General features: G+C 68.7%; 46 protein-coding genes, 1 other RNA gene and 1 CRISPR repeat array (2 of these 48 cut by a window edge). Of the genes, 25 read left to right on the top strand and 22 right to left on the bottom strand.

Features of this window, described 5'->3' with window-relative positions; translation table 11 throughout:
* The 5 genes in view from trmB to KNN16_RS08520 are tightly spaced (at most 44 nt apart) and all read left to right on the top strand, a layout consistent with a single transcriptional unit that may run on beyond the window.
* Nucleotides 1-394: the final stretch of a tRNA (guanosine(46)-N7)-methyltransferase TrmB gene (trmB, locus tag KNN16_RS08540; protein ID WP_303896383.1), read on the top strand. It extends 650 nt beyond the left edge of the window; only the last 394 of its 1044 coding nucleotides appear in the window; the start codon falls outside the window, past its left edge; its stop codon occupies nt 392-394.
* A gap of 44 nt (nt 395-438) precedes the next feature.
* The gene (gene xseB, locus KNN16_RS08535; RefSeq protein ID WP_299287709.1) at nt 439-675 is read left to right on the top strand and encodes an exodeoxyribonuclease VII small subunit; all 237 of its coding nucleotides are present in this window, start codon (nt 439-441) and stop codon (nt 673-675) included.
* Nucleotides 676-678: 3 nt separating this feature from the next.
* Nucleotides 679-1131, top strand: a complete 453-nt coding sequence (locus KNN16_RS08530; protein WP_273087790.1) for a divergent PAP2 family protein — start codon at nt 679-681, stop codon at nt 1129-1131.
* A 10-nt stretch (nt 1132-1141) separates the two neighbouring features.
* Nucleotides 1142-1690 carry a cob(I)yrinic acid a,c-diamide adenosyltransferase gene (locus KNN16_RS08525; RefSeq protein ID WP_303896381.1) on the top strand — a complete coding sequence of 183 codons (549 nt, stop codon included), beginning with the start codon at nt 1142-1144 and terminating at the stop codon, nt 1688-1690.
* Nucleotides 1678-2322, top strand: coding sequence for a nitroreductase family protein (locus KNN16_RS08520; RefSeq protein WP_303896380.1), 645 nt, complete (start codon nt 1678-1680; stop codon nt 2320-2322). Before KNN16_RS08525 ends, KNN16_RS08520 begins: the two co-directional genes overlap by 13 nt.
* A 239-nt stretch (nt 2323-2561) precedes the next feature.
* On the opposite strand, the gene KNN16_RS08515 is transcribed toward KNN16_RS08520, so the two are convergent.
* The 11 genes from KNN16_RS08515 to minC all read right to left on the bottom strand — a co-directional run bounded on the left by KNN16_RS08515 (nt 2562) and on the right by minC (nt 15118).
* The gene (locus tag KNN16_RS08515; protein WP_299287698.1) at nt 2562-4199 is read right to left on the bottom strand and encodes a long-chain fatty acid--CoA ligase; all 1638 of its coding nucleotides are present in this window, start codon (nt 4197-4199) and stop codon (nt 2562-2564) included.
* Between the two features lie 125 nt (nt 4200-4324).
* The gene (gene gap, locus KNN16_RS08510) at nt 4325-5350 is read right to left on the bottom strand and encodes a type I glyceraldehyde-3-phosphate dehydrogenase (RefSeq protein ID WP_299287695.1); all 1026 of its coding nucleotides are present in this window, start codon (nt 5348-5350) and stop codon (nt 4325-4327) included.
* 349 nt (nt 5351-5699) lie between these two features.
* An RNA gene (rnpB, locus tag KNN16_RS08505) (RNase P RNA component class A) lies at nt 5700-6104 on the bottom strand.
* 42 nt (nt 6105-6146) lie between these two features.
* Entirely contained in the window at nt 6147-8804 is a 2658-nt protein-coding gene (locus KNN16_RS08500; protein ID WP_303896378.1) for a UPF0182 family protein, read from the bottom strand.
* An 882-nt stretch (nt 8805-9686) separates the two neighbouring features.
* Entirely contained in the window at nt 9687-11156 is a 1470-nt protein-coding gene (gene gatB, locus KNN16_RS08495) for an Asp-tRNA(Asn)/Glu-tRNA(Gln) amidotransferase subunit GatB (protein WP_303896377.1), read from the bottom strand.
* The gene (locus tag KNN16_RS08490; RefSeq protein WP_303896376.1) at nt 11138-11584 is read right to left on the bottom strand and encodes a nucleotidyltransferase domain-containing protein; all 447 of its coding nucleotides are present in this window, start codon (nt 11582-11584) and stop codon (nt 11138-11140) included. The genes gatB and KNN16_RS08490 overlap by 19 nt, the downstream gene beginning before the upstream one ends.
* On the bottom strand, nt 11541-11930 hold the full coding sequence (locus tag KNN16_RS08485; RefSeq protein WP_303896375.1) for a HEPN domain-containing protein: 390 nt from the start codon (nt 11928-11930) through the stop codon (nt 11541-11543). The genes KNN16_RS08490 and KNN16_RS08485 overlap by 44 nt, the downstream gene beginning before the upstream one ends.
* Nucleotides 11931-12194: 264 nt before the next feature.
* On the bottom strand, nt 12195-13313 hold the full coding sequence (locus KNN16_RS08480; protein WP_299288938.1) for an FtsW/RodA/SpoVE family cell cycle protein: 1119 nt from the start codon (nt 13311-13313) through the stop codon (nt 12195-12197).
* Nucleotides 13310-13567 carry a cell division topological specificity factor MinE gene (gene minE / locus KNN16_RS08475; RefSeq protein WP_299288934.1) on the bottom strand — a complete coding sequence of 86 codons (258 nt, stop codon included), beginning with the start codon at nt 13565-13567 and terminating at the stop codon, nt 13310-13312. The genes KNN16_RS08480 and minE overlap by 4 nt, the downstream gene beginning before the upstream one ends.
* Nucleotides 13564-14370: a septum site-determining protein MinD gene (gene minD, locus KNN16_RS08470; protein WP_299288931.1), complete on the bottom strand. Its 807-nt coding sequence runs from the start codon at nt 14368-14370 to the stop codon at nt 13564-13566. Before minD ends, minE begins: the two co-directional genes overlap by 4 nt.
* Before the next feature lie 49 nt (nt 14371-14419).
* On the bottom strand, nt 14420-15118 hold the full coding sequence (gene minC, locus KNN16_RS08465; RefSeq protein WP_303896370.1) for a septum site-determining protein MinC: 699 nt from the start codon (nt 15116-15118) through the stop codon (nt 14420-14422).
* A gap of 743 nt (nt 15119-15861) precedes the next feature.
* On the opposite strand from minC, the gene ssnA reads away from it, so the two are divergent.
* The 5 genes from ssnA (at nt 15862) to KNN16_RS08440 (ending at nt 20755) form a co-directional block, all read left to right on the top strand.
* Complete coding sequence (ssnA, locus tag KNN16_RS08460; RefSeq protein ID WP_303896369.1) at nt 15862-17241, top strand: putative aminohydrolase SsnA; 1380 nt, start codon at nt 15862-15864, stop codon at nt 17239-17241.
* An 86-nt stretch (nt 17242-17327) separates the two neighbouring features.
* Nucleotides 17328-18242: a homoserine kinase gene (gene thrB / locus KNN16_RS08455; protein WP_303896368.1), complete on the top strand. Its 915-nt coding sequence runs from the start codon at nt 17328-17330 to the stop codon at nt 18240-18242.
* A 35-nt stretch (nt 18243-18277) separates the two neighbouring features.
* Nucleotides 18278-18817 (top strand): hypothetical protein, encoded by a 540-nt coding sequence (locus tag KNN16_RS08450; protein WP_303896367.1) that lies wholly within the window; start codon nt 18278-18280, stop codon nt 18815-18817.
* Between the two features lie 488 nt (nt 18818-19305).
* Nucleotides 19306-19851 (top strand): metal-dependent hydrolase, encoded by a 546-nt coding sequence (locus tag KNN16_RS08445; protein ID WP_303896366.1) that lies wholly within the window; start codon nt 19306-19308, stop codon nt 19849-19851.
* A 19-nt stretch (nt 19852-19870) separates the two neighbouring features.
* Nucleotides 19871-20755 (top strand): class I SAM-dependent methyltransferase, encoded by an 885-nt coding sequence (locus KNN16_RS08440; protein ID WP_303896364.1) that lies wholly within the window; start codon nt 19871-19873, stop codon nt 20753-20755.
* A gap of 2 nt (nt 20756-20757) precedes the next feature.
* Here KNN16_RS08440 and KNN16_RS08435 read toward each other — a convergent pair whose 3' ends face one another.
* From KNN16_RS08435 to dnaA, 6 genes are all read right to left on the bottom strand, one after another.
* Nucleotides 20758-22968: a ComEC/Rec2 family competence protein gene (locus tag KNN16_RS08435; protein WP_303896363.1), complete on the bottom strand. Its 2211-nt coding sequence runs from the start codon at nt 22966-22968 to the stop codon at nt 20758-20760.
* Nucleotides 22969-23169: 201 nt separating this feature from the next.
* Nucleotides 23170-24531, bottom strand: coding sequence for a hypothetical protein (locus KNN16_RS08430; RefSeq protein WP_303896362.1), 1362 nt, complete (start codon nt 24529-24531; stop codon nt 23170-23172).
* Between the two features lie 23 nt (nt 24532-24554).
* Nucleotides 24555-25904 (bottom strand): hypothetical protein, encoded by a 1350-nt coding sequence (locus tag KNN16_RS08425; protein ID WP_303896360.1) that lies wholly within the window; start codon nt 25902-25904, stop codon nt 24555-24557.
* A gap of 3 nt (nt 25905-25907) precedes the next feature.
* Entirely contained in the window at nt 25908-26930 is a 1023-nt protein-coding gene (locus KNN16_RS08420; protein WP_303896359.1) for a hypothetical protein, read from the bottom strand.
* A 21-nt stretch (nt 26931-26951) separates the two neighbouring features.
* Nucleotides 26952-27254: a WXG100 family type VII secretion target gene (locus KNN16_RS08415; protein WP_303896357.1), complete on the bottom strand. Its 303-nt coding sequence runs from the start codon at nt 27252-27254 to the stop codon at nt 26952-26954.
* 773 nt (nt 27255-28027) lie between these two features.
* On the bottom strand, nt 28028-29368 hold the full coding sequence (gene dnaA, locus KNN16_RS08410; RefSeq protein WP_299286603.1) for a chromosomal replication initiator protein DnaA: 1341 nt from the start codon (nt 29366-29368) through the stop codon (nt 28028-28030).
* 686 nt (nt 29369-30054) lie between these two features.
* Here dnaA and rfbB point away from each other — a divergent pair.
* Nucleotides 30055-31095, top strand: a complete 1041-nt coding sequence (gene rfbB, locus KNN16_RS08405) for a dTDP-glucose 4,6-dehydratase (RefSeq protein ID WP_299286606.1) — start codon at nt 30055-30057, stop codon at nt 31093-31095.
* Between the two features lie 364 nt (nt 31096-31459).
* A CRISPR array of direct repeats spans nt 31460-32826; the repeat unit is 30 nt; unit sequence GGACGAGACCCGTTTTCAGGGGATTGCGAC.
* Nucleotides 32827-33079: 253 nt separating this feature from the next.
* Here the strand turns inward: rfbB and KNN16_RS08400 are convergent.
* Genes KNN16_RS08400 through KNN16_RS08390 form a run of 3 tightly spaced genes read right to left on the bottom strand, consistent with a single transcriptional unit; the run spans nt 33080 to nt 38006 of the window.
* On the bottom strand, nt 33080-35119 hold the full coding sequence (locus KNN16_RS08400; RefSeq protein WP_303896352.1) for a helicase-related protein: 2040 nt from the start codon (nt 35117-35119) through the stop codon (nt 33080-33082).
* 43 nt (nt 35120-35162) lie between these two features.
* Complete coding sequence (locus KNN16_RS08395) at nt 35163-36539, bottom strand: dipeptidase (protein WP_303896350.1); 1377 nt, start codon at nt 36537-36539, stop codon at nt 35163-35165.
* Between the two features lie 24 nt (nt 36540-36563).
* On the bottom strand, nt 36564-38006 hold the full coding sequence (locus KNN16_RS08390; protein ID WP_303896348.1) for an FAD-dependent thymidylate synthase: 1443 nt from the start codon (nt 38004-38006) through the stop codon (nt 36564-36566).
* A gap of 1125 nt (nt 38007-39131) precedes the next feature.
* Between KNN16_RS08390 and tnpA the strand changes: the two genes are divergently transcribed.
* From tnpA to KNN16_RS08360, 6 genes are all read left to right on the top strand, one after another.
* The gene (gene tnpA / locus KNN16_RS08385) at nt 39132-39566 is read left to right on the top strand and encodes an IS200/IS605 family transposase (RefSeq protein ID WP_303896346.1); all 435 of its coding nucleotides are present in this window, start codon (nt 39132-39134) and stop codon (nt 39564-39566) included.
* A 779-nt stretch (nt 39567-40345) separates the two neighbouring features.
* Nucleotides 40346-41662 carry a pyrimidine-nucleoside phosphorylase gene (locus tag KNN16_RS08380; RefSeq protein WP_303896344.1) on the top strand — a complete coding sequence of 439 codons (1317 nt, stop codon included), beginning with the start codon at nt 40346-40348 and terminating at the stop codon, nt 41660-41662.
* A 48-nt stretch (nt 41663-41710) separates the two neighbouring features.
* The gene (locus KNN16_RS08375; protein WP_303896342.1) at nt 41711-42088 is read left to right on the top strand and encodes a hypothetical protein; all 378 of its coding nucleotides are present in this window, start codon (nt 41711-41713) and stop codon (nt 42086-42088) included.
* A gap of 301 nt (nt 42089-42389) precedes the next feature.
* A complete protein-coding gene (gene selA, locus KNN16_RS08370) occupies nt 42390-43778 on the top strand; it encodes an L-seryl-tRNA(Sec) selenium transferase (RefSeq protein ID WP_303896340.1) in 1389 nt (462 codons plus the stop codon).
* A 109-nt stretch (nt 43779-43887) separates the two neighbouring features.
* Nucleotides 43888-44631 carry a 16S rRNA (guanine(527)-N(7))-methyltransferase RsmG gene (rsmG, locus tag KNN16_RS08365; RefSeq protein WP_299288064.1) on the top strand — a complete coding sequence of 248 codons (744 nt, stop codon included), beginning with the start codon at nt 43888-43890 and terminating at the stop codon, nt 44629-44631.
* A 26-nt stretch (nt 44632-44657) separates the two neighbouring features.
* Complete coding sequence (locus tag KNN16_RS08360; protein WP_299288067.1) at nt 44658-45494, top strand: ABC transporter permease; 837 nt, start codon at nt 44658-44660, stop codon at nt 45492-45494.
* A 133-nt stretch (nt 45495-45627) separates the two neighbouring features.
* On the opposite strand, the gene polA is transcribed toward KNN16_RS08360, so the two are convergent.
* Nucleotides 45628-48456: a DNA polymerase I gene (polA, locus tag KNN16_RS08355; RefSeq protein WP_303896334.1), complete on the bottom strand. Its 2829-nt coding sequence runs from the start codon at nt 48454-48456 to the stop codon at nt 45628-45630.
* 1528 nt (nt 48457-49984) lie between these two features.
* Between polA and KNN16_RS08350 the strand changes: the two genes are divergently transcribed.
* The 8 genes from KNN16_RS08350 (at nt 49985) to recO (ending at nt 56910) form a co-directional block, all read left to right on the top strand.
* Nucleotides 49985-51082 (top strand): Xaa-Pro peptidase family protein, encoded by a 1098-nt coding sequence (locus tag KNN16_RS08350; protein ID WP_303896332.1) that lies wholly within the window; start codon nt 49985-49987, stop codon nt 51080-51082.
* A 30-nt stretch (nt 51083-51112) separates the two neighbouring features.
* Entirely contained in the window at nt 51113-52153 is a 1041-nt protein-coding gene (locus tag KNN16_RS08345; RefSeq protein WP_299288840.1) for a hypothetical protein, read from the top strand.
* 97 nt (nt 52154-52250) lie between these two features.
* Nucleotides 52251-52466 (top strand): hypothetical protein, encoded by a 216-nt coding sequence (locus tag KNN16_RS08340; RefSeq protein WP_088570570.1) that lies wholly within the window; start codon nt 52251-52253, stop codon nt 52464-52466.
* Between the two features lie 79 nt (nt 52467-52545).
* Complete coding sequence (locus KNN16_RS08335; protein ID WP_299288843.1) at nt 52546-53535, top strand: D-glycerate dehydrogenase; 990 nt, start codon at nt 52546-52548, stop codon at nt 53533-53535.
* 370 nt (nt 53536-53905) lie between these two features.
* The gene (locus KNN16_RS08330; RefSeq protein WP_088570637.1) at nt 53906-54484 is read left to right on the top strand and encodes an HDIG domain-containing metalloprotein; all 579 of its coding nucleotides are present in this window, start codon (nt 53906-53908) and stop codon (nt 54482-54484) included.
* Complete coding sequence (locus tag KNN16_RS08325; RefSeq protein ID WP_303896328.1) at nt 54481-55629, top strand: LysM peptidoglycan-binding domain-containing protein; 1149 nt, start codon at nt 54481-54483, stop codon at nt 55627-55629. The genes KNN16_RS08330 and KNN16_RS08325 overlap by 4 nt, the downstream gene beginning before the upstream one ends.
* A 43-nt stretch (nt 55630-55672) precedes the next feature.
* Nucleotides 55673-56113 (top strand): cold shock domain-containing protein, encoded by a 441-nt coding sequence (locus tag KNN16_RS08320; RefSeq protein WP_159461571.1) that lies wholly within the window; start codon nt 55673-55675, stop codon nt 56111-56113.
* Nucleotides 56110-56910 (top strand): DNA repair protein RecO, encoded by an 801-nt coding sequence (gene recO, locus KNN16_RS08315; RefSeq protein WP_273109598.1) that lies wholly within the window; start codon nt 56110-56112, stop codon nt 56908-56910. Before KNN16_RS08320 ends, recO begins: the two co-directional genes overlap by 4 nt.
* On the opposite strand, the gene KNN16_RS08310 is transcribed toward recO, so the two are convergent.
* Nucleotides 56905-57113: the 3' portion of a hypothetical protein gene (locus KNN16_RS08310; protein WP_303896322.1), read on the bottom strand. 202 nt of this gene lie beyond the right edge of the window; only the last 209 of its 411 coding nucleotides appear in the window; its start codon lies beyond the right edge, outside the window; the stop codon is at nt 56905-56907. The two genes, recO and KNN16_RS08310, sit on opposite strands and share 6 nt — an antisense overlap.

Below are 57113 nucleotides of genomic sequence, written 5' to 3'. Positions count from 1 at the left end.
CGGGCCGGTCCCGGCGCCGGCGCTGCCGCGGATCATGCAAGGGGAGGCGTCCATGCCCCATCGGATCTGGGAGGGGGATCCGGATCTCTCTCAGGTGGCGGCGCAGCTGCGGGGACGCCTGTGGCAGGACGGGGAGACCATCTGGCGGGTGAAGGGCCTGTATCGGGCCCTGGAAGGGGAGGGGTTGCTGATCGAGCTGCTGATGGCCGAGGGCGCCTGGGTGGAGACGGTGGCCCTGCTCTTCCGCCCGCACGGGTCAGGGCTCTGGATCCTGAAGCCGGCGGAGATCGGAGGGCTCCGGCCCACCCTGGCCCTTAAGATGGGCGTCCAGCGCATCGCTCAGGCCATTGAGGAGGCAACCCCCGGGCTGCGCGTGGTCTCCTCCACGATCTGAAGGGCCCGACGGTGGGCTTTTGCAACCCGGACGCGGAGGGGCGGATGGACAAACCGGTTCACGAGATGACCTTTGAGGAGGCGCTGGCGGAGCTGGAGCGGATCGTGCGGGCTCTGGAAGGGGGCGGCCTCCCCCTGGAGGAGGCCCTGGCCCTCTACGAGCGGGGACAGGCCTTGGCGGAGCGCTGTCAGCGGCTGCTGCAGGAGGCCCAGCTCCGCGTCCGGATCCTGGAGCGGGACGAATCCGGGGCGCTCCGCCTCTCGCCCTTCGAAGAAGGGTGACGGATGGAGCCGGCGGATCTCTTCCGGAACCCGATCCTGATCCCGGCCTTCCTGGCCTGGACGGCCGCCCAGCTCTCCAAGGTCCCGGTGGAGTGGGCGCGGCGGCGACGGCTGGACCTGAGGCTGTGGTTCAGCGCCGGCGGGATGCCCAGCTCCCACGCCGCCCTGGTCTCGGCCATGGCGACCGCCGTGGGGCTGCGGGAGGGTTTCACCTCCACCGCTTTCGCCATCAGCCTGATCGTCGCCCTCATCGTGATGTATGACGCCGCGGGGGTCCGCCGCGCAGCCAGCATCCAGGCGCGCCTCCTCAATCAGATCCTGGACGAGGTGTTCGCGGGCCGTCCCCTGAGCGAGCAGCGCGTGAAGGAGCTCATCGGCCACACCCCGATGGAGGTGGTGGTGGGGGCGCTGCTGGGGATCGCCATCGCGTGGATCTGGTGGCAGCTCGCGCCCTGAGGGGAGAGGGATGAAGATCTACACCCGCACCGGCGACGACGGCACCACCCAGCTGATGGGCCCGACCCGGGTCCCCAAGGATCACCCCCGGGTGGCGGCCTACGGGGCGGTGGACGAACTGAACGCCTGGCTGGGTTACCTGCACGCCATGGGGCTCCCCCCTCCATGGGCGGAGCGGCTGCAGGAGATCCAGCGGGACCTCTTCGTCATCGGCAGTTACCTGGCCCTGGATCCCACCGTGGCGGATCGGGCGGCCGCCCTGCCTCCCCCGCCGGAGGAGCGGATCCCCCAGATGGAAGGGTGGATCGACGAGTGCGAGGCGGTGGTCGGGCCGACCCGCGTCTTCATCCTGCCGGGTGGGCATCCCTTGAGCGCCGCGCTGCACATCGCCCGCACCGTCTGCCGGCGGGCGGAGCGGGCCGTGGTGGCCCTCCATCGGGGGGAACCGGTTCCCTCCTGGATCCTGGCCTACCTCAATCGTCTCTCCGACCTGCTGTTCATGCTGGCCCGCTGGGCCAACGCGGCGCATGGGGTGGAGGATATCCCATGGAGGCCATGACGGCGGCGCTGCCCGACCCCGCCCGAGCCCTGCTGGAGCAGATCCGCTCCCGGCGCTCTGTCCGCCGTTACCGGCCGGATCCCATCCCCCGGGAGTGGGTGGAGGCCCTGCTGGAGGCCGCCCGCTGGGCCCCCTCGGCCCACAACCGGCAGCCCTGGCGCTTCGCGGTGGTGGAGGACCCCCGGGTCAAGGCCCGCCTGGCGGAGGCGATGGGGGAGCGGCTGGCGGAGGACCTGCGGCGCGATGGCGTCCCGGCGGAGCGGGTCGCCGAGGAGGTCGCCCGCTCGGTGGCGCGGATCACCGCTGCCCCTCTGGCCCTCGTGGTCTGCCTCTCGATGGCGGAGATGGACCGCTACCCCGATGCGCGGCGCCAGGCCGCGGAGCGGACGATGGCCGTCCAGAGCGTGGCCATGGCCGGGCAGAACCTCCTGCTGATGGCCCACGCCATGGGTCTGGGGGCCTGCTGGATCTGCGCCCCGCTGTTCTGCCCGGAGACGGTGCGCGAGACGCTGGGGTTGCCCGCAGACTGGGAGCCCCAGGGGATGATCCTGGTGGGGTTCCCGGCAGGGCCGCCCCGGGCGAAGGACCGCCGCCCCCTCGAAGCCTTCGTCCGCTGGATCCGCGCCGGATGAGGAGCCGTCCACGAGGGGGAGCGCGAATCCACGAAGGGAAAGGGGCGTAAAGGCTCGAGGGGCCCGATGCGTGCGTTCGGGCTCGGACTCCTCGATGGCCCCGGCGTCCGAAGCGGGAGGGGGCCGGGCGGCAAGCGCCGCGAGGCCGTCCCCGAATGCAGGCTCGGATTTCGGGGTGGCCCTTCAGAAGCCTGAGGGTGGGGACCGCCCTCGGCGGTCCCCACCCGGAAGAGGAGCGATCAGGCGGGGGTTTCAGGAAGACGGTAGTCTTTGAACTGCTCCCGCAGCACCTTCTTGTCGAACTTCCCCACGCTGGTCTTGGGGATCGCCTCCACGAACACGATGTCATCGGGGAGCCACCACTTGGCGAAGCGCGGCCGCAGGAACTCCAGCAGCTCTTCCTTGGTGAGGTCCTCCTTGAACTCGGGGCGAGGGACCACCACGGCCAGCGGGCGCTCCTGCCACTTGGGGTGCGGCACGGCGATGACCGCCGCCTCCAGGACCTTGGGGTGGGCCATCAGGGCGTTCTCCAGGTCCACCGAGGAGATCCACTCCCCGCCGCTCTTGATCAGGTCCTTGGTCCGGTCCACGATCTGGATGTAGCCCTCCGGGTCGATGGTCACCACGTCCCCGGTGCGGAACCACCCGTCCTGGAAGGCCTCGGCGGTGCGGGGGTCGTTGTAGTAAGCGCGGATCACCCAGGGGCCGCGGACCTGGAGCTCGCCCATGGTCTTGCCATCCCACGGCACCTCCCGCCCCTGCTCATCCACCGCCCGGATCTCCACGCCCACGACGGGCATCCCCTGCTTGGCGCGGACGGCGAAGCGCTCCTCGTCAGGCCAGCTTTCCATATAGCTTTTGAGGTTGGCCACGGTGCCCAGCGGGGTCATCTCCGTCATGCCCCAGGCGTGGGCGATACGGATGCCGAAGCGCTTCTCGAAGGCCTCGATCAGAGCCCGCGGCATGGCCGATCCGCCCACGGGCATCACCCGGAGGCTGGAGAGGTCGTAGCGCTCCCGCTCCAGCAGGGCGTAGAGGCCGATCCAGATGGTGGGCACGCCGGCGGTCACCGTCACCCGCTCGTTCTGGATCAGCTCCGCGATGTCCCGGGGCTGCAGATGGGGCCCGGGGAAGACCAGCTTGGCGCCGACCATCACCCCGGCGAAGGGCATCCCCCAGGCGTTGGCGTGGAACATGGGGACCACCGGCATCAGCACGTCCCGTTCGCAGATCCCGAAGGTGTCGGCCAGGCAGAGGGCCATCGAGTGCAGGAAGATGGCCCGGTGGCTGTAGACCACACCCTTGGGGTTCCCCGTCGTCCCCGAGGTGTAGCACATGCCGGCGGCGGCGTTCTCGTCCAGGCGCGGCCAGGGATAGGGGGCCTCCGGGGATTCGGCGAGCAGCGCCTCGTAGTCGAGGGCCGGGGAGAGGGAGGTCTGGACCGGGCCGGTGTCGCTCATGATCACGAAGGCCTTCACCGTGGGGATCTGATCCCGGATGCGCTCCAGGAGGGGGACCAGGGAGGCGTCGACGAAGATGACGCGATCCTCGGCGTGGTTGATGATGTAGATCAGCTGATCGGGGGCCAGGCGGATGTTCAGGGTGTGCAGGACGGCGCCCATACAGGGGGCGGCGAAGTAGATCTCCAGGTGGCGGTAGGTGTTCCAGGCGAAGGTGGCCACCCGATCGCCCCGCCCGATCCCCAGCCGGGTCAGGGCGTGGGCCAGGCGGTGAACCCGTCGATGGAAGTCGGCGTAGGTGTAGCGGTGCATGCCAGCGGCGGTGCGGGTGGCGATCTCCTTGCGGGGGAAGAGACGGGCGGCGCGGTCCAGGAAATGATGCAGGGTGAGCGGCCAGTCCATCATCAGGCCTTCCATGGCACCCTCCTTTCCGGATAGGGGAATCGAAGAACAGGGGAATCACCCCACGCGGATTAATTCTAACACGGGGGGTGGAGGCGGGGGAAGGGGGGATGGGAGCGCCCCATCCCCCCGGTCAGCGGTCAGGACAGGGAGGCCGCCATCTTCGCGGCCAGGTCCGCCACCCGCACCGAGTAGCCCCACTCGTTGTCATACCAGGCCACTACCTTCACGAAGTTCCCGTCGATCACCATGGTGGACAGCCCGTCCACGATGGCCGAGTGGGGATCGCCCTTGAAATCGATGGAGACCAGGGGCTCCTCGGTGTAATCCAGGATCCCGCGGAGCGCGCCCTCGGCGGCCGCGCGGAAGGCGGCGTTGACCTCCTCCCTGGTCACCGGTCGGGCCAGCTCGGCGGTGAGGTCGATGACGGAGACGGTGGAGGTGGGGACACGCAGGGCGTAGCCGTCGAGCTTGCCCTTGAGCTCGGGGATCACCAGGCCGATGGCCCGGGCCGCGCCGGTGGTGGTGGGGATGATGTTGAGGGCCGCCGCCCGCGCCCGCCGCAGGTCCTTGTGGGGCAGATCCAGGATGCGCTGATCGTTGGTGTAAGCGTGGACGGTGACCATCAGCCCGCGCTTCACGCCGAAGGCATCGTGGAGGACCTTCACCACGGGGGCCAGGCAGTTGGTGGTGCAGGAAGCGTTGGAGACGATATGGTGCTGGGCCGGATCATAGCGGTGGTCGTTCACCCCCAGCACCACCGTGAGATCCACGCTGTCCGAAGGGGAGGCAGGGGCGGTGATGATCACCTTCTGGGCGCCGCCGACGGTGCGGTGCACGGCGGCCTTGCGGCCATCGGTGAAGAGGCCGGTGGACTCGATGACGATCTGCACGCCCAGGTCCTTCCAGGGGAGGTTGGCTGGATCCTTCTCCGCGAAGACCCGGATCTCGTCCTCGCCCACGATGAGATAGGAGTCCCGAGCGGCCACCGGCTCCGGGTAGCGTCCGTAGTTGGAGTCGTATTTCAGCAGATGCGCCAGGGTGGGGGCGTCGGTGATATCATTGACCGCCACCACCTCCAGCTGGCCGCGGTATTTCTCGCGGATGGCCCGGAAGACCTGGCGCCCGATTCGACCGAACCCGTTAATGCCCACTTTGACCGCCATCGGACTTCCCTCCTCAGCGATTTGGGGATCGCGCTTTTCTGAAAGTATACCCCGGTTTCAGGGAATGGGCGGGAGAGCGCTTCCAGGAACGCCCCTCGCTGATCCGAACCCGATTCAGATCTCTCAAAAGTCTTATAACCCCTCTTCCGGATTCCGGACAGTGATATTTTTCACAAGTTAACGGGGTGGATGGACAGGGGGAGGGGTCTCCGGGAGCCTGAGTGGGGGGCTGTTCTCCATGGAGGAGGGCCATGAGGGCCGCGCCGGGTTTTGCCCGCGGATCGACTGGGATTCGGGGGGCGATCCCCGCGGCCGTTTACAAGCCTCCTCTGCAGAAACGCGCGAGGGCCGCGCCAGAGGGCCTGTAAGCCGGGTTCTGTCCCCCGTGGGGAGCCACGGGGTGGCGGTCATCTCTCTGGGACGGCGGTTACCCGCCGCCTCAAGCGGCCTACCCGCGGGCATTGGGCGCGGGGCAGCCCCGGCGCCCCGAAGGGCGCCGCGCCCGCTGCTTGGCCTTGCTCCGGGTGGGGGTTGCCATGCGCCGGAGCGTTGCCGCCCGGCCGGTGGGCTCTTACCCCACCTTTTCACCCTTGCCTCCATGACCCCGGGAGTTCCCGGGCGGATCGGCGGTCTGTTTTCTGTGGCCCTGTCCACGGGTCGCCCCGTCCGGGTGTTACCCGGCACCCTGCCCCGCTGGAGCCCGGACTTTCCTCAGGCCGGGAAATCCCCGGCCCGCGACCGCCCGGCCTTCTGACGCGGCCCACATTTATTTTAACGCGGAACGATGGCTCTCAGGTTATGGCCCGCCCGCGGCCTGCCGCAGGGCTTCCAGGACGCGGCCCAGGGCTTCGATCTCCGCGCCGTAAGCCGCCCAGTCCCCCCGGCGGATGGCTTCCTGGGCCCGCTGATAGTGCGCGTAGGCCTCCCGGATCAGGGCGGCCACATCCCCGCCCGGAGGGGCCGAAGGGCCTGAGGGCCCCGAGACCTCCGCTCCGCCGATGGCCTGAGCCAGCGCCTGCTCCAGGGTGGGGGCCATCGCCACCCGCTGCTCGGTCGCCACGATCACCTGCTTCAGCTCCGGGATCTGCCCCTGCTCGGCCAGGAGATACAGCGGCTCCACATACAGGAACGCCTCCCCGATGGGGATCACCAGGAGGTTCCCCCGGATGACCTGGCTGCCCCGCTGGCTCCACAGGGTCAGCTGCGCCGAGATCGTGGGTTCCTGATCGATCCGCGCCTCGATCTGCTGCGGGCCGAAGATCAGCCGCTCCTTGGTCAGCCGATACAGGATCACCTCCCCATACCGCCCGGGGTCCGAGCGGGCCGCCATCCAGGCGATCATGTTCTGCCGCCCGGAGGGCGTGAAGGGAAGGATCAGGACGAACTCCACCGGTCCCTCTGGATCCACCCGGGTGAGCACGTAGTAGGGCTCCATGGGCTGGGGCTCGGAGCCGAAGATCTCCGTCGGGACCGCCCACACGTCCTCCTTGTTGTAAAAGGTGCGGGGATCCTGCACGTGATACGTCCGGAGGATGTCCGCCTGGATCCGGAAGAGGCCCTCCGGGTAGCGCAGATGGGCCTTGAGGCCCTCCGGCATCTCCGAGAAATCCCGCCAGAGGGCGGGGAAGATCCGCCGCCAGGCCCGGATCAGGGGCTCATCCTCCACCACGTAGAAGGTCACCGTCCCGTCGTAGGCGTCGATCACCGCCTTCACGCTGTTCCGGATGTAGTTGAGGTCCCCGTGCGGCTGGCTATACGGGTAACGATCCGTCCACGTATACGCGTCCGCCACCCAGACGATCCGACCGTCCAGGATCACCGCGTAGGGGTCCGGATCGAAGCGCAGGAAGGGAGCCAGGGTGCGGAGCCGGGTGCGGATGTCCCGCCAGAACAGGATGCGGCTCTCGGCGGTGAGGGCGCCGCTCAGGATCAGATTGGGGTCCCCGAAGTAGAGGGCGAAGAGGGCCCGCCGCGCCAGCCCGCCCAGGCGGATGCCGGTGCGGCCCTGATACGTCGTGGTGACGTTCTCCTCCCCGCGGGGATAGTCGAACTCCGGCACGGCGGTGTTCACCAGGGCGAAGTCCACCGTCCGCTCTCCGAAGTAAATCTGCGGGCGGGTCAGGGGGATGGCGCCCACCGGCGGGATGTCCTTCAGCAGGAACACCGGGAGGCCTTCCGGAGTGAAAGCCCGCACCGGCACGACCACCACGCCGTAGCCGTGGGTGAACACCAGGTGCCGGTTGACCCAGGTGCGGGCCTGAGGCGGAAGGGCGTCCAGGTCCAGCTCCCGCACGCTCAGCATGACCTGGCGATACGCGCCATCGATGCGATAGCGATCGACATCCACGTCGACGAACACGTAGTAGGGGCGGATGCTTTGCAGCTGCTGCAGGGTCTGCAGCAACGGCCGGTAATCCCACAGGCGGATCCCCTCCAGGATTTCGGCGTGGGCCCGGATCTCCTCCGGGGTAGGGGCCTCGCGCGGGGAGAAGATCTGCTCGTTGAAGTCCTCCAGTCCATAGGCGCGCCGGGTGAAGGCGATGCTGTGGGCGATGTAAGGGCTCTCCCGGGCCAGCTCGTTGGGGCGCACCACCAGGGTTTGGATCAGGCCCGGGTAGACCTCCAGCCCGAGGAAGGCCAGGGCGAGCCACACCCCGAACCCCAGGGCCAGAAGGGCCGGCCGGCGCAGCCGCAGGTTGAGCAGCATCCCGGCCGCGAGGAGAACCATCAGGCCGCTCAGGAGGTTCAGGACGGGCAGGCGGGCGTGGACCTCCGCGTAGCCCGCCCCGAAGGCCACCGGCCGCTCTGCGTAAAGCAGCCGGTAGGCGTCGAAGCGATACCCCACCGCCATCAACAGGAAGAAAAGGGCGGCGAGGATGGAGAGATGGGCCCATCGCCACCGCCGCGGGACCGGGAGGACCAGCGGGAAGAGGGCGGCGAGAGGGACCAGGCCCCACTGGGCGGTCTCCTGCAGGGATACCCAGAGGGGCCACCGGAACACATACCAGCCGACATCGAGGCCGAAGAGGGGATCGCGGACGCCGAAGGGCTCCGCGTTCAGGGCCAGCAGGACCCTCTCCCACTCCCCCTGGAGGGCGAGGCCGAAGAGGAAGCCGACGGCGGCGGCCAGCCCCAGCCAGAGCCGAGGGGAGCGGCCCGCCGCGCGGGCCGCAAGGAAGGCGTTCAGCCCCAGGAAGAGGAGGGCGGCGCCCCATCCGATCCCGAAAAGAGCCGCCCGGGCCTGCCACTGCGTCCACAGGATCGACTCGTAGCCCAGGTCCCGGAACCACTCCCACGTCACCCACAGGCTCAAAAGGCGGCCGGGGATGAACAGCAGGAGAACCCCCAGCCCGAAGAGCCCCAGTCCCCACCGAAGCCACCGCTCATAGGGGAGCCGCGCCCAGTCGATCTCCAGCTGTCTCCCTTCGAAACGACCCCCTCGCCGCCAGGCCATCCCAACCTCCCGGGCAGGATGTGGAGCGTCCTCCGGATCCGAACGGCGATCGCGCGTCTCTATTGTAGGGGATGCGGTGGGGCTCGGACATCCGCAGGCAAGCGTGCGAGTCGGAGGCGCCGGCCCGGGATGCCAGGTTGTTTCTCGATGTGTTCTTCACCGAAGGATCGATGGATGTGCCGGAGCGGCTTCCGCCGCGACCCTTCGCGTCATCGAGAACCAGGGGCTCGGGGTTGCCGGAGCAGCCTTCGCTGTGACCCTTTGCCTCATCGAAGACGGGTGTTCGGGGCGAAAGCCCCTCCTGCAAAAATGATTTTCCCGTAGGAGCGGCTTCAGCCGCGACCTTCGCGTCATCGAAAATCCAGGGGTTCGAAGTTATCAGAGCCGCTTCAGCTGTGACCCTTGCGTCGTCAAAGACAGAAAGTTCGGGGCTAAAGCCCCTCCTACAGAAACCGTCTTTTTGTAGGAGCGGCTTCAGCCGCGACCTTTGCGTCGTCGAAAACCAGAGGTTGGGAGTTGCCGGAGCGGCTTCCGTCGCAACCCTGCGTCATCGAAGACGAGAGGTTCGGGGCTAAAGCCCCTCCTACAAAAACCATCTTTTTGTAGGAGCGGCTTTCGCCGCGACCTTCGCATCATCGAGAACCAGGGGCTCGGGATCGACGAAGCAGTCTTTACCGCGACCCCTACGTCATCGAAGACAGAAAGTTCGGGGCTAAAGCCCCTCCTACAGAAACGGATTTTTCGTAGGAGCAGCTTTCGCCGCGACCTTCGCGTCATCGAGAGCCAGGGGCTCGGGGTTGCCGGAGCAGCCTTCGCCCCGGCCCTTTGCGTGATCGAGAGCAGGGCTCCGGGCGGAATCCCCCTCCTGCCGGAGGATGGACGCTAAGAAGGTCCTGCGGACCGGCGCGCCTCCAGGGCTTCGCGGACCAGCTCGTTGACCCGCTGGGGGTCGGCCTGGCCGCGGGTGGCGCGCATCACCTGGCCGACGAACCACTTCAGCACGCCCTCCTTGCCCCGCAGGTAGCTCTCCACCTCCCGCGGGTTCTCCTCAATGACCCGGAGGACGATCGCCCGCAGGGCTTCCACATCCCGGATTTGGGTGAGCCCCCTGGCTTCCACGATCCGACGAGGGGCCTCGCCGGTCTCAAAGGCCTCCCGAAGGACCATCTTCCCCGTGTTCAGGTTGATCTCCCCCCGCTGGACCATGCGGATCAGGTCCACCAGGGCGGTGGGAGGGACGCGCACGTCCCCGATCTCCACGCCCGCCTCGTTCATCAGGCGGAAGAGCTCGCCGGTGATCCAGGTCGCCAGGGTCCGGGGCTCGAGGGGAGGATCTCCCTGGCGGGCATGGCGCACAGCCTCCTCAAAGTAATCCGCCACGGCGTGATCCTCGGTGAGCAGGTCGGCCTCGTAGCGGGTGAGTCCGTATTCCCGTTCGAAGCGTTCCCGGCGTGCCCGGGGCAGCTCCGGGAGCATGGAGCGGATCCGCTCCACCCACTCCCGGGAGATCGCCAGCGGGGGGATGTCCGGCTCGGGGAAGTAGCGGTAATCGTGGGCGTGCTCCTTGCCGCGCTGGGGGACGGTGACCCCGCGGGCCTCGTCCCAGCCCATGGTCTCCTGCTCCACCTGCCCGCCGGCGCGCACGATCTCGATCTGACGCCGGATCTCGTATTCCACCGCCCGCACCAGGGCCCGGAAGCTGTTCAGGTTCTTGATCTCGGTCCGCGTCCCCAGCCGCGTCTCCCCTTTCGGGCGCACCGAGACGTTGGCCTCGAAGCGGATGACGCCCTTCTCCATGTCCCCCGAGTTCACCCGGAGGTAGCGGAGCAGCGTGCGCAGGGCGATGGCGAAGGCCTTGACCTCCTCCACCGAGTGCATATCGGGCTCGGTGACGATCTCCATCAGGGGGACGCCGGCGCGGTTGAAGTCCACCAGGGTGGCGCCGCCTACGTGAAGGAGCTTCCCGGTGTCCTCCTCGATGTGAACCCGACGGATGCGCACCCGCTTCGTCCCCTCCGGCGTGTCGATCTCCAGATAGCCGTTCAGACAGAGGGGGTAATCATACATGGAGCGCTGATACTCGGAGGGGAGGTCCGGGTAGAAATAGTTCTTCCGGTAGAACAGGCTGTATTCGGCGATCTCGCAGTTCAGGGCCAGGCCGGTGAGGATGGTCCACTCGATGGCCCGCTGGTTGGGGACGGGGAGCGTCCCGGGCATCCCGGCGCAGACCGGGCAGACGTAGCGGTTCGGCTCCGCCGTGGTGCTGTCCACCACCGGGCACGCGCAGAACATCTTGGAGCGGGTCTGCAGCTCCGCGTGGATCTCCAGGCCGATCACCGGCTCGAACTCCACCGGTCACCTCCTGATGCTTGAGGATCCGAACCCAGCGTCTCCGGCGAGGATCCTTCCGGGGTGGCTTTCTCCCGTTCCCACACCCACCGGACTTCCTCCCGGAGGATGCGGCCGAAGCGGCTGTCTGGATCGATGCGCTCCCATTCCTCCCGGGTGTAGACCAGGACGTCGGCGGGCACGGGCAGCTCCTCGATGGGCCACCGGGCAGCCCGGGAGATGAATGGCTGGTCGGAGCGCGTCACGACGATCACGATGTCCAGATCGCTGCCCACCCCCCAGTCGCCCCGGGCGTAGGAGCCGAAGTAGCCCACCCGGAGGACCTCGGGATTGGCGGCGGCGATCCGACGGCTCCAGTCTCGCACCGCCGCCTCCACCTCCCGGGCGTCAGGCCAGGTGCGCACGGACGAACTCAAGGATTTCACGGGCATAGCGGATGGCCTCCTCGCTCTGAAGGGGCCCGTAATGTTCAAAGGGCGCGCCCTCCGGATGGCTGTTCGGATAGCGGGGAGGGATGTAATAGCCGTCCAGCACGCGCGCCCTTTCGATCAAAAGGGGCGGGACCTGAAGGGAGGAGGGGAGCTCACGGAGCAGTCGGGCGATGACATGTCCCCAGGCCTCCTGTCCGAAGTAGAGATGAAGGGCCTTCACCGCTTTCTCCGCCGCCTGATGGGCCGCGAAGCACGCCCACTCGTGACGGCCCGCCCGCATCGAATCCTCCGCCTGCTCCAGGTCCCGCTCCGCCTGTCGGAACCAGTCCATATGCCGGGCAGGCATGCTCCCTCCCCAAACCGGGGGTCGATGATTTCCGCCTCTTAATTTAACTCAAATCGCGGGATGGGGCCGGGAAGGCCCGGATCGCCTTCCGGAGGTTCGTTTTTTCCGTCGGCGCTCGGCCCGTGCGGGGAAAGCATCCTGGGAGGGCGAGGATGAGCCTCAGCGGGCGCTTGGCGGGATGTTCCCTGCGCGGATCGCCCGATCCACGGTTTTCTTTAACATTTTAGCACGCCGGAGAGAGGGCGACCTCTTTCCGGGAGGGATTCACCCGCGTATCGAGAAGGCCATCCGGTGGATCCGCACGCTCTGGACGAGGCCGATCCCGAGGCACAGGGAGAGAAGGGCGCTCCCGCCGTAGCTCAGGAAGGGGAGGGGGAGGCCGGCCACCGGCGTCAGCCCCACGTTCATCCCGATGTTGGCCAGGGCCTGGAAGGCGATCCAGGTCCCCACCCCGACGGCGATCAGCCGACCGTAGGTGTCCTCGGCCGTCCAGGCGATCTGAAGGATGCGTCCGAGGACCCACAGGTAAAGGGCGATGACCCCCAGGGCCCCCACCAGGCCGAACTCACCCGCCAGGACGGCGAAGAGGAAGTCCGTGTGGCGGACCCGCAGGAAGCCCCAGACGTTCTGGGGGCTCTGCCCCCAGCCGGTCCCCCACAGCCCCCCGCTGCCGATGGTGATCAGGGCCTGGGTGAGGTTGTAGGCGGTGTTCGGATCCGGCTGCAGGCCCAGGAAGTGCAGCAGGCGCCCGCGCATGTAAGGCAGCATCATCGTCCACGCCCCAAGGGCCAGGGGGAGGCTCAGGAGGCCCACGGCCAGGAGATGCCGGGGGCGGATCCCCCACACGAACAGCATGGCCAGCCCGATGACGACGAGCACCACCGCCGTGCTCAGATTGGGCTGGAGGAAGATCAACGCCGCCGGCAGCAGGAGATAGCCGAAGGCCAGCAGCACCGTTCGAAAGGAGTCCAGCTGTTCCTCACGGTCCGCCAGGAAGCGGCCCAGGCTGAGGATCAGGAGGAGCTTGGCCAGCTCCGCCGGCTGGATGTTCACCGAGGCCACCTCCAGCCAGCGGCGGACCGGCGCGATCTGGCTGCGGCCGGCGATCAGGGCGAGCAGCAGCAGGCCGACGAGGAGCAGATAGAGCCCCTGGTGGAAGGTTCCCCAAATCCGGTAGTTCACCGAGGATGTGGCGAGGATGAGGACGATCCCGATCAGGGCGAAGGTCACCTGCCGCCGGGGGGCGTCCGCGAGATCCGGGGAGCGCAGCACGGCGCTGGCGATGGTCGGGATGCTGATGGCCATCAGGGCCATCACCCCCAGGAGCAGCCCGACGTCGAAGCGGCGCCATTCCCCCAGACGTTCCTGCAGCCACCCGATCATGATCGGCTCTGCCGGTTCCCCAGCGGGATGTCCGCCACCAGGCGGCACTCCCGGGCGTCCTGGGTCACGGTCACCCGCACCTCTTCAGCGACGATGGGCACGTGGCGGGAGAGGACGGCGATGATCTCGTCCTTGATGACCTCCAGCAACCCCGGGGAGAGGTCGCTGCGGTCGTGAACCAGGATCACCTGCAGGCGCTGCTTGGCGGTCTCCCGGGGCGAGGGCTGCCCTCGCAGTCGATCCAGCCAGCTCATCGGCCACCTCCGCTGCGCACCAGCCGGCGCAACCAGCTCAGAACCCCATGCCCATCCTCAGAGGGGAAGAGAGGAACGTTCTCCCCCATCAGGCGCCGGGCGATGGCCCGGAAGGCCTGGCCCGCCGGCGACCGCTCCTCCAGCACCACAGGGGTCCCCCGGTTGGTGGCGACGACGACCTGTTCGTCCTCCGGGATCACCCCCAGCAGCTCGATGGCCAGGATCTCCAGCACGTCCGAGGTGTCCAGCATGTCGCCCCGGCGGACCATGTCCGGCTTCAGGCGGTTGACGATGAGCTTGGGGGTCGGCTTGCCCATGGCCTCCACCAGCCCGATCACGCGGTCCGCATCCCGCACCGCGGCCACCTCCGGGTTGGTGACCAGGAGGATGAGATCGGCGGGGGCCAGGGCGGTGCGGAAGCCCTCCTCGATGCCGGCGGCGGAATCGATGAGGATGTAATCGAAGTCGGGCCGCAGCTCCTCGCAGATGCGGACCATGTCCTCCGGCCTGACGGCCGATTTGTCCCGGCTCTGAGCGGCGGGCATCAGGTAGAGGTCGGGGACCCGCTTGTCGCGGATGAGGGCCTGACGGGTGCGGCAGCGGCCTTCCACCACGTGGACGATGTCGTAGACGATGCGGTTCTCCAGCCCCAGGACCACATCCAGGTTTCTCAAGCCGATGTCCGCGTCGATGCACACCACCTTCTTGCCGGCCAGGGCCAGGGCCATCCCCACGTTCGCCGTCACCGTCGTCTTGCCCACCCCGCCCTTGCCAGAGGTGACCGTGATCACCTGCGCGCTCATGGCGAACCTCCCGTTTCACCCATGCGGAGGGAGAGGGAACTCCTCCGGTTTACAGAAAGCGCCCGAACCATCGTTCCATCCACGATAAGGGACGCCATGGCTCCACCACAATCCGGCCCTCCTGAACCACCGCTTGCTCGGGGATGGGCCGTCGGGGCTCCTCCGGCGAGCGGGCGATGTAACGCCCGATGCGCAGCTGGACCGGGCGGAGCTCCAGGGCGTAGACCGCCGCCTCATCGTTCCCCTCACAGCCGGCGTGGGCCGTTCCCAGCAAGCGTCCCCAGATCACGATGTCGCCGGTGGCGGCGACCTCCGCCCCCGGATTCACATCCCCGATCACGCAGAGATGCCCTTCCACCTGCAGATAGTGGCCCGCCCGCAGGGTCCGGCGGACCACCCACGCCGGCTCCAGGGGGAGCTCCCGGGTTTCAGGGGCGCGCTCCGGGGCCGGGGGGCTCTGGAGGGGCAGCCCCAGCCGTCGCACCAGGGCCTGCGTGACTGGATGCTCCGTCCATATGCCGGTCAGGGTGAGGCCGAAGCGGTTCAGCAAGGCCAGGGCGGCCAGCAGGTCCGCTTCCTCCAGGATCCGATCCCCTAAGGCGAGGACCGCCCGGCCGCCGACGAAGAAGCTGGGGTTGGCCGACAGCCGGGCCTCCAGCGCCCGCAGGGCCTCGGGCCATGGCTCCGGCCCGAAGGAAAACCACAACGCATCCCCCACGCCTTTAATCGCCACCGGCTCTCTGGCCATCCCGTCCGTCCTCGCGTTCAGGTCAATGCCCCGGGATCGGTTTTGTTGTAGTGTAAACTTGTGGAAAAAGCAACTTTGGCGCAATGCCTTGTGGGGTTGGGAATGCAGGAACCGCCTCCGCCGCGGGCGGTTTGGGCAAGAGGACGGGCCGTCCGCGAAGGGGGACATGCATACACGAATCGATGGGCGGAGACCGCCAGGGCCGCATTCGTTGGCCGGCTTCCCCTTCCGGAGGAGCGGCTTTCGCCGCGACCCTTGCGTCATCGAAGACGGGGGTTCTGGGTTGTAAAGGCGGCTTTCGCCGCAACCCTTGCGTCATCGAAGGCAGAGGTTCGGGGCTAAAGCCCCTCCTACAAAAAGAACGATGTCGTTTTGGTAGGAGCGGCTTTCGCCGCGACCCTTGCGTCATCGAGGACGGGGGTTCTGGGTTGTAAGGGTGACTTTCGCCGCAACCCTTGCCTCATCGAAGGCGGAGGTTCGGGGCTAAAGCCCCCTCCTACAAAAAGAACGATGTCGTTTTGGTAGGAGCGGCTTTAGCCGCGACCCTTTGCCTCATCGAAAATCCGGCGGTTCGGAGTTGTCAGAGCGGCTTCCGGCGCGACTTCCTTCGCTCCGAAGGCGGCATTCGTGGATGACTCTCCTCTTGCAGGAGCGGCTTTCGCTGCGATCTCTGCGGCATCGAAAACAGGGGTTCAGGGCGAAAGCCCTTCCCCAGGGAGGATTCCACTCCACAGGAGGCTGGGATGGCGTGGCTGATTGCGCATGGCATCGTGTGCACGATGGAGGATCCGCCCCGGGTGATCGAGGACGGAGCGGTGGCGGTGGAGGGGGATCGGATCGCGATGGTAGGGCCCACGGCGGAGGTGCGGGCGCGCTACCCCGAGGCGGAGGTCCTGAACGCGAGGGGACAGCTGGTCCTCCCGGGCAGCATCTGCGCCCACACGCATTTTTACGGGGCCTTCGCCCGGGGCATGCCCCTGCACGACGAGCCCCCGGGGAACTTCCCTCACATCCTGCGTCGCCTGTGGTGGCGGCTGGACCGCGCCCTGGATGAGAAGGCGGTGCGCCTCTCGGCCCTGGTCTGCCTGATCGACGCCATCCGCCACGGCACGACCACCCTGATCGATCATCACGCCAGCCCCTCGTGCATCGATGGCTCGCTGGACATCCTTGCGGAGGCTGTGGCGGAAGCCGGCCTGCGGGCCTGCCTGTGCTATGAGGTCACCGATCGCAACGGCCCGGAAGGGGCGCGGGCCGGGATCCGGGAGAACGCGCGGTTCATCCGCCAGGTCCAGAGATGGCGGGCGACGGGGGATCCCCGGGGAGACTTGCTGGCGGCCTCCTTCGGGCTCCACGCCTCCTTCACTGTGGGCCCGGAGACCATGGCGCAGGCCGTGGCCGAGGCCCAGGCCCTGGGGGTCGGCTTCCACATCCACGTGGCGGAGGACGCGGCCGACGAGGGCCACAGCCTGACGATCTATGGGGTCCGCACGGTGGAGCGGCTGGCGCGGGAGGGGGTGCTGGGCCCCCAAACCCTGTGCGCGCACTGCGTGCACGTCGACACAAGGGAGATCGACCTTCTGGCCCGCACCCGGAGCAAGGTGAGCCATCAGCCCCGTTCGAACATGAACAACGCCGTCGGAGTGGCGCCGGTGGGCGCGATGCGGGCCGCCGGGGTGACGGTCGGGCTGGGCAACGACGGGTTCTCCAACAACATGTTCGCGGAGATGAAGACCGCCTACCTGGTGCACAAGGTTCACGCCCGGGACCCGCGGGCGATGGGAGCGGAGGAGGTGCTGGCCATGGCCTATCGGGAGAACGCTCGCATCGCCGCTCTCTTCTGGCCGCATCCTTTGGGGGTCATCGCCCCCGGCGCCTATGCGGACCTCATCCTCCTGGATTACCGGCCTTACACGCCGCTGACGGCGGAGAACCTCCCCTGGCATCTGATCTTCGGGATCGACGGCTCCCATGTCACCACGACGATCTGCGGAGGGCGGGTCCTGATGAAGGATCGGCAGCTGCTCACCCTCGACGAGGAGCGGATCGCCGCCGAGGCCCGGGCGCATGCGCCCATCGTTTGGGAACGCTTCCGCGCCATCGCGGAGGCCGAGCGGGGCTGATGAAAAGAAGATCCGCCGGCTGGCATGCGGCCGGACCTTCGGATATCCTACGGGAACCGTTCGAGCTCTCCGCCATGGGAGGTGGCATGCGGATCCGGGTGCGGGTGCCCGCGACGATCGCCAACCTGGGCCCGGGGTTCGACGCGATGGGGCTGGCCGTCCGCCTGTATAACGAGATCGAGGCGGAGCCGGCCCCGGCGCTGGAGGTCGTCCTGGAAGGGGAAGGGGCCGACGTCCTCCCACGGGATGCGACGAACCGGGTGGTGCGCAGCGCGGCGGCGCTGTTCGAGCAAGCGGGGATGAGGTTGCCCCCTATGCGGCTGCGCTGTCGCAACCGGATCCCCCTGATGTCCGGGCTGGGCTCCAGCGCGGCCGCCGTGGTGGGCGGGCTGGCTCTGGCCGCGGCCTGGCTGGGTCGGAGGGGACCGTGGGAGGAGCTGCTGGAGCCGGCCACGGCCCTGGAGGGCCATCCGGACAACGTGGCGCCGGCCCTGCTCGGAGGCCTGACGCTGGTGACCCGGGATGAGGAAGGCCTGATCGCGGCCCGGGTGTCGATCCCCCCGATGCGGGTGGCCCTGGCCCTCCCGGCTGTCCAGGTCTCCACCGAGATGGCCCGCCGCCTGCTCCCCGCTCAGTTTCCCCTGTCGGATGTGGTGGCGCAGATCGGGCATGTGGCCCTGCTGGTGCATGCATTCCGGGAGGGGGACTGGAGGTTGCTGGGGCGGGCGATGCGGGATCGGGTGCACGAACCCTATCGGGCGCGTCTGATCCCCGGCTACGCGCAGGCGGTTCAGGCGGCGCGGGCGGCCGGGGCTGCGGCGGTGTGCATCAGCGGATCCGGCCCGGCGCTGGCGGCCTTCGCCCCCGAGGGCCATGAGGCCATCGCGGCCGCCATGGCCGCCGCCTTCGAGGAGGCGGGCTTCCCGGCCCGCACCTGGGTGGTCGACGTGGAGCCCCAGGGGGTGCAGGTGGAGGTGGAGCCGGATCCGAACTCCCGGTGATCGCCGGCATGGGATCCCTTTTTCAGGAGACGTCTATGGAGTTCCTGCGACGGATGTGGCGGGCCTTCCAGACCATCGCGATCCTTTTCTCGTTTACCGTCAACCTGATCCTGGTGATCGCCCTGGGGCTGCTTTACATGCAGCTGGCCTCCCTGAAATCCGCCGTCAACGGGACGGTCGCCCGCCTGGAGGCCATCGTCCAGGATCTGGGGGATACGCGGATCTCCACCACCATCCCGATCCGCCAGTCGGTCCCGGTGGCCTTTGAGCTCCCGGTGCAGCAGGACACGGTGGTGGTGACCCTGGCGCCCGTGCCGATCACCACGGCGGCGACGTTCCAGTTGCCGGGGGGCGGGGGCACGATCAACGGGACGGTGTTCATCCATCTGCCCCCGGGGACCCGCCTTCCGGTCCGGTTGAACATGACCGTCCCGGTCCGCACCCAGATCCCGGTGAACTTCGATCAGCCGGTGGATATCGCGCTGGGGGCCTCGGGGCTGGACCCGGTGGTGGGGAAGCTGCTGTTGCTGCTCAAGGATCTCAAGGCGCTGCTGGATCTGATCCCGGGGCCGTGAGGAGCGGAGCGCCTTCGGCCAGCGGTTGGCCTGCGCCGATTGGGAGAGGTCCTTCTCAACGGGCCGAAGGAAGCCGATCTACGTTCAGATTCCCGCGCTTAGGAAGGTCTTCACGGCTGCGGGAGGGCCTCGGATCCGACCTTCCGTCGCGGCGAAAGCCGCTCCTGCGAAGAAGGGAGCCGTCCACGAATCCGATCCGCGGATACACGAATGCCGCTTTCGGAGCGGGGAAGGTCGCGGCGGAAGCCGTTTTTACCAAAGCATTGGTTTTTGTAGGAGGGGCTTTAGCCCCGAACTTTCTGCCCTCGACGACGCAAGGGTCGCAGCGGAAGCGGTTCTGACAACTTCGAACCGTTGGGTTCTCGATGATGCAAGGTCGCGGCTGAAGCCGCTCCTACAAAATCGCTTTAGCCCCGAACACTCGTCTTCGAGGGCGTGAGGGTTGCGGCGGAGGTCGCTCCGATCACGATGGGGAGATCAACGACCAGATGCGGTTGCGCACGCATATCGTCGTGGGGACTGTCTGGGGCTTTTGGGTGGGTGGGCCGCTGGGGGGTGCCCTGGGCGCCTTTGCCGGCGCCGTCCCGGATGTGGATCTCGATGTCGGCTCGGTGGGGCGGGGAGCGCGGGCGCTGGGCGCGCTGGCCATCGCCGGCGGGGCGCTGGGAGGCTATCTCCTGCGTTCTCCGGAGGTGGCGGGCGCAGGCCTGGGCGCCGGCTTCCTGCTGTGGGCGCTGGTCCGCTTGCCCCATCGGGGCCCCACGCATTCGCTGGCCATGGCGGGCCTCTGGAGCGGGCTGGGCGCGCTGCTCCTGCCGGATCCCGGGCTGGTCGGGGCATGGGCGGGAGGCTATCTCTCCCACCTGTTGCTGGACGCCCTCACGCCCCAGGGCATCCCGTGGCTCTGGCCGCTCACCGGCGCGCGTCTGCGCCTGGCCCGATGGCGGACCGGTTCGCTGTGGGATCACGCGATTCTGTGGCTCAGCGGACTGGCCGGGCTCGGGCTTTTGGGCTGGCGTCTGCTGAGGGGATAAAGCAGGGGGAGGATCGAGGATGTCGGATGCGCCGGCTCTCCCTCCGATCTGTGATTACGAGGAGACCGATTACGAGGCCTTCTGGCGGGCAGGCCGGGCGTATGAGGACCTGGCGGAGCGGATCGCGCTGCGCGCCCTGTTGCCGCCACGGGGCCGACGCCTGGTGGAGATCGGCGCGGGCTTCGGGCGCCTCGCCGATCTTTACGCAGGCTACGAGGAAGTTTACCTTCTGGACTACGCGCGATCGCAGGTCGAAGCGGCCCGGCGGCGCTGGGGCCATGATCCACGGTTCCGCTTCGTGATCGGCGACCTCTACCGCCTGCCTTTCATACCCGGATCCTTCGACACCATCGTCATGGTCCGGGTGATCCATCACGTCCGGGATGTGCCCCGGGCGTTGCGGGAGATCCACGAGGTCCTGCGGCCGGGCGGGGTTTTCATCCTGGAGTTCGCGAACAAGCGGAACCTGAAGGCCATCCTCCGTTATGTGGTCGGCGCCCAATCCTGGTCGCCGTTCTCACCGGAGCCGGTGGAGTTCGCCCCGTTGCATTTCGATTTTCATCCAGCCTGGATGCGCGCCCGGCTGGAGGAGGCGGGCTTCCGGATCCAGCGGGAGCGGGCGGTGTCCCATTTCCGACATCCGTGGTTGAAACGCCTGATCCCCGCGCCCGCGCTGGCCAGGATGGACGGATGGGTGCAGGGGATCGGGGCCCTCTGGAAGCTGACCCCCAGCCTTTTCATCCGGGCGGAAGCCGGGTCCGGCGCGCGCCCCACCGAAGAGGGACTCTGGCGCTGCCCCCTCTGCCGCCGGCCGGCCCGCGAGGAGGAGACGGCGGTGGTCTGCCCGGAGGGCCATCGCTGGCCCCGGGAGGGCCCCCTCTACCGGATGCGGGAAGGGATCTGAGCTCACCGCCCGGATCCGAACCACCACACCCTTCCATCGGTCCAGGCGGCGACCCACTCCCGGCCTCCGGCATGCCGGAGCTGGCGCGGGCCGGAGACCGCCCCGGCGGCCCCACCGGCGGGCGATCCCCCGACCAGGAGCCCCCACGCCTGCCATCCTTGCGCGATGGCCAACCCGGCGCGCTCGTCGCCCCGGTAGACCACCAGGTCCACCCGGGGGACCTCTCCGTTCGGGCGGCGGCGGGCGATCAGGACCCGCTGGCTTCCGATCTGGAGCAGCCATCCGTCCTCCCGGTTCTCCAGGATGAGGGAACCCATCTCGATCCGCAGGCCGGTTGGGAGCGGGGCTTCTTCCCCCAGGATCTGACGGACCGGATAGCGCGATCGCAGCGCGCCGGAGGGCCCCGGCTTTGCGGAACCCTCGAGGATCAGGAGATCCAGATGGGGGTCGAAGGGGCCCAACCAGCGCCCCAGCCCGGCCAGGGAGGCTTCGCGGATCCCCCACAGCCACAGCGCCCGATGGCCCTCCGGGCTTTCGACCAGGAGGAGATCCCCGCCCTCGAACAGCACCAGCTTCGCCCGATGGTCCGGGAGGTAGGTGAAGGCGATGGCCCCCAGGGCGCCGATCAATCCCAGGGCGCGCAGGGCCGGCTGATGCGGCCGAAGGCGGAGGATCGCCTCCTGAAAGGAGAGGCCGTAGGCCCGCAGGAGGAGGGCGCTCAGGGCTCCGCCGTAGAACAGCAACATCCCTTCCAGGTAGCCCGGGGCGACGCGAAGGGTGGCGAGGGGCCAGCGCGCCGTGAGATCGGCGACGCGGATGGTCCAGGCCAGGGGCCACCAGACCGCCCAGCCCAGCGGGGCGGCCAGCGGTCCGAGGGTCGCCGCGCCGAGGGCGGCAGCGATCCCGAAAGCCATCAGGAAGGGCTGCACGGGCAGGACCAGAAGGTTGGCCAGGGGGGCGATGAGAGAAAGCTCCCGGAAATGATAGAGCATCAGAGGGGCGGTGGCGATCTGGGCGGCCAGGGAGACCAGCAGGGCCTCGCGGACGGCCTCCACCAGGGCGCCGGCTTCGGGATCCCGCAGGAGCCGGGCCGTCCCTTCACGCGCCCATCCCTCCAGGGGCGGGGCGAGGAAGAGCAGGCCCAGGGTGGCGGCGAAGCTCAGCTGGAAGCCCACATCGTCCAGGGCCAGAGGATCCCACAGGGTCATGGCGAAGGCGGAGAGGCTGAGGGCGTTGAGGGCGTCGTTGCTGCGGCCCAGCATCAGGGCGATCAGGGTGAGCGCCCCCATGAGGGCCGCCCGCACCACGGAGGCCGAGGCGCCGACGAAGAGGGTGTAGAGGGGGATCAGGAGGAGGGTCGCCCAGAGGGCAGCCCGCCGGCCCAGCAGCCGGGTGAAGAGGGCCAGGGCGAGGGCGGTGAGCAGCGTGATGTTGTAGCCGGAGATGGCGACGATGTGGCTGAGGCCGGAGCGGGCGAAGGCCTGCTCCACCGTCCAGGGGATCCCGCTTTCATCCCCCAGGAGGATGCCGATGAGCAGCCCGGCCTCCGGGTCCGGCAGCAGCCCCCGCAGGCGGTCCCGGAGGAAGCCCCGGGCGGCGTAGAGCCCGCGGAGCAGAGGACTGCCCTCGCCGGCCCGCACCCGGGTCCACGCTCGGGCCTGCAGCTGCCCGAGCACTCCCTGACGGGCCAGGACCTCGCGCATGTCCACCTCCGGCCGGACCTCGGGGGGACGGATGCGGCCGGTCAGGCGGAGGCGATCCCCGTAGCGAGGACGGCCTTCCTCCAGATCCACTTGCAGCAGGGCTGTGCCCCCTTCCGGCCGGAGGCGAAAGCGGGATCCGGCTCCGCGTCCGGCAGGGTCGTCCACCACGATCCCTTCCACGGTGACCTCGGCGCCCTCCGCCATCGCCGCGGCGAGGGCGGGCGGCAGGTCCGGGGTGGGCCGCAGGGTTCCCCGGACCGCGCCGAGGAGGGCGATCAGGCAGAGGAGGGGGAGGCGCCGGTTTCCGGCGTGGGGAACGCCGAGCCCCAATGCCGCGATGGCCGGAAGGGCCCAGATCAGGAAAAACAACGTCCAGCGCGGGAAGAGATCCTCGCCGGATGGGAGGGCGCGGGCGAGGAGGAGTCCCACGAGCCAGGCCAGGGCGGGCAGGAACAGGGGCGCCCCCCGCAAATCCGGCATCCGCGCAGTCCACCCTTCCGAAGCGTTCATGGTCCCCCTCCGGCACAGGTCGGCCGTCGGCCAGGGTCGTTCAGGTGGGAGCGGCTATCCTGGGCATTGCGGTCCGGGCGAAGGGAGCCGTCGGGATGGACGCAGACGGACCGTGGGGCGCATGCAGGGCCCGGCTCCCCGGACTCCATCGGCGGCGCCTCAGGTTCCCCCTAAGCGAAGCAAGGGCATGCGCCTTTCCCCTCAAGGAGCTTCCCACGGGGATGGATGCTCCGGAGCGCGAGGCGGCAAGGGGACCTGCGGCATATCCCCGGGAAGCATATAAAACGGAATCCAGTTGGCGATCGCGCGAGAGAGCTCCGTGTTGAACAGGTCCTCCAGGAGAGTGATCGGATAGCCTGTTCCATCATCGATCCGGATCACCCACATCCACCAGAGGGTGGCATACCGGGGAGGCTGGAAGTCGTGGTCGAAAAGCTCCGGGTAGCGCCGCACATCTGCGGGAAGATAAACGTCCTCCGGTGGAAGCCAGAGGGCCTGTGTCGCCAGGGCGAACTGCCCATCCGGGGAACACTCCAGACCATCCGCGGTGGGTCCCAGCGCGCTACGCAGGAACGGAAGGAAGGCGACCGGGAAGCGTCCCTGCTCGGCCAGGGCGTGGGCCAGGGCCTGCTGATCCGGCCACCCGGGCGCGTTCGTCGGAGCGGTCAGGACTTTCCCGGAGCGGAGATCGACCCGGTAAAGGCCGCCTGGGAACGCGAGGGGTGGGGGCGTGAAATCCGAAACCGCTTTCCGGAAAAGCTCCTCTCCTTCGGGCATAGGCCCTCCGTCGCGATAAACAACGATCAGGGCGTGTTGTTGATCCGGTGAAAGGCATCCCTCCGCATGGACCTGGTCATAGACCTTCGCCTGGTTCTGGAGCACCGATTCCGGGATCGGAAAGCACAGGGGAGGAGAGAGCCTCTTGTCCGGCAGTATTTGAGCGCAGAGTTCCCCCTGGCTCCCGCATGGTTTCAGGCCGTAGATCCCTTTTTTCCCAGGCCCGATGCGATCCTTTCGGATCGCCAGCGCGTCCGGGGCCTCGACGCAGATCGGAGGGGCCTTGGCGGTGCCCAGCTCTGCGAACCATTCGCCGTCCCGCCAATAACAGAAATGCAGGCGTCCGTTCCAGAGCGTCCAGAAGGGCATCGTGAGATCCGAAGGCCACGGCCCGATCCAGCGCTGACCGTCCGTCAACCAGACCGCTCCCTCCGACCATGTCTGGCGTTCGAGGCGGGGGTGGAACACCGCGATCCAGTTCCCCTCGGTCTGAAAACCCTCCGGAAGCGGCTGGGGCCTCTGGGATCCGGAGGAGGGCGGAGGAGCGGAAGGGAGGCGGGTGGGCCGAGGGGTCGCGGTCGGCGTGCGGGTGAGCGGACGGGTGGCAGTGGGAGTGGCCGTCGCCGGAATGGGGGTCGGCATAGGGGAGGGGGTCCGCGCCGGTTGCGTTCCGAGGGGGCCCGTGACGATCGTCGGCGTCGCGGTCCGCACCGGCGTGATGGGCGCGGCGGAATGCATACAGGCGGTCAGGCTGAGGATCAGGATCCCTGGAATCCAGCGGCGCATCGGGTTCCTCCTGCAGGGTGGGCTCAGGGCGTGTTGCGGTTCAGGTAGCCGCCGCAGGTGGGGTCGGAGCAGACGACCCCCTGCCCCTCCCGCACCGCCAGGGGCAGATACAGCCAGGGGATGTTCCCCCGCCACACCAGGGGGATCCACCAGACCTCCCCCTCCGGCCCCTGCACCTGCCCCCGATCCGGATGCAGATGCGCATAGGGCCGACCGAAGGGCTCCAGGGTCAGATCCAGGACCCCATCCCGCGCCTCCTCCAGAACCCACTCCTTTCGAGCCACGTAGGTCTCCGTCCGCCTTCGGCCCGGGGCCACGACCGGCGGATCGGTCCAGCAGTCCATCTCCCCCCACCGCGCCCGAGGCAGGGACTCGCAGATCGTGCGGGTTCCGGTGACGTCCCGCACGGTCTTTTTGTCGACCCGCAGGCGCACGGGCCATCCCCGCTGGAAGTAGCCGTTGAAGGCGGGCAGCACTCGATCCCCGAAGGCCACCTCGCTCACCTGGCCGGTGGCCGGATGGGAGGCGTAGGGGAAGTTGATCGCGATCTCCCGTCCGGGGGCCACCTCGGCGTTCAGGCCGGCGGCGGGGAACTGCAGGAGACCGGGCAGGAGGACGGCCTCCATCATCCCGCTGGCGTCCTTCCGGAAGCCGCCGGGGGCGGTCCAGAGCTGGAGGCGCAGGCAGGCGGTGCCGGCGGGGACCTGGTGGGCCAGCAGTTCCGCCTCGCGCATCCCGCAGGGGAAGAGGGCGGCGCCGGGGCCACGGCTTCCGCCCCAGGTCCACAGGCGCCAGCCGGAGTCGGCATATTGGGGCCAGGGGGGCTCCTCCCAGACCAGGCGGGCGGTGGGGTGGAAGACCCCCCAGGGGTCCTCCCGGGCGACGAAGCCGACGGGGTAGGGGGTGACCCGGAAGCGGTGGGGTGGGACCTGGACCTTCAGGCGGATGGTCTGGCCGTAGTAGTCCCGCCAGGCGCAGGCGCCGGCGCTGTCCCCGACGCCGGAGCCCAGGGTGGGGTTCTCCAGACAGTAGGTTTTCCAGGCGACGTTGGCGGTGGGGCAGAAGTCGGGGCCTTCGCCGAAGCGGTGGGTGATCTGGACGTGGCCGGCGCAGTCGATCTCCGCCTGGGCCTCGACGCAGGAATTGGGCCCGGAGCCGGGAAGGATCACCCCGATGCGGGTGGTCCCGGTGCACCGCCGCGCCTCCCGCCCCGAAGCCCCCAAGTCCTGCGTCTGACGCACCTCGAGGATGAATCTGCAGGCATCATCTTCGCACTGATCCCCGCTTTGGGCGGCGGCGGGAGCCGGATGACTTGCTGTCCACCCGAACAACAGCAGAAGGACTGGAAGCATTGCAATCCACCGTGTCCCCATTACTCACCTCCGGGCCTCTGACCCTTCCGGGCGGATGATGAGGGTGCCGATGGGTTTCACGGTGGAGGGGTTGATCGTCTCCGGGAAGATCTCCTCCAGGCCGAAGCGGGCCAGCAGTTCCGAGCGCCGCCAGAGGGGCAATCCGAACAGTTTCGCCAGGTCCTCCGCCGAGCTCGCCGGCGCGGCGTGGATATCCCGGGGCGGCAGGGGGAGCTTGTAGGCGATCCGAACCCAGCGACGGGCCTTCGCATCGTAAACCACGCCTGCAACGGATCGCCTTACTTCTCCACCCTGGAGCTGGATGCGAACCCATAGGTCCTCCTCCCGCCCCTCTTGTCGGTTCCGTGTCCATGCTGCCTGGGGGCGATCCTCATACACGTAGACGAGGACCGGGAAGTCGGGATCCCCGGTGGCGATGGCCGTGTAGGGGAGATAGAGCGCATCAATCCGCTTCCCCTGGGCGTCATATCCGATCTCGAATACGCTGCGCCGCTCCGGCGCCAGCCGGATGGTGGGCGCCTCCATTCCGGGGGCCCAGAACCAGGGGACGGAGAGGACCTTGTCCTCCACCGAGGGCGCGGGGACGTCGGGGTTGGGGACCAGGGTGTGGGCCAGGTCCCGGGCCAGCCCCTCGTAGACGCAGGCGGGCTCGATGCGCTGGGGCGGCTTGGGCAGCCGGATGGGCTGCCCCGTCTTCGGATCCCGCAGCGTCCCCTCGAGGGGAACGAGCTGCCACAGCCGGGGGTCCTCGGGGCACCGGGGGGCGGGGGTGCGGGTGGGGGCCTGGGCGGTGGCGGTGACGGCGGCGAAGATCGCCGTTTTGGTCAGGGGCGGCAGGGTGGGGGCGGGCCGCTCGCCGGGGAGGGCGGCCTGCTGGCCCAGCCAGAGGGCGAGCAGGTAGAAGGCGGCCAGGAGGGGGAGGGTGAACAGCAGGCCCCAGGTGGCGGGGCGCAGGCGGCGGCGGCCGTAGTGCTCATACGTGAGATACCACCACAGTTCCTTGAAGAACCAGCGGATCCAAGCCATTGGGGCCTCCTGGGATCTGGTTTATTCGGGCAGGTGGGCGAAGCGGGCGCCTTCGCGGGCTTCGGCGGCCTGCTGGGCGGCGGCGATGCGGGCGAGGTCGGTGGCGAGGGCGTGGAGGCTTTGGGCGAGTTCCTGACCGGCGCGGTGCCAGCGGGCGTGGCGGGCCAGGAGGGCCTGGGCGAAGGGGGAGTGGCAACGCTCGGCCAGGGTGCGGGCGAGGGCGTCCATTTGGTCGAGGTAGGTCTGGAGGTCGGCGCTGCGCTGGGCCAGGCGCTGGGCGATGGCCTGCATCCCTTCGTAATCGAAGCGGCTGGGGGAGGTCATGGGAAGCCCTCCGGGTGTTGAGATGCTTCATGTAGATGATAGACATCGGCCCCCGCCGCCTCGTTCCCCTTTTTCCGGTTTTCTACGGAACAGACGTGCGTCGCCTCGAAATGCCGGATTGGGGATCGCGGGTGGAGGCGTGGGGGATCCCCGGCTGGCCCTTCTGATCCTCCGGGAAAGGCCGGAGGCGAAAGGAACCGATTATGGCGCTGCACCCGGAAGGATCGCCTGGGCTCATGTCCCAGAGGATCGGAGAGAGGCAGAGGTCACCTTTTCCTCTCTCATTGCGCCATGGGGTTCTAATCGAGGCAACTGCCTGCCATTGCCCTCCATCCCATCTTCGATCATCGAAGGGGAAGAGCCTTGGCCTGGATCGCTTTGACCCGAATCTCCGCCTTCGATGGCGAGAAGGGTTGTGGTGAAGGCCGCTTCAGCGACCCTGAGTTTCTGGGTCTCGATGACGCAGAGTTCGCGGCTGAAGCCGCTCCTACCAAAAAATGGGCTTCTGTGGGGGGGACTTTTGCCCCGAGCACCCGTTTTCGATGAGGCAAGGGGTCACGGTGAAGGCTGCTCCGGCAGCCCAAAGCCCCTGGTTCTCGATGGCGCAAGGGTCGCGGCTGAAGCCGCTCCTACAAAAAATGGGCTTCTGTGGAGGGGCTTTCGCCCCGAACCTCTGCCTTCGATGACAAGAGGATCCGGGGACAGCGGTGCCGGCCCCGCGGATCTCGGGGAGGGGGGCCGGTTGGGGGCGCCCGCGAGGATCCGGGGGAAGGCTACTTCTCCTCCCGGTAGAGCCGCTCGCGGATGGCCATGATCTCCCGGCGCAGGCGCTCGTTGTGCTCCAGCTCGCTCTGCACCTTCTCGATGCCGTAGAGCACCGTGGTGTGATCGCGGCCTCCGAAGGCCTCGCCGATCTGCGGCAGGGAGGCCCCCGTCTCCTCCCGGGCCAGATACATCGCCACCTGGCGGGGGTAGACCAGCTCCTTGTTGCGCCGCGGCCCTCGCAGGGCCTCCGCCGGAACCCCGTAGAAATCCGCCACGACCTCGATGATCTGATCGATGGAGAGGGAACGGCGCCGGGGCAGCAGATCCGCCAGGGCCCGGGTGGCCGCCTCCATGGTCAGGGGCAGGCCCATCAGCTGCGCGTAAGCCACCACCCGGTTCAGCGCCCCCTCCAGCTCCCGGATGTTGCTCTGGATCTGCCGGGCGATGAACTCCATCACATCGTCCGGCACCGGAACGGCCAGCCCCTCGGCCTTCGCCCGCAGGATGGCGATCCGGGTCTCCAGGTCCGGCGGCTGGATGTCGGCAATCAGCCCCCACTCGAACCGCGAGCGGAGCCGCTCCTCCAGGGTCACCAGGGCCCGGGGCGGGCGGTCGCTGGAGATCACCAGCTGCTTGCCGTTGCTGTGGAGCGTGTTGAAGGTGTGGAAGAACTCCTCCTGCGTGCTCTCCTTGCCGGCGATGAACTGGATGTCGTCGATCAGCAGCACGTCGATGGAGCGATACTTGTCCCGGAACTGGTCGGTGGTCTGGGCCCGGATGGCGTTGATCAGGTCGTTGGTGAACTCCTCGGAGGAGACGTAGAGCACCCGCAGCCCCTTGCGCAGGCAGACGTGGCCGATGGCGTGCAGCAGGTGGGTCTTGCCCAGCCCCACCCCGCCGTAAATGAAGAGAGGGTTGTAGGTCTGGGCCGGACGCTCGGCCACCGCCAGGGCCGCCGCGTGGGCCAGGCGGTTGCTCGGGCCCACCACGAAGGTCTCGAAGGTGTAGCGGGGGTTCAAACGCTGGGCCCACGGGGAGGCGAGGGAAGCGTCCTCCTCGCCCGGGTTGGAGGCGGGGCCCTGGATCCGGCCGTTCTCGTAAACCACGAAGTCCACCGCCACCGGGCGCCCCAGGGCCTCGGCCAGCGCCCGCGCGATCACCGTCCGCAGCCGATGGGCCAGCCAGTCCCGGGCGTAGGCGCTGCGGGCCCCGATGACGAAGGTGTCCCCCCGCACCGAAACCACCTGCGTGCCCTTCACCCAGGTCTCAAAGGTGGGGCGAGGGATCTGTTGTTGCAGCGACTCCAGGACCGTCTGCCAGACCTCGTTTGGGTTCTCGATCCAGGTCATCCCTTCTCCCTCCTCATCCCTGCCGGAGGACGAACCGGCCGGGGGAGGCCGCTGGAGCCTTCCGGATCCGCATCACGGGCGCGAAGGCCGTGGAGGATGTTCCGGATGGACGTTTCGGATGGTTCCCGGAAAACGGAGCGCGTCGTTCCTCCGGGCAGTGCCTTTCTGATTCTATGCGGGGTCCCCGGGGCGGGCAATCCTTCCCCCAGCGGTTTAACCTCCCGGCTGCCCACAGGCTTTTCCACAGCCTGCGCGTCCCCTCTCCGGCGATCGCCGCCGGTTTTCCCCAGGGGGTTCCCGGTTTTGCCGGAGTTATCCACAGGGTTTTCCACTGCGGATCCGGCGGCCGGGGGGCGGACCGTCGGCCCCGGGGCGTCCGGCCGATCCCGGCGGGATCCGGGCGAGGGGATGGGGACGCCGGGCGCCGGCCCCGGGAGGGCGGCGCGCCGGAAGCCGCTCCCGCCGGATGGATGCCGCAATGAATGTCGGCTGACGCAGGGGCTTCCGCCCCGAACCTCCGTCTTCGATGAGACAAGGGGTCGCGGCGAAAGCCGCCCCGGCGGGGAGGATGTTCGGATTCCCCTTCGTGGACGGCTCCGCTCTCCCCCGGAGCCGGGAGCCCGGCTATAATCCGGAAGGCCGGAGGCGCGCCTTCGGCGCGGATCCTTTGCGGACAGGAGGCGGATGTGCGGCGATTGATGGTCACCGGCGGCGCCGGCTTCATCGGGTCCAACTTCGTGCGCTGGACCCTGGAGACGTATCCGGACGCGTATGTGCTGGTGTATGACAAGCTGACCTACGCGGGGAACCTGGACAACCTGAAGGACGTGGCGGAGAGATTCCGGGGGCGCTACGCCTTCATCCGCGGGGACATCTGCGACGCCCGGGCGGTCCACGAGGCCATCCGCGCCCATCGCATCGAGGCCATCGTCAACTTCGCCGCCGAGTCCCACGTGGATCGCTCCTTGATGGAGCCGGGGAGCTTCGTGCAGACGGACGTCTTCGGGACCTACGTGCTGCTGGAGGCGGCGCGGGCCTTCGGCTTGCGCTACCATCAGGTCTCCACCGACGAGGTCTACGGCGAGGTGCTGGAGGGCGCCTCCACGGAGCGGGATCCCCTGATGCCGCGCAGCCCTTACTCGGCCAGCAAGGCGGGGGCGGATCTCCTCTGCCTGGCCTATTTCACCAGCTTCGGGGTCCCGGTGACCATCACCCGGGGCTCCAACAACATCGGCCCCTATCAGTATCCGGAGAAGTTCGTCCCCCTGTGCATCACCAACGCCATCGACGACGAGCCGATCCCCCTTTACGGGGACGGCCGGCAGATGCGGGACTATCAATACGTGCTGGATCACTGCGAGGGCATCGATCTGGTGCTGCGGAAGGGGCAGCCGGGGGAGATCTACAACCTGGGGACGGGGGTCTCCACGCCGAACATCGAGGTGGCGAAGCGGATCCTGGATCTTTTGGGGAAGCCGTATTCGCTGATCCGCCTGGTGCCGGACCGGCCGGGGCACGATCGGCGGTATGCGCTGGACGTCTCGAAGATCGTGGCGCTGGGGTGGCGGAGCCGGCACACCCTGGACGAGGCGCTGGAGAAGACGGTGCGCTGGTATGTGGAGAACGAGTGGTGGTGGCGGAAGATCAAATCGGGGGAGTATCGGGAATACTATCGGCGCCAGTATGCGGAACGCCTGGCCCAAAGCCGGCCCGCCTTCTCCGGGTGACCGGCGTCGCCGGAGGTGGGGACGCTCTGATGGTTCCGCGAATCGGCGGAGAGGGGCGAAAACCGGGGGGATCCGCGGAAATTCGATCCAACCGACCGAAAGGGCCCGCCAGATCTGGCGTTCATCGGGTTGCGCATGTCGAGATGTGGGGGGTCCGGGAGGCGATGGAGGGGGCCTTTTCCGCGAATCCCGGATCCGGGCGAAAACCGGGGGGGATTCGCGGCCGGTTCGAATGCGAGGAAAAGAAGCTTGACAGATTCGCAAGAGGAGGCTATCATAGGACGCGAAGTCGGATGGAAGCGGGGGGAAAGGAAGGGGTGAGGGGGTGGTAGAGGGGGGAAGAAAAGAAAAACCCTCCGCCGCCCTTGCAAGGACGAGACCCGTTTTCAGGGGATTGCGACCAGTCTGAAGCCCCAATCCAACTCGAACGGGCTGGCCACCCTCTTGCAAGGACGAGACCCGTTTTCAGGGGATTGCGACCCAGACTCGATCCGGAACGGCTCATCTGGCCAAAGCCAGCCTTGCAAGGACGAGACCCGTTTTCAGGGGATTGCGACACCTTGTTTTCCATCGGAAGGAAAATAACGTCCTCCCGATGCTTGCAAGGACGAGACCCGTTTTCAGGGGATTGCGACTATACCCGGTGGGTCGCCCTGAACCCTTGTAAGTTTCCCTTGCAAGGACGAGACCCGTTTTCAGGGGATTGCGACAGGGATTCCCTTCCTGGGACCCCTCGGCGGACCCCTCGGCTTGCAAGGACGAGACCCGTTTTCAGGGGATTGCGATTAGAGCTGGCGGTAGACGTCCGGGTCCGCTGCGTCCACAATCCTTGCAAGGACGAGACCCGTTTTCAGGGGATTGCGACCCTTGATTGGCTGTTGGATTCTTCTTGATGCTCAGCGATCACTTGCAAGGACGAGACCCGTTTTCAGGGGATTGCGACGCGCCTTCATCTTGATCTCCCCCTTTCGGTTGAGTTTTGGCTTGCAAGGACGAGACCCGTTTTCAGGGGATTGCGACGCAGCGTCGAGGATGTCGCGGATGCGATAACACATATGCCATCTTGCAGGGACGAGACCCGTTTTCAGGGGATTGCGACGTCGTCTTTGATGTATATGATCATTTTTTCCCCCTCCCTCTTGCAGGGACGAGACCCGTTTTCAGGGGATTGCGACCGGCGGAGGACCGACTTGAAGCGGACCTCGGGGATGTTCGCCTTGCAGGGACGAGACCCGTTTTCAGGGGATTGCGACGATGGGAACCGAGCAGGATCAATAATGTGGAGCTGGGCCCACCTTGCAGGGACGAGACCCGTTTTCAGGGGATTGCGACGGGAGGAGGGCCTCCTCGGGGTCCACCCCCACCCGCCAGGCGGTCTTGCAGGGACGAGACCCGTTTTCAGGGGATTGCGACACCACTCCATCGGGAATTCGCATTACCTCGCGCCCCTCGATCCTTGCAGGGACGAGACCCGTTTTCAGGGGATTGCGACTTCCGCGAGCGTTAGGGTTTGCCCCGGCTCGAGGCTAAGAACCTCTTGCAAGGACGAGACCCGTTTTCAGGGGATTGCGACATCCGTTCGGTCCAGCAGGATCTCGACTTGTTCCTCGAGACTTCTTGCAGGGATGAGACCCGTTTTCAGGGGATTGCGACACGGCGAACTCTCCATAGCGGCCTGGCAGGAAGGCGAAATCCTTGCAGGGACGAGACCCGTTTTCAGGGGATTGCGACGGCGAGAAGGGGTTGGCGATGAAGCTGACCGGGTAGGGAGTGATCGGACTTCATCTCCCGCGCGCCCCGGGAAAAAAGGAGCGGGGGGCGCGGCGCTGCGCCCCCCGCTCCTCATCGGCTCCCGCCGAGCCGGGCCTCCCCTCCGGCGCGAGGAGAAAATTGTAGGACAACTGCGAGCAGTTGTCCTACAAAGCGGCCAGGCCTGACAAAATCGGGACACACCCGGCGATGAGGCCGATCCCGCCTCTGCGCCTCAATCCGCCTCCATGATCAGGCGCACGGCCATGGTCCGCTCCACGCCCCGCCAGATCAGGAGCGCCTCCTCCCGCGTCCGGCCGCGCGCCCGCACCGTCCGCCGCTCCTTCACCCGCGCCACCCCCAGCCGGATGAGATCCTCCGGGTCCACCGGGATCATCGCCGTGGCGATGCGCGCCCCCTCCGCCGAGAAGGTGCCGGATAAGGCGATGGCCAGGGGCGGCCGCTCCTCCTCATAGGCCCGCCAGAACCCCGAATCCCGTCCGATCCAGCAGATCACATCCGGCGTCTCCAGGGTCCGCCGCTTCCAGTCCACCAGCCCCACCATATCGGGGAAGCCCGCCGCCAGATACCCGGCCAGCCGCCGCTCGTCGATGTGCTCCGGGATGGCGCGATCCCATCCCCCATCCTCCTCGGCGAACAGCAGGCGCAGCCGGGATCGCAGGTCCGGCAGATAGATGTTGGCCGCCTCGTCCAGCACCCGGTCGGCGAACCCCTGGGCCCGGGCCTCCTCCGCCGCCGCCGAGGGGTCCCGGGCGTAGCGATGCATGTAGCGGATCAGGGCGCCCAGGGCGGCGTTGAGGTCCCCCTGCCGGTTCGGCGGCGGGCCGTATCCCGGCAGCCGCCACGGCCGCCCCACCGCCAGCAGGGAGACTGCGGCGATCAGGCCGTCGAGGATCTCCTCCGCCTCGCCGGCGGCCCGGGCCACAAGCAACGGGACGGCCAGGCGGGCGGGGAGGCCCAGCTCCAGGATCTGATACCCCCGCGGCGTGATCCGCCCCCGGGGATCCAGGGCCTCCAGCCGCCGCAACAGCCGAACGGCCTCCTCCACCGCCTCCCGGGAGGGCGGGTCCGGCAGCGGCAGCTCCCGCACCGACAGCCCCAGGGCCGCCCCCACCAGCACGATGCGCTCCGGAGAGGTCCGCTGGGTCTCCGGAGGCCGGGCGGCCTCCCGCAGCTCCGCCATCCGGAAGCATCGGATGCAGAGCCCCGGCGCGGTCCGGCCCGCCCGGCCCGCCCGCTGGGCGGCCTCGGCCTGGGAGATGGGCACCACCGGCAGCCGGACGAACCCCCGGGTGTCCGCCTCGCTCCGGCGCACCAGCCCCAGGTCCAGCACCAGGCCGGCGTTCATCGTCAGCGACACCCCGGCCAGCTCGGTGCTGACGAAGATGCGGGTGGCGCTGCGGTCGGCCGCCTTCTCCACCACGGCCTCCTGCTCGCTCACGGCCATGGCCCCGTAGAGGGGGATCACCTCGTTGCGGAACTGGGTGCGCAGCGCCTCCACGGTGGCCTCGATCTCCCGCACGCCCGGCATGAAGATCAGGGCGTGGAGGGGAACGCCCAGATGGGCGATGCGGATCTCATCCTCCCCGACCTCCACCTGGGTCCCCTGGAACCGGAGCTGTCGGTAGCGGCGGAGGGCCTGGAGGACCACCCGGGCGGGCTGATCGACCCGGGTGGAGAAGCGCACCGGCCATTCGATGAGGCGGATGGGATACTGGGGGGCCGGGAGCTCGATCTCCACGATCTCGTAGCCGAACCGCCGGGCGATGCGGGCGAGGCGCTCCTCCACCCGCTCCATGGTGGCCGACATCACCGCGAAGGGGCGGCCTTCCTTCACGATGAGGGCGAAGGCCAGGTCCCCCTCCATCTGGCGCAGGTGGACCTCATCCACGATGGGGAAGATCTCCGAGAGGCCCTGGCTCAGGATGTATTGGATGAGGATTCCGGTGGTGACGTAGGCCACGTGCACGTCGAGCATGCCGTAGGGGAGGGTATGGCTGCCCCGCACGGCGTAGCCCACGCGGCCCCTCAGGATCAGCCGAGGCCCCCCTGCCAGCTCATAGACATCCGGGTGGAGGTCCGGCGGCAGCTCGTAGACCCCATCGCGGGTGCGGTGGTTCACATACCACGCCAGGGAGATGGCGGCGGCCCGGGTGGGGACCGCCACCATCGCCGGCTGGTCGGCCCACGCTGCCAGCAGGAAGGGGACCACCGTGGATTTGCCCGATCCCGGCGGCCCTTTCACCAGGACCATGATGCGGGATCCCCGGGGGATCCGATCGAGAGGCCGAGGGACGCTATCCCCCATAGTTGTAGAAGAACAGGGTCAGGGCTTCGATGCCGCGGGCCCAGGTGGGCAGGTGGAGCTTCTCGTTGGGGGCGTGGACGCGATCGTCGGGCAGGCCGAAGCCGGTGAGCACGGATTCCACCTTTAGGAGCTCGCGGAGCTGGGTGACGATGGGGATGGTGCCGCCCTCCCGTTTGAAGGCGGGGCGTCGCCCCCAGACGGCCTCCAGAGCCTGGGAGAGGGCCTGCACGGCGGGATGCCGGCGGTCGGTGAGGGAGGCCCGCACCCCCGCCATCCGGATCAGCTCCCACCGCACGGTCCGGGGCGCCCGCTCCTCCAGGTAGCGCCGCAGCTGCTCATAGACCTCATCGGGATCCTGGTCCGGCACCAGCCGCATGGAGATCTTGGCCATGGCGGAGGCGGGCAGCACGGTTTTGGCGCCGGGGCCGGTGAAGCCGGCCAGCAGCCCGTTGACCTCGAGGGTCGGCCGGGCGGTGGCCCGTTCCACCGGCGTGTAGCCGGCCTCTCCCCACAGGGCGGGCGCGCCGGTGTTGCGCAGATAAAAGGCTTCGTCCATGGGGAGACGGGCCAGCTCCGCCCGCTCCTCCTCGCTCAGGGGGCGGACCCGGTCGTAGAACCCGGGGAGGGTGACCCGGCCCTCGGCGTCGTGCATGCCGGCGATCAGCTCACAGAGGACCTGGGCCGGGTTGTGGACCACGCCGCCGTAGAGGCCGGAGTGCAGGTCGTGGGCCGGCCCGTAGACCCGCAGCTCGAAGTAGGCCAGGCCCCGCAGCCCGTAGGTGATGGTCGGCAGGTCCGGGGCGATCATCCCGGCGTCCGGGTTGAGGGAGATGGTGGCCCGGAGCCGGTCCGTGTGGGCGGCGAGGAAGGCGGGGAGGCTGGGGGAGCCGATCTCCTCCTCCCCTTCGATCAGGAACTTCACGTGGACGGGGAGGGGGCCGCTGCGGGCGACGGCCTCGAAGGCGGCGATGGAGGCCATGACCTGGCCCTTCATGTCCGAAGCCCCGCGGGCGTAGAGGTTCTCCCCCCGCACCGTGGGCTCAAAGGGCCCGCTCTCCCATTCCTCCAGCGGGTCCGGCGGCTGCACGTCGTAGTGGCCGTAGACCAGCACCGTGGGGGCATCGGCCCGCGCCGCCGGGGCCTCCCCATAGACCACGGGATGGCCGCCGGTGGGCATGATCTCCACATGCGGGGCGCCGGCGGCCCGCAGCCGCTCGGCGACCCAGGCCGCGGCCCGTTCGACATCGGCGCGGTGGGCCGGGTCGGTGGACACCGAGGGGATGCGGAGGAAGTCCTTCAGCTCCTCCAGGAACCGATCCTGGTTCCGCCGGACGTATTCCAGGGCCTGCTGTCGTGGCTCCGTCATCGATGGCCTCCTGAGCGGAAGATATCAGGTCGTCGGGGTCGCCTCGGGATGGGCCACCCCGCCGAACCGGGCGGCGATCTCCTCCGAGGGAGGATACGCCTCGCAGCCCATGTAGGCCGCCAGGGTTGGGTGCACGGCGCGGATGGCCTCGTAGATCCGCATGGCGATGTAGCGATAGGCGAAGTGGCCGTTGGGGCCGCCCCGCAAGCGGCACAGGTGATAGGCCTCCCGCAGGTTCATGGTCATCAGCACCCGCCGATAGACGGCGTTGGGCAGCGCGTAGGCCGCCGCCTCTCCGATGACCGGATGCATGCGCTCCCACAGCGCGATGGCCGCCTCCACCGCTGTCCGATACGCGGCCCCCAGGCCGGCTTCCTCGATCGCCCGGGGGACCGCGTAGCCATAGGCGGCGGTCAGGGCCTGGGGCGTCTGGGTCATCATCCGGTGCCGCTTGAGATCATAATAGGCGCCCTCGTCCATCAGGCAATCGAAGGTGTAGACGATGTGCTCCAGCTCCCGGACGGGCGGGTCGAAGGGGGTGCGGCCGCCCAGGGCGGCCTCCAGAACCTCCCGCCGCTCCTCCGGGCGCATCGCCCGGACCTGCCGGAGGGCTCCTTCGTAGCTGAGGGCCCGGAACCGGTAGAGGCAGGCGGCGATGAAGCGGACCTCGGCCTCCGGGTCCCAGGCGATCAGCCGGACCCCATCCCGGGGTTCGGGGTCTTCGGGGAGGGCGCAGGCCCATTGCCGCAGGCGCTCCGCGCTGGTCCGGAGGTAGGCGTTGGGCTCGGCGTATTTGAGGAGGGTGGGGACCTCTCGGAGGGCCACGGCCTTCACCGTTGCGGCGATCTCCCGGACCTCCGCGAGGGGGTGGGAGAGCCATTTGCGGAGGCCGTGCTCCAGGGCGCGGGCGTTCACCGTCATCCCCACGTTGGTCAGGGTGGCGGTGGGCAGCAGGTAGCGGCAGGCGTCCATGGCCCGGATCCGCAGCCGGGTGCGGTAGGCCCCCTCGCTCTCCTCCGGGCGGCGGGGGAACCAGCCCTCCATCACCCGACGGACGGGCTCCAGGGCGGCGTGGTAGGTCTCGAACAGCCGCGTCATCGTCTCGGCGTAAGCCTCCCGGAAGGGGGAAGCGGCGATCTCCGGCGGCAGGTAGAAAGCCTCCCGGTCGAGGATCTGGAAGCGGGTGGACTTCTCCGTAAAGGAGGCCAGCCGCACCCCTTCGATGGCCTCGGCGGCCAGGCGGGAGATGTTCTCGAAGGCGATGTGGAGGACGGCGTGCTCGGCCACCGAGGCGTGGCCGTAGCCCACCACCCATTTCTCGTGGAACTGGGCCGCGGACTCGTCGCTCAAGCCCTCGGCGATGACGTCGAAGGGCTCGGGGCTGCGGCTGGTCTTGGCGAAGGCCACGGCGATGACCTCCGGCCGGTATCTGCGCGGATCCAGCAGGTAGATCCGCCGCTCCCGCATGCCGTTCCTCCTTTCCGGGCCAGGCATCGCTCTGCCATGCTATCACAAGGCCGCGCCATGGGGAGCCTGGTTGGGAGGCCTCCTAAATGCGCCGGATGAATTCGGCCTGGGGAGGCCTTCCGCTGAGGGTCGGCCTGCGCGCCGAATGAATTCGGCCTCAAAGGGCCTACGGCCGACGGTCGGCCTGCCCGTCGAATGAATTCGACCTTGGGGGGCCTTCGGCCGACGGTCGGCCTGCGCCGACCGAAAAAGGCCTCTTTGCGTCGGCGGAGGCCGACGCCTGGCGCGGGGTGCGCCGAATGAATTCGGCCTGGGGGGCTTTCGGCCAACGGTCGGCCTGCCCGTCGAATGAATTCGACTTCGGGGGGCCTTCGGCCGACGGTCGGCCTGCGCCGACCGGGAGGGTGTTCTTTGCGTTGGCGGAGGCCGACGCCTGGCGCGTGAGCGCCTGAGAAGGCCGATTTCAATCGGCGTGAAGGCCTTCGGCCGACGGTCGGCCTGCGCCGACCGGAAAAGCGCTCTTTGCGTCGGCGGAGGCCGACGCCTGGCGCGGGGTGCGCCGAATGAATTCGGCCTCCAGGGGCCTTCGGCCGACGGTCGGCCTGCGCCGACCGGAAAAGCGCTCTTTGCGTCGGCGGAGGCCGACGCCTGGCGCGCCAGCGCCTGAGGAGGCCGATTTCAATCGGCGCCAAGGCCTTCGGCCGACGGTCGGCCTGCGCCGACCGGAAAAGCGCTCTTTGCGTCGGCGGAGGCCGACGCCTGGCGCGGGGTGCGCCGAATGAATTCGGCCTCCAGGGGCCTTCGGCCGACGGTCGGCCTGCGCCGACCGGAAAAGCGCTCTTTGTGTCGGCGGAGGCCGACGCCTGGCGCGCAGCGCCTGGGGAGGCCGATTTTAATCGGCGTGAAAGCCTTCGGCGGTCGGCATGCGTGCCGAATGAATTCGGCCTCCAGGGGCCTTTGGCCAATGGTTGGCCTGCGCCGACCGAAAGGGCATCCTGCGTTGGCGGAGGCCGACGCCTGGCATGAAGCGCCTGTGGAGGCTGATTTCAATTGGCGTGAAAGCCTGCGCCGGCCGAGAATGAGGGCCATAATCAATCTGACCCAAGCCATTCGGGGATTCGGATCATGCCTCGGGACACCCTTGCGATTTATATCCATCTGGTCTGGGCAACATGGGATCGACTTCCGCTCATTACGCCGGCGATCGAGCGACCATTGCACCGGGTGATCGCTCTCGAAGCCCAGAAAATGGGTTGCACAGTTCTGGCTCTGAACAGCGTGCCTGACCACCTGCACGTTCTGGTTCAGATGCCCAGCACAGTCACGGTGGCCGAGCTGGTCAAACGACTGAAGGGCGTTTCCTCCCATTTTGTCAACGATGTGTTGAGACCGGGGTTGCCCTTCAAGTGGCAGGGCTTCTACGGCGCCTTCAGCGTCAGCCGTTGGGATGTGGAGCGAATTGTGGCCTATATCCAGCGGCAGAAGGAACATCATCAAGCGGGTAGCCTGATCACGGAACTGGAATCTGTCTCCGAGGAGACCGAGCCTGATTCTAACTGAGAAGGGATGCGGGCCCGGGCCTATGTCAGGCACGAGGGGTTTTTGGAAGACCGATCTCTTGGTGCGGAGTCCTTTGGCGAATCGCCTGCTTTGAATGCCGAATGAATTCGGCCTGGAGGACCTTCGGCCGACGGTCGGCCTGCGCTGACCGGGAAGGGGTTTTGCGTCGGCGGAGGCCGACGCTTGGCGCGGAGCGCCCGTGGAGGCCGATTTCAATCGGCATGAGAGCCTGCGCCGATCAGTAAGGCGTCTCTTGTGTCGGCGGAGGCTGATGCCTGGTGCGCAGCGCCTGAGAAGGCCGATTTCAATCGGCGTGAAGGCCTTGGGCGTCGAATGAATTCGACCTCGGGGGGCCTCCGGCCGACGGTCGGCCTGCGCCGACCGGAAAAGCGCTCTTTGCGTCGGCGGAGGCCGACGCCTGGCGCGGGGTGCGCCGAATGAATTCGGCCTCCAGGGGCCTTCGGCCAACGGTCGGCCTGCGCCGACCGAAAGTGCGTCTCTTGCGTCGGCGGAGGCCGACGCTTGGCGCGTAAGCGCCTGGGGAGGCCGATTTCAATCGGCGTGAAGGCCTGCGCCGACCGGGAGGGTGTTCTTTTGCGTCGGCGGGGGCCGACGCCTGGCGCGTGAGCGTCTGAGAAGGCCGATTTCCAATCGGCGTGAAGAGACATATCCCGGTTCTCCACAGAGCGCGTGCCACTCGATTATGATTGAGGAGGGAACTCATTCCGCGCGGCCCGGGCCGCCGGGGCGCGCGATCCTCAATCCGGCGAGGTGGCCCCATGCGCGCGGTGGAGATCATTGAGAAAAAGCGCGACGGCTATGAGCTGAGCCCGGAGGAGATCCGGTTCTTCGTCGAGGGCTTCACGCGCGGGGAGATCCCGGATTACCAGGCCGCCGCTTTCCTGATGGCCGTTTACTTCCGCGGGATGACGCCCCGGGAGACGGCCGACCTCACCCTGGCCATGGCCTACTCCGGGCGGGTGCTGGATCTCCACGATATCGCCCCGGTGGTGGTGGACAAGCACTCCACGGGCGGGGTGGGCGACAAGGTCAGCCTGGTGGTGGTGCCTCTGGTGGCCGCCGCCGGCCTGCCCGTGGGCAAGATGAGCGGCCGGGGCCTCTCCTTCACCGGCGGGACCATCGACAAGCTGGAGTCCATCCGGGGCTTCCGGGTGGAGCTCACCGTGGAGGAGTTCCGGGAGCAGCTCCGGCGGGTCGGCGCCGTCCTCTGCGGCCAGTCGGCGGACCTGGCGCCCGCGGATGGGAAGTTCTACGCCCTGCGGGACGTCACCGGGACCGTCCCCAGCATCCCGCTGATCGCCGCCTCGATCATGAGCAAGAAGATCGCCGCGGGGGCCGACGCCATCGTGCTGGACGTTAAGGTCGGCAACGGCGCCTTTATGAAGACCCTGGAGGACGCGCGGGCCCTGGCCCAGCGGATGGTCGACATCGGATTCGCGCTGGGCCGGCGGGTGGTGGCGGTGATCTCGGATATGAACCAGCCCCTGGGCGAGGCGGTCGGCAACGCCCTGGAGGTGAAGGAGGCCATCGCCACGCTGCGGAGCGATGGGCCGCAGGATTTCCGGGAGCATTGCCTGACCATCGCCGCCTACATGCTGTATCTGGGCGGCCGGGCGGGGAGCGTGGCGGAGGGCCGCCGGCTGGCGGAGGAGACGCTGTCCTCCGGGGCCGCCTGGGAGAAGTTCCGCGCCCTGGTGGCCGCCCAGGGCGGGGATGTGGAGCAGATCGAGGAGCCGGAGCGCCTTCCCCGAGCCCGCCTGATCCGGGAGATCCCGGCGCCCGCCGATGGATACATCGCCGAGATGCGGGCTTACGAAGTCGGCATGGCCGCCGTGGCCCTGGGGGCCGGACGGACGAAGAAGGGGGAGCCCATCGATCCCGCGGTGGGGATCCTGGTCCATCGCAAGGTGGGCGATCCGGTGCGGCGGGGCGAGCCCCTGTTCACGGTGCACGCCAACGCGGAGGAGCGGCTCGCGGAGGCGGAGGCCTGGCTCTCCCGGGCGGTGCGCATCCGGGAGGCCCCAGTCCCGCCGTTGCCCCACATCTACGAGACGATCCCCGCGGGGATCGGATAGCGGATGGCTTCGGCCGGAGGGCTCCCGGATCTCCGATGGAGGGCGAGGATGTGGCGTTCGCACGCATGGACCGCGCTCGGGCTGATCGGTGCGGGAGGGTTGATCATCCTGTTCACCCTCTGGCGCCTGTATCCGGATCTGGCGCTCGCGCGCCTGCTGATGGGGTTCGGGATCGGCCTGATGGCCTGGGGGCTGCTCTGGTTTCCGATGGAGCTCCTTCACCGGCGAGGGGAGGAGGGGGCACCGCCGCGCAGGGAGCGAATCTGGCGGCGCAGCGGTTGGGGCGCTCTCGGCATCGCAGCCCTGGCGCTGTTACACTTCCAGCGGGCTCTCCGGCTGGAGTGGATCGCTCTGCTCGCCGTTTTGTTGCTCGGGGCTGAGCTCCTGTGGTGGGCCACCGAGCCGGACGCAGAGCCTGGCGAATGAAGGCGACCCTGGGGAGGCCTGCGGCCGACCGAAAGGGGATCCCTGGCGTCGGCGGAGGCCGGCGCCAGGTCAGGCTGATCTCTAAGTTTCCGGCAGGGGGAGCTTTCGCCCTGGACTTCACGTCTTCGATGGCGCACAAAGGTTCGCGGCCGAAGCCGCTCCTGCAAAGATCGTGGGAGAGGCGCTTTCGCCCCGACCTTTCTGACAGGGTCACGGCGGAAGCGGCCCCCGCCCTGCGGGGCGATGGGGCGGCCTCTGGGGGAGACCGCGGATCGAACCCATCGCGGAGGGAAAGGTGGGGATGGATCCCCGTCGGGAGCTGCCCAGCGTGGATCGGCTGCTGCGAGCGGAGGGCGCGGCGCCCCTCGTGGCGGCCTTCGGCCATGAGGCCGTCGCCGACGCCCTGCGGGAGGCCCTGACGGAGTTCCGCGCGAAGCTCCGGCCGGGCGACTCCCCGCCGTCCGAGCGGGCCGTTCTGGAGCGGGCCGCCGCCCTTCTGGCCCGCTGGCACACCCCTCGCCCGCGCCCGGTGATCAACGCCACCGGGGTGATCCTGCACACCAACCTGGGCCGCGCGCCCCTCCCCGAGGCCGCCCTGGAGGCCATTCGGGCCGCAGCGGCCTACAGCGACCTGGAGTTCGATCTGGAGAAAGGGGAGCGGGGGGAGCGTCAGGCCGCGGTGGAGGAGCAGCTGTGCCGGCTCACCGGGGCCGAAGCCGCTCTGGTGGTCAACAACAACGCGGCCGCGGTGTTGCTCGCCCTCACCGTCATGGCCCGGGGGCGCGGGGTCCTGATCTCCCGGGGCCAGCTCATCGAGATCGGCGGCGGCTTCCGCATCCCCGAGGTGATGGCCCAGAGCGGCGCGCGCCTGATCGAGGTCGGCACCACCAACCGGACCCACCTCCGCGATTATGAAGAGCCCCTCGCCCGGGGGGAGGACATCGCCCTCATCCTCCATGCCCACCATAGCAACTTCCGCATGATCGGCTTCGTCTCCGAGGTGCCCCTGGCGGAGCTGGTGGCCCTCGGGGCCCGTTACGACGTCCCGGTGATGGACGATTTGGGGAGCGGGGCGTTGCTGGACACGGCGGCCTTCGGCCTGGCCCACGAGCCGATGGTGCAGGAGAGCGTCGCGGCGGGCGCGGCGGTGGTGTGCTTCAGCGGCGACAAGCTGCTGGGAGGCCCTCAGGCCGGGATCCTGGTGGGAAAGCGGGAGCTTCTGGCCCGCATGCGGCGGCATCCGCTGATGCGCGCCCTGCGTCCGGACAAGCTCACGCTGGCCGCCCTGAGCGCCACCCTCATCCATTACCTCAAAGGGGAAGCCACCCGGGAGATCCCGGTCTGGCGGATGATCGCCACGCCTCTGGAGGAGCTGGAGGGACGGGCCCAGGCCTGCGCGGCCCGGCTCCGGGCCGAAGGGATCCCCGCGGAGGTCCGCCCGACCCGTTCCACCATCGGCGGAGGCAGCCTCCCCGGCGAAACCCTGCCCAGCGCCGCCCTGGTCCTGCGGCCGCCGGACCCTGAGGCGTTGATGGCCGCGCTGCGTCAAGCGGATCCGCCCATCATCGCCCGGGTTCAGGAGGACGCGGTGTGGCTGGATCTGCGCACGGTGCGCCCGGATCAGGAGGACGCGCTCCTGCGGGGGATCCGCCAGGCGTGGTCGCGAATCGGCGCCCAGGTAGGATCGTGAGTTTTCCGACAATCGTTCGAATGTTTCCCCATTTTCTGCAGGAAGGGCTTTAGCCCCGACCTTTCGTTTTCTTCGGTTCTGGCCGATGAAGCATGAGGACTTCGAGAGGATGTTCCGGCGCGTGCTGGAGGAGGGCCTGAGCGGGCTGGGGTGGACCCTGCCGGAGCCGGCCCTGGAGGCCATGGCGCGCTACGCCCGCATGGTGCGGGAGTGGAACGAGCGGATCAACCTCACCACCATCGTGGATCCGGAGGCCATGGCCGCCCGCCATTTCATCGACTCGCTGACCGCCCTGATGGTCCTGCGGGAGCCCGGATGGCCGCCTGCGCCCGCCCGGTGGCCGGCGCGCCGGCTGGCCGACGTAGGGAGCGGCGCCGGGTTCCCCGGCCTGGCCCTGAAGCTGGCCTGGCCGGCCCTCGAGGTCGCCCTGATTGAGTCCGTGGGGAAGAAAGCCCGTTTCCTCGAGGCGGTGGCGCGGGAGCTCGGGCTGGACGGCGTGACGGTGCTGGCGCGCCGGGCCGAAGAGGTGGGGCAGGATCCGGCGCATCGCGAGCGCTACGACATCGCCATCGCCCGCGCCGTGGCCGCTCTCCCCGTTCTCCTGGAGTATCTGCTCCCCCTGGTCCGGGTGAATGGGGTGGCGGTGGCGATGAAGGGGGCGGAAGTGGAGGAGGAGCTGGCGGCAGCCCGGGGAGCATTGGAGCGGTTGGGCGGTCGGCTTCGGGAGCGCCGGGAGGTGGCCTGGTCGCCCCATCTTCCCCCACGGACGTTGCTGGTCTTCGAGAAAGCGGCGCCCACGCCGGCCGGCTACCCCCGACGGCCGGGGATCCCGGAGAAACGTCCGCTTCGTTGAGCGGGGAAAAGTGAGGAGGCGCGTCGATGGAGGCCATCCGTCTGATCGCCGGGCTGACCCTGCGGGAGGTGTCGCGCCGCCGGCTGGTGCTGGCGGCCTTCGGCCTGGGGGCCGTCTTCCTGCTCCTCTTCGGCCTTGGCATGGCCCTGGTCCATCGGGAGCTCACCCGCTTCGGCCCCCCGGATCCCCGGGTTCGGGAGGAGGCGGTGGGGTTCCTGATGCTGGCGGCCCTCTATGTGGCGAACTTCCTGATCATCATGGCCGCGGTCATCGGGACGGCGGACGCCATCGCTGGGGAGATCGCCTCGGGGGTGATCCAGGCGGTGGCGGCGCGGCCGGTGGCCCGCTCCCAGATCCTCCTGGGCAAGTTCCTCGGGCATGCCCTCTGGTTGCTCCTCTACGCCCTGGGGCTGGGAGGCGGGATCATGGGCCTGACGGCCTGGATCACCGGGTGGGCTCCCCCCGGATGGGCCCGGGGGCTCGCCCTCCTCGCCCTCGAGGCCCTGGTCCCGCTCTCCCTCTCGTTCTGGGGAGGGACCTGGCTGTCGAGCCTGGCCAATGGGGCGCTGGGGCTGGGCCTTTACGGCGTGGCGTTCGTCGGGGGATGGATGGAGCAGGTCGGGAGCCTGATCCGACAACCGGCTGTGGTGGATCTGGGGATCCTGGCCTCGTTGCTGATGCCGGCGGAGGCCATCTGGCGGCGCACGGCCTATGAGCTCCAGAGCCCCCTCGCCCGCCTGGCCGGCTTCAATCCGTTCACCGCCGCCACCATCCCCAGCGACCGGATGCTTCTCTACGCCGTCCTCTACATCGCTTTCTTCCTCGCCCTGGCTGTCTATCAGTTCGAGCGCCGGGACCTGTGAGCAGGGATCCGGGAAACCGGCCACGCACATCCGAAACCCGTCGACCAGGAACCGATCCCCCAGCGTCCGGATCCGTCCCGCATCTGGAAAAACCGGAAAGCCCTGGGAGCGGATCGGAGGATCTTCCGGCCCCTTATGACCAGTGAGGCCCGATGTGGATCTCCACGTCCAGCGGCACGCGCAGGGGGTAGGCGTTCCGCATCCGTTCGTCCACCAGCGCCCGGACGATCTCGACCTCCTCCTCGGGCACCTCGAACACCAGCTCGTCGTGAACCTGCATGATCATGCGGGTCCGCAAGCCCTGCTCCCGGATGGCCCGGTCGATCCGGATCATGGCGATCTTGATGATGTCCGCGGCGCTGCCCTGGATGGGGGCGTTGATGGCCTCCCGCTCCGCCTTCCGGCGCACGGCCTCCGGGAGCCGGCGCGGGGGCTGCCCGGGCGCCGCCGGCATCAGCTCCGGGAAGTAGCGCCGGCGTCCCAGGAGGGTCTCCACATACCCCTGTCGGGCGACCCGTTCCTTGATCGTCTCGATGTAGACCTTCACCCGGGGGAAGGCGGTGAAGTACTGCTGGATGAACCGCTCCGCCTCGCGCCGCGAGACCCCCAGCTGCTGGGCCAGCCCATGGGCGCTCATCCCGTAGATCAGCCCGTAGTTGATCCGCTTGGCGAAGTTGCGCTGCTCCTCCGTCACCTGATCCAGCGGGATCCCGAAGGCCTTCGCCGCCGTGGCCCGGTGGATGTCCTCTCCCGCCCGGAAGGCCGCGATCAGCCCGGGATCCCCGGTGATGTGGGCCAGGATGCGCAGCTCGATCTGCGAGTAATCGGCGGAAAGGAGCGCGCAGCCCGGCGGGGCGATGAAGGCCCGTCGGATCTGTTTGCCCAGCTCGGTGCGGATGGGGATGTTCTGGATATTCGGATCGCTGGCCGAGATGCGCCCGGTCACCGTCCCGGTCTGGTGATAAATGGGATGGATCCGGCCGGTATCCGGATGGATCATCCGCGGCAGGGCGTCCACGTAGGTGCTCTTCAGCTTGGCCAGCTGCCGGTATTCCAGGATGAGCTCGATCACCGGATGCGCTCCCCGCAGGCTCTCCAGCACCTCGCTGGAGGTCGAATACATCCCCGTCCCGGTCCGCGGAACGTCGGCGGTGGGCAGCTGCAGCTTGCCGAACAGGGCATCGGAAAGCTGGCGCGGGGAGTCCAGGTTGAACGGATATCCCACCCAGCGGTAGATCTCCTGGGCCAGGGTCTGGATCCGTTTCTCGAACTCGACGGACATCTGCTGCAGCAGGGGGACGTCGATCAGGATCCCGGCCTGCTCCATCCGGACCAGCACGGGGATGAGGGGGATCTCGATCTCGGTGAAGAGCTTCCACAGCCCCTGCCGTCGCAGCTCCTCCTCCTGAACCCGGGCGATGCGCAGGGTGAGATCGGCGTCGGCCGCGGCGTAAGGGGCGGCGGCGGAGACCGGGACATCGGCGAAGGAGCGCTGGCCCTTCCCTTTCCCGATCAGCTGCTCGATGGTGGTCATCTCCACGCCCAGCCGGAGCCACGCCAGATGCTTCAGGTTGAGACCGTAGGCGGCCGGGTTGAGCACCCATTCGGCGACCATGGTGTCGAAGACCAGCCCCTCCACCTCCACCCCATGGCGGGCCAGGATCAGCATGTCGAACTTGGCGTGATGGGCCACCTTGGGACGCCCCGGGTCGCGGAGGACGGGCCCCAGGACCTCCAGAACCCGGCCGAGGGGCAGCTGGGGGGTGCCGTCCCGATGGCCGACCGGGACGTAATAGCCCCGCCCTTCCTCCACGGCGAAGGAGAGGCCCACCAGGCCCGCCCGCATCGGGGAGAGGGCGTCGGTCTCCACATCGAAGGCGAAGCGAGGCGCTCGCTCCAGAGCCTCCCGCAGCGCGGCCAGCCCGGCCTCATCGGTCACCACCGTGGCCTCCGTCGGGCGAGGCAGATGCTCCGTCCGCAGCGGGGGGACCGTTAAGGGCTGGACCACGGCGGGCCCGATGGGCTCCGGGAAGAGGGTGGGCTGGCGGGCCGGCCCCGGAGGGGCCTCCGGGGGCTTCTCTTCCGAAGGGGCCGCGCCGTTCGGGAGACGGGGGATCAGGCTCCGGAACTCCAGCTCCTGGAAGAGAGCCAGAACCGCCTCCCGGTCATAGCGTCCGACCCGGCACGCCTCCCAGTCCACCGCAATCGGGGCGTCGGTGCGGATGCGGACCAGCTCCTTGCTCAGGAAGGCCTGCTCCCGGCCGGCCTCCAGCAGCCGCCGCACCCGCTCCGGCTGGATCTCGTCCAGATGGGCGTAGATGTTCTCCAGGGAGCCGTAGCGCTTCAGCAGCTCGGTGGCCGTGCGCTCCCCGATCCCGCGCACGCCGGGGACGTTGTCGCTGGGGTCGCCGGTGAGGGCTTTGAGGTCCACCAGCTGATGGGGCTCCAGGCCGTAGCGCTCCCGGATGGCCTGAACGTCGTAGATCACGATGTCATCGAAGTGGCGGCGAGAGGTGAGCACCCGGATGCCCGGGCGGATCAGCTGGAAGGTATCCGTGTCGCCGGTGACGATGAGGACCTCTATGCCCCGCTCGAGGGCCTGGCGGGCGGCGGTGCCGATCACATCGTCCGCCTCGTAGCCCTCCACGGCCAGGATGGGGATGGCGAAGGCTTCGATGATCTGCCGGATGCGGGCCAGCTGGGTGTCGAAATCGGAGGGGCGCTCGGCCCGCGTCGCCTTGTATTCGGCGAAGGCCTCGTGGCGGAAGGTGCGCCCCACATCGAAGGCCACGGCCATGTAGTCCGGGCGGTGCTCCCGCCAGACCTTCAGGAGCATCGAAGTGAAGCCGTAGACCGCATGGGTCGGCTCCCCCTTGCGGGTCTGCAGGCCCTGCCGCAACAGGGCGTAATACGCCCGGTAAGCCAGAGAATGTCCATCCACCAGCACCACCAGGGATCCCATGCCACGTCCTCCCGATCCGATCCGAAGCCCCTGCCGGCTTCTTAATTGTAACCCTGGGCGGCCCTTCGCTCCCGGCATCTCAGATCTCGCCGTGGAATCACGGCGGGAGCCGCTCCGAGGGCCCGAGGGCCCGAGGGCCGGAGGCCTTCACGCCGATTGAAATCGGCCTTCTGAGGCGCTTACGCGCTAGGCGTCGGCCTTCGCCGACGCAAAGAGGCCTTTCCGGTCGGCGCAGGCCGACCGTTGGCCGAAGGCCTCTGGAGGCCGAATTCATTCGGCGCGCAGGCCGACCGTCGGCCGAAGGCCCCCTGAGGTCGAATTCATTCGACGCCCAAGGCTTTCACGCCGATTGGAAATCGGCCTCCTCAGGCGCTCCGCGCCACGCGTCGGCCTCCGCCGACGCAAAGGACACCCTCCTGGTCGGCGCAGGCCGACCATTGGCCGAAGGCCCCCTGAGGTCGAATTCATTCGACGCCCCAGGCCTTCACACCGATTGAAATCGGCCTCCTCAGGCGCTCCGCGCCAGGCGTCGGCCTTCGCCGACGCAAAGGACACCCTCCTGGTCGGCGCAGGCCGACCATTGGCCGAAGGCCCCCCGAGGTCGAATTCATTCGACGCCCCAGGCCTTCACACCGATTGAAATCGGCCTCCTCAGGCGCTCCGCGCCAGGCGTCGGCCTTCGCCGACGCAAAGGACACCCTCCTGGTCGGCGCAGGCCGACCATTGGCCGAAGGCCCCCCGAGGTCGAATTCATTCGACGCCCCAGGCCTTCACGCCGATTGAAATCGGCCTCCTCAGGCGCTCCGCGCCAGGCGTCGGCCTTCGCCGACGCAAAGAGCGCTTTTCCGGTCGGCGCAGGCCGACCATTGGCCGGAGGCCTCTGGAGGCCGAATTCATTCGGCGCGCAGGCCGGCCGTCGGCCGGAGGCCTCCCCAGGTCGAATTCATTCAACGCCCCAGGCCTTCACGCCGATTGAAATCGGCCTTCTGAGGCGCTTACGCGCCAGGCGTCGGCCTCCGCCAACGCAAAGAATGCCTTTCCGGTCGGCGCAGGCCGACCGTCGGCCGGAGGCCTCTTGAGGCCGAATTCATTCGGCGCGCTCCGCGCCAGGCGTCGGCCTTCGCCGACGCAAAGGACACCCTCCTGGTCGGCGCAGGCCGACCATTGGCCGGAGGCCCCCTGAGGTCGAATTCATTCGGCGCGCCCCGTGCCAGGCATCGGCCTCCGCCGACGCAAAGAATGCCTTTCCGGTCGGCGCAGGCCGACCGTTGGCCGGAGGCCCCCTGAGGTCGAATTCATTCGGCGCGCAGGCCGGCCGTCGGCCGAAGGCCCCCTGAGGTCGAATTCATTCGACGCCCAAGGCGAGGCCTCCCAGGGCCGAAGGAGAGGCTACGGCGGCTGGTGCCGGGGCCCGTTCCTCCGTCGCTCGCGTTTGCCCGGGAGCGAGGAATTGCTTACTATAAGAAGCCAACCGGCCGATCCAGGTGCCGGTCCCTGATGGAACTTCAATCCTCCCGGAGCGTGCAGGATGGCTGCGGTGCATCGACAGCGGGTGAAAGCTGTGCGCCGCCTGATGGCGGAAAAGAAGGTCGAGGCCTTCCTGGTCACCTACCTCCCCAACGTCCGCTATCTCTCCGGGTTCACCGGCTCCGCCGCGATCCTCTGCATCACGCCCCGTGGCGCCTGGATCCTCACGGATTTCCGTTACTGGGAGCAGGCGGCCCGCCAGGCCCCCGATTTCACCCTGTATCGGCTCCCGAGCCGCCGCTTCTCCGAGATCCTGCCGGAGTTCCTGAAGAAGATCGGCTCGCCTCAACGCATCGCCTTCGAGAGCGCCCGGGTCACGGTGGATCAGTGGAAGAGCTGGAAAAAGGCCGCGTCGAAGGTGAGGTGGATTCCGACCCGGGACTGGGTGGAGAGCTTGCGGGCGGTGAAAGATGAGGAGGAGCTGGCCCGCATCCGGGAGGCCGCCCGCATCGCCGATGCCACCATGGCCTATCTGCGTCGCCGCCTGCGCCCGGGGATGACGGAGCGCGAGGCCGCCTGGCTGGCGGAGCAATACCTGCGCACCCACGGAGGGGAAGATGTGGCCTTCGACATCCTGGTGGCCTCCGGGCCGAACGCGGCCATGGCCCACCACCACCCGGGGGACCGTCCCCTGAAGGTCGGCGAGCCCATCGTGGTGGACCTGGGGGCGCGGGTGGACGGCTATCACTCCGATCTCACCCGCACCTTCATCCTGGGCCGCATGCCCCGGCGCTTCCGGGAGATCTATGACATCGTCCTGCGCGCCCAGGAGGCCGCCATCCGCCATATGCGGGCCGGGATGCCGGGCAAGGAGATCGATGCGCTGGCGCGCGCCGTCATCGAGGAGGCAGGCTACAAGGACGCCTTCGGCCACGGCCTGGGCCACGGGGTGGGCCTGGAGATCCACGAGAAGCCCTCGGCCGGGCCCATCGCGGAAGACCCGGTGCCCGCCGGCGCCGTCCTCACCGTGGAGCCCGGGATCTATCTGAGCGGCTGGGGTGGCGTGCGCATTGAAGACATGGTGGTCGTAGGCGAAGATGGGGTCCGGGAGATCCTTACGCATGCCTCCCGCGACCCCCTGATCCCGGTGCGCGGATAGCGTCCCCCAAGATCCGGAAGGAGGTCCGCCGTGGGAACGATCCTGCAGGCCGTCGAGATCCTGCTCCGACCTTACCGTCAGAGGCTGCTCATCGGAGGAGCCCTCTTCCTGGCCGGCCTGGCCCTCGGGCTGATCTATGGCTGGTATATCGCCCCGGTGGAGTGGACGGACGCCGCCCCCGTGGATCTGCGGGTGGATTACCGGGCGAACTATCTGCGCCTGCTGGCGGACGCCACCCGGGCGGGTTTTCTGCGGGTGGAGGAGAGCGCGGGCTGGCTGGGCCAGCGCTGGAACCCCCGAGACGCCGCCCGGGAGATTCGCAACCTGGCCGCCCAGGAGACGGATCCCGCCCGCCGCGCCGCGATGGAGCAACTGGCCGCGGCCTGGGAGCAGGCCCCCGCGCCTCCCGCGCCCGCCCGGGGTGGGATCCCGTCCTACTGTATCGTTGGGCTGGCCGGCCTGATCCTCCTCGGGATCGCCTTCTTCCTCCTGCGCCGTCGAACCCCCCAGGCGGTCCCGCGGCGCCTGACGCCCGCCCCCGCGGCGGCGGCTCCGGCTGGCCCGATGCGAACCCCGGCCGCCCCCGAGCCGCCGGCGCCCATCGAGGCCTATCCGGCCGTCGGGGCGCCTCCCCTGGCGCAACGGCAAGTGACCTACAAGCTGGGGGATGATCACTTCGACCTCTCCTTCCCCATTGAGCTGCCCAACGGGGAGTTCCTGGGCGAGTTCGGCGTGGGGATCTCCGAGACCATCGGCGTTGGGGACCCGGCCAAGGTGACCGCCTTCGAGGTCTGGCTCTTCGACAAGAACGACATCAAGACCGTGACCAAGGTGCTGGCCAGCGAGCACGCCTATCGGGACACCGCCCTTCAGGCCCGCCTGCGGCAGAAGGGGGACCTGGTGCTGGCCTCCCCCGGGGCCATCGTGGAGCTGGAAACCCAGGGCCTCCGGCTTCAGGCCCGCGTGGTGGAGCTGGAGTATGGCAGCGGCGCGCTGCCGCCCAACAGCTTCTTCAGCCGCCTCACCCTGGACCTGGCGGCGTGGCGTAAAGAGGAGGAAGAGACCGCCTGAGCCCGGCGGCGGACAGGCGGGCAGGATCCCGGCTGAGCCGGCGATCCCTTCATGAGGAAGACCCGAAACCTTAATGAATCTCGAAAGGAGCCCTGCCATGGTGATGGACGAGCCGGGGGATGAGTTCGCGATGGAAACGCTGGCGGAGACGGAGCATTTCGCCGTCTGGCGCAGCACCGGCGACGACGGCCAGTCCCTCTTCCATCTGGAGCTGGGCAACGTCTCCATCCACCTGACTGAGGAGGAATGGGAGGAGCTGGTCGAGCTGGTGGATCAGGCGGTGGACGCCCTGGAGAGCGGGGGCGTTGGCTAAGGGGCCGCCGAGGACGGACGACGACAGCCCGGGCCGTGTCCGAGCCCATGACCCTATCTCACGCCAGCGGAGGTCTCCGATGACCCGTCCCAAGGTTTACATCACGCGACGCATCCCGGAACGGGCCTTTGAGGTCCTGCGGGAGCATGCGGAGATCAAAGTCTGGGACAGCGATCTCCCGGTCCCCCGCGAGATCCTGTTGAAGGAAGTGGCCGATGCCGACGGCCTCCTCTGCCTGTTGACCGAGAAGGTCAACGCGGAGCTGCTGGACGCCGCGCCGCGCCTGAAGGTGGTCAGCAACATGGCCGTCGGCTTCGACAACATCGATGTGGCCGAGTGCACCCGTCGGGGCATCCCCGTGGGGAACACCCCCGGGGTCCTCACCGAGGCCACAGCGGACCTCACGTGGGCGCTGCTGCTGGCCGCCGCCCGGCGCATCCGGGAAGCCATCGATTACGTGCGGGAGGGCCGCTGGATCACCTGGGGCCCCCTGCTCCTGCTGGGCCAGGACGTCTACGGGGCAACCATCGGCATCATCGGCATGGGGCGGATCGGGACGGCGGTGGCCCGTCGGGCGAAAGGGTTCAACATGCGCATCCTGTATCACGACGTCCGCCGGAACGAGGCCGCGGAAGCCGAGCTCGGGGCCGCCTTCGTGGACATGGACACCCTCCTCCGGGAGAGCGATTTCATCACCATCCACACAGATCTCAACCCAAGCACCTATCGCCTGATCAACCGGGAGGCCTTCGCCAAGATGAAGCCCACCGCCGTCCTGGTGAACGCCGCCCGGGGCCCTATCGTGGACACGGAGGCCCTTTACGAGGCCCTGAAGGAGGGGCGGATCTTCGCCGCCGCCCTCGACGTCACGGATCCGGAGCCCCTCCCGGCGGATCATCCGCTCCTCCAGCTGCCGAACTGCATTGTGGTCCCCCACATCGGCAGCGCGACGGTGACCACGCGGAACCGCATGGCGGAGATCGCGGCCCTGAACGTGCTGGCCGGCCTCCGGGGCGAGCGGCTCCCCTATTGTGTGAACCCGGAGGTCTACGAACGGGCCGCAGGCTGACCCCGTCGCCCTCCCGTTGAAACCGAGGCCGGACCGCCAGGCGGGCGGGGGCGGGACGGCTCGTCCCCCCGGCGCCGCCAGCGGGTCATGGCTTTCTGAAGGATCGAGGTGCGGACGGTGGATCCGATGGTCTCCCGGGCGGGGGAGCCCTGGCGGCGCCGCCAGGGCTCCCCCGTTTTTTGGGCGAGGCCGCCGTTTTCGCCCCGCGATTCAGCGGAGATCCCAGGCACCGGAGGCGATCCAGCCGGAAGCCCGCCGATTCGCCTATGCCCAAAACGGACCCGGGCCGCGCGGTGATGTTGACAGGGTGGGAAGTTTGGAGGAAATTCAGGAAAAGAGGAAGCGATCCGGATCGGAGGTGGAAGGGACGATGCCCACCCGGGAGGACGCGTGGGCGCTGGTGTGCGAGTTCACTCAAAGTGAGAACCTGCGGCGGCACATGCTGGCCGTGGAGGCGGCCATGCGGGCTTACGCCCGCTACTTCGGAGAGGATGAGGAGTCCTGGGGTCTGGTCGGGCTCCTCCACGATTTCGACTACGAACGCTACCCGAACGTCGCCCCCGACGGCCACCCTAACCAGGGGGCGCGCATCCTTCGGGAGCGCGGATGGCCGGAGGACATCATCCGCTCCATCCTCTCCCACGCCACCGAAGTCACCGGCGTCCCCCGGGTCACCCGGCGGGACAAGGCGCTTTTCGCCGTGGACGAGCTGACCGGCCTCATCACCGCCGTCGCCCTGGTCCGGCCCGACCGCAGCCTGTATAGCGTGACCGTGGACTCGATCTTCAAGAAATGGAAAGATCGGCGGTTCGCCGCCGGGGTGAACCGGGCGGACATCGAGCGGGGGGCGGCGGAGCTGGGGGTGCCCCTGGAGGAGCATGTGGCCCGCGTCCTGGAGGCCATGCAGGGGATCGCCCCCATCCTGGGCCTGGATGGATCGGCGCGATGAGCGAAGCCCGCAGCTCCGGACTCTTCCGGCGGTGCCCGACATGCGGGATGCCGGTTTCCCGCCGCTCCCGCACCTGCTGGCGGTGCGGGGCGGATCTCACGATCCCACCGGAGGCCCTCCAGCCGGAGCCCGAGCCGCCGATCCCCTGGCGATCGGCCCTTCTGGGGTTCGTGCTGGTTGTGTTGCTCTTCCTGGCGGTGGGTGGGCTGGCCTGGCGGATGGCGCGGGCGGCGATGGCCCGCCCGACGCCCACCCTCACCGGAACGCCTTTCACCCCCACCGCCACCCCCACGCCCCGGCCCACCGTTACGCCGACGCCCACGCTCACTCCCACCCCGATCCCACCGCTGGAGCACCAGGTCCAGGCCGGGGAGACGCTGCTCTACATCGCCGAGCGCTATGGGGTCACGGTGGACGACATCCGGCGTTTGAACAACCTCTCGGGGGATCTCATCGTCGTCGGGCAGGTGTTGAGGATCCCGGTCTACACGCCGACGCCGATCCTGGCCACCCCGACGCTCCCGCCGGGGGTGACCCCGTCTCCCACGCCGCGGCCGGATAAGATCCTCCACGTGGTGCAGCCGGGGGAGACTTTGCTGGCCATCGCCCAGCGCTACGGGGTCTCCATGCAGGCCATCCAGGCGGCGAACGGCATCGGGAACCCGGAGCGGATCCAGGCCGGGCAGACCCTGGTGATCCCCCTGGCCACGCCCACACCGGCCCCCGGCCCGACGCCCACCCCGACCCCCACGCCGGTGCCGACCTATCCGCCGCCGCCCTTGCTCAGCCCGCCCGATGGCGCCCGGGTGGAAGGAGCCGGGCTGCCCGTCCTCGTCCAGTGGGCGTCCGTCGGGTTGCTCGAGCCCAGCGAGATGTATGAGGTCCGGCTGTTCCGGGAGGACGGCGTGGAGATCGGCCGTTTCCGCACCCGGGCCACCGCCTGGCACATCCCGGCTTCCCTCCTCCGATCGGCCATGGAAGGGGAAGCGGGCCCCTATATCTTCCGCTGGACCGTTCAGGTGGTGCGGCGGGTGGTGGAGCCGGATGGAACGGTGCGGTTCGAGCCGGCCGGCCCGGCGGCCGCCCGGACCTTCCGCTGGAGCCCTGGCGAGGTCCCTTCCACCCCCAGCCCCGGAGGGGGATGAAGGGATTCCGATCGCTTCCATCCCGCATAAGGGGGAGCGCGCGATGCCTTTCGCGGACAAGCTGTTGACGTGTGAGAAGTGCGGCCGACCTTTTGTGTTTACGGTGACGGAACAGCGGCGCATGGTGGAGGCCGGCCAGCCCCTGGTGGAGCCCACCATGTGCCCGAAGTGCCGGGCGGAGGCGGCGCGACCGAAGCGCAAGCTGGAGCCCGGGCAGGTCTATGAGGGGCGGGTGAAGTGGTTCAGCCCCGAGAAGGGCTATGGCTTCATCCGCTGCGAGGACGGCACCGAGATCTTCTTCCACCGGACGGGGATCGTCCGCCCCGGGCTGGTCCTGGAGGCCAACCAGCCGGTCACCTTCGAGGTCGAGGTGACTCCGAAGGGGCCCCAGGCCGTCCGCGTCACCCCCGTCGCGGCGACGCAGGCTTCCGCTTCGGCGGAGCGGGATCCCGAAGCGGGCATCCTCCGGGAAGGCTCCGGATGAATCGGGAACGCCTGTATCGCACGGAGGCCATCATCCTGCGACGGGTCGATTTCGGCGAGGCGGACCGGCTCCTGGTATTGCTGACGCCGGAGCTCGGGAAGCACCGCGCGCTGGCCAAGGGGGTCCGCAAGATCCGAAGCCGCAAGGCCGGCCACCTGGAGCGCTTCATGCGGACCTCCCTGCTCCTGGCCCGGGGGCGGGAGCTGGATGTGATCAGCCAGGCGGAGGTCATCGCTCCCCATCCCCATCTGCGGGAGGACCTGGACCGCAGCGCCCTGGCTCACTACGCGGCGGAGCTGGCCGAGGCCCTCGCCCCCGAAGGGGAGGAGAGCCGCGCCCTCTATCGCCTGCTGTCGGACACCCTGGACCGCCTGGACGGCGGCGAGGATCCCCAGCGGGTCATCCGCTACTACGAGCTGCATCTCCTGGAGATCGCGGGGTTCCGGCCTCAGGTGGAGTTCTGCGTGGGCTGCGGGGAACCGCTGCGGGAAGAGCGGGGCCCGTATGGGTTCGATCCGCGGCGCGGCGGCGTCCTCTGCCCGCGGTGCGCCCGGGGCGCGCCGGGGGCTTACCCGTTGAGCCGCGCGGCGCTGAAAGGGATGCGCTTCATCCTGCGGACGCCTTACCCGGCCTTCCGGACGGCCCCCCTGCGGGCGGAGACCCTGCGGGAGATCGGCGAGCTCATCGGCCATCACCTGCGCGCCATCCTGGAACGCCCCCCGCGGGCTCTCGCCGTCCTCGGCCAGCTCGCCCGCTCCGCCCCCTCCGAGGAGCAGCCGCCTCGCCCGCCCTCATAGGGCTCGCGGTCCGGTTGCTCCTTCCCACCCCGCACGGATCCATCGCCTCAGGTAATCGAGCTCGGGGCACTTCCGCTCCAAAAGCCCTCGGATCAAATCCTCGAATCTCTGCGGGCGGAGGTTGATCTCCTCGTGGAGCTTTTCCTCATCAGGGGAGAGTCGATGGTCCTCCGGCCGGATGCCGTTTCGCCGCGCGACTTGCA

It is taken from the genome of Thermoflexus hugenholtzii (assembly GCF_018771565.1).
In the GTDB taxonomy this organism is placed as follows: domain Bacteria; phylum Chloroflexota; class Anaerolineae; order Thermoflexales; family Thermoflexaceae; genus Thermoflexus; species Thermoflexus hugenholtzii_A.
Note: the sequence above shows the minus strand (reverse complement) of the source record. Positions and strands in the feature narration are given on the sequence as shown.

Excerpts from the sequence above, each read along its gene's own strand:
- xseB (WP_299287709.1), top strand. The coding sequence starts at position 439 with ATGGACAAACCGGTTCACGAGATGACCTTTGAGGAGGCGCTGGCGGAG.
- KNN16_RS08530 (WP_273087790.1), top strand. The coding sequence starts at position 679 with ATGGAGCCGGCGGATCTCTTCCGGAACCCGATCCTGATCCCGGCCTTC.
- KNN16_RS08525 (WP_303896381.1), top strand. The coding sequence starts at position 1,142 with ATGAAGATCTACACCCGCACCGGCGACGACGGCACCACCCAGCTGATG.
- KNN16_RS08520 (WP_303896380.1), top strand. The coding sequence starts at position 1,678 with ATGGAGGCCATGACGGCGGCGCTGCCCGACCCCGCCCGAGCCCTGCTG.
- KNN16_RS08515 (WP_299287698.1), bottom strand. The coding sequence starts at position 4,199 with ATGGAAGGCCTGATGATGGACTGGCCGCTCACCCTGCATCATTTCCTG.
- gap (WP_299287695.1), bottom strand. The coding sequence starts at position 5,350 with ATGGCGGTCAAAGTGGGCATTAACGGGTTCGGTCGAATCGGGCGCCAG.
- KNN16_RS08500 (WP_303896378.1), bottom strand. The coding sequence starts at position 8,804 with ATGGCCTGGCGGCGAGGGGGTCGTTTCGAAGGGAGACAGCTGGAGATC.
- KNN16_RS08490 (WP_303896376.1), bottom strand. The coding sequence starts at position 11,584 with ATGCCCGTGAAATCCTTGAGTTCGTCCGTGCGCACCTGGCCTGACGCC.
- KNN16_RS08485 (WP_303896375.1), bottom strand. The coding sequence starts at position 11,930 with ATGCCTGCCCGGCATATGGACTGGTTCCGACAGGCGGAGCGGGACCTG.
- KNN16_RS08480 (WP_299288938.1), bottom strand. The coding sequence starts at position 13,313 with ATGATCGGGTGGCTGCAGGAACGTCTGGGGGAATGGCGCCGCTTCGAC.
- minE (WP_299288934.1), bottom strand. The coding sequence starts at position 13,567 with ATGAGCTGGCTGGATCGACTGCGAGGGCAGCCCTCGCCCCGGGAGACC.
- minD (WP_299288931.1), bottom strand. The coding sequence starts at position 14,370 with ATGAGCGCGCAGGTGATCACGGTCACCTCTGGCAAGGGCGGGGTGGGC.
- minC (WP_303896370.1), bottom strand. The coding sequence starts at position 15,118 with ATGGCCAGAGAGCCGGTGGCGATTAAAGGCGTGGGGGATGCGTTGTGG.
- ssnA (WP_303896369.1), top strand. The coding sequence starts at position 15,862 with ATGGCGTGGCTGATTGCGCATGGCATCGTGTGCACGATGGAGGATCCG.
- thrB (WP_303896368.1), top strand. The coding sequence starts at position 17,328 with ATGCGGATCCGGGTGCGGGTGCCCGCGACGATCGCCAACCTGGGCCCG.
- KNN16_RS08450 (WP_303896367.1), top strand. The coding sequence starts at position 18,278 with ATGGAGTTCCTGCGACGGATGTGGCGGGCCTTCCAGACCATCGCGATC.
- KNN16_RS08445 (WP_303896366.1), top strand. The coding sequence starts at position 19,306 with ATGCGGTTGCGCACGCATATCGTCGTGGGGACTGTCTGGGGCTTTTGG.
- KNN16_RS08440 (WP_303896364.1), top strand. The coding sequence starts at position 19,871 with ATGTCGGATGCGCCGGCTCTCCCTCCGATCTGTGATTACGAGGAGACC.
- KNN16_RS08435 (WP_303896363.1), bottom strand. The coding sequence starts at position 22,968 with ATGAACGCTTCGGAAGGGTGGACTGCGCGGATGCCGGATTTGCGGGGG.
- KNN16_RS08430 (WP_303896362.1), bottom strand. The coding sequence starts at position 24,531 with ATGCGCCGCTGGATTCCAGGGATCCTGATCCTCAGCCTGACCGCCTGT.
- KNN16_RS08425 (WP_303896360.1), bottom strand. The coding sequence starts at position 25,904 with ATGGGGACACGGTGGATTGCAATGCTTCCAGTCCTTCTGCTGTTGTTC.
- KNN16_RS08420 (WP_303896359.1), bottom strand. The coding sequence starts at position 26,930 with ATGGCTTGGATCCGCTGGTTCTTCAAGGAACTGTGGTGGTATCTCACG.
- KNN16_RS08415 (WP_303896357.1), bottom strand. The coding sequence starts at position 27,254 with ATGACCTCCCCCAGCCGCTTCGATTACGAAGGGATGCAGGCCATCGCC.
- dnaA (WP_299286603.1), bottom strand. The coding sequence starts at position 29,368 with ATGACCTGGATCGAGAACCCAAACGAGGTCTGGCAGACGGTCCTGGAG.
- KNN16_RS08400 (WP_303896352.1), bottom strand. The coding sequence starts at position 35,119 with ATGGTCCTGGTGAAAGGGCCGCCGGGATCGGGCAAATCCACGGTGGTC.
- KNN16_RS08395 (WP_303896350.1), bottom strand. The coding sequence starts at position 36,539 with ATGACGGAGCCACGACAGCAGGCCCTGGAATACGTCCGGCGGAACCAG.
- KNN16_RS08390 (WP_303896348.1), bottom strand. The coding sequence starts at position 38,006 with ATGCGGGAGCGGCGGATCTACCTGCTGGATCCGCGCAGATACCGGCCG.
- tnpA (WP_303896346.1), top strand. The coding sequence starts at position 39,132 with ATGCCTCGGGACACCCTTGCGATTTATATCCATCTGGTCTGGGCAACA.
- KNN16_RS08380 (WP_303896344.1), top strand. The coding sequence starts at position 40,346 with ATGCGCGCGGTGGAGATCATTGAGAAAAAGCGCGACGGCTATGAGCTG.
- KNN16_RS08375 (WP_303896342.1), top strand. The coding sequence starts at position 41,711 with ATGTGGCGTTCGCACGCATGGACCGCGCTCGGGCTGATCGGTGCGGGA.
- selA (WP_303896340.1), top strand. The coding sequence starts at position 42,390 with ATGGATCCCCGTCGGGAGCTGCCCAGCGTGGATCGGCTGCTGCGAGCG.
- rsmG (WP_299288064.1), top strand. The coding sequence starts at position 43,888 with ATGTTCCGGCGCGTGCTGGAGGAGGGCCTGAGCGGGCTGGGGTGGACC.
- KNN16_RS08360 (WP_299288067.1), top strand. The coding sequence starts at position 44,658 with ATGGAGGCCATCCGTCTGATCGCCGGGCTGACCCTGCGGGAGGTGTCG.
- polA (WP_303896334.1), bottom strand. The coding sequence starts at position 48,456 with ATGGGATCCCTGGTGGTGCTGGTGGATGGACATTCTCTGGCTTACCGG.
- KNN16_RS08350 (WP_303896332.1), top strand. The coding sequence starts at position 49,985 with ATGGCTGCGGTGCATCGACAGCGGGTGAAAGCTGTGCGCCGCCTGATG.
- KNN16_RS08340 (WP_088570570.1), top strand. The coding sequence starts at position 52,251 with ATGGTGATGGACGAGCCGGGGGATGAGTTCGCGATGGAAACGCTGGCG.
- KNN16_RS08335 (WP_299288843.1), top strand. The coding sequence starts at position 52,546 with ATGACCCGTCCCAAGGTTTACATCACGCGACGCATCCCGGAACGGGCC.
- KNN16_RS08330 (WP_088570637.1), top strand. The coding sequence starts at position 53,906 with ATGCCCACCCGGGAGGACGCGTGGGCGCTGGTGTGCGAGTTCACTCAA.
- KNN16_RS08325 (WP_303896328.1), top strand. The coding sequence starts at position 54,481 with ATGAGCGAAGCCCGCAGCTCCGGACTCTTCCGGCGGTGCCCGACATGC.
- KNN16_RS08320 (WP_159461571.1), top strand. The coding sequence starts at position 55,673 with ATGCCTTTCGCGGACAAGCTGTTGACGTGTGAGAAGTGCGGCCGACCT.
- recO (WP_273109598.1), top strand. The coding sequence starts at position 56,110 with ATGAATCGGGAACGCCTGTATCGCACGGAGGCCATCATCCTGCGACGG.